Source organism: Reichenbachiella agariperforans (genome assembly GCF_900142205.1).
Classification (GTDB): Bacteria; Bacteroidota; Bacteroidia; order Cytophagales; family Cyclobacteriaceae; genus Reichenbachiella; species Reichenbachiella agariperforans.
On record NZ_FRAA01000002.1, the window covers coordinates 1 to 57,671 of the forward strand.

Consider the following 57,671-nt stretch of genomic DNA (forward strand, 5'->3'; position numbering starts at 1 on the left):
ACCCCTACTAGTACAAATCTCGGTGGACTAGGGCTACTTACCCTCAATCTCGGGCTAGAACTATACCAAAACGAAAACACTATCAAAGGATTCTCTGTTGGATACTCATCCAAAAACCTTTACAAACTATCTTTCCAAAAGGATTGTCGGCTATTCTCTCACGATCAAACACCTACGGACATCTCTTACGAGACGGAGGGCACATACAACATCACCCTATATGCCCAAAATGAAGAGGGTACCGTCAATAGCTCCACTCAATCTATAACTGTATCTTCTTCTACAGCTCCCAACATAGACTTTACTGTAGACGACTCAAGATGTATCGATAATACAAATACATTCACGGCCATAGATGATGGAGACATTGCCTCCTACTCCTGGGACTTCAACGAGGACGGTGTAGAAGATAGTAATATTGCTAATCCGAGCTACCAGTACCCTGCAGCAGGGAATTATCAAACAAAACTAACGGTTACGAATGGTAGCTGTAGCAATCAAGTCACGGAGACTATCTCAATGTATCCAGTCCCTCCCTCTCCATCTTTTGAAGTTGTAGAAGATTTGCCTTACTGTAGTTTTTCGGAGTTGAATCTTGACAACACAACGGACGAAAGCAATCATGTGGGAGCAGCCATCAGTTATAGCTGGGACTATGGTGATGGCAGTGCCATGGAGAACTCGGTGGATGGACGGCATAATTATGCCGTTGCAGATGACTACTCCATCAGCCTAACCATGAGTATCCCTGGATGTGCGACTACAGCCAATCAAACCGTATCAGTAATCGCAGGACCTCAGCCTGATTTTGTCATCGATAATGATTGCTTTGGTGATCAGACGGCTTTCACCAACTTGAGTATAGGTGATGATTTGGTCAATCCCCTATGGAATTTTGGAGATGGCTTGGGCTCTTCCAACCTATCTGACCCGAGCTATGAGTACGGTGCTACGGGTGACTATGATGTAACACTCTCCATGGATAACTCAGCAGGTTGCTCCAACGACATCACACGCACCATCCGTATCAACGGCCTACCAGAGGTGGCTTTCATGAACACACCCGGGTGTGCAGAAACAGCTATCCAGTTCACCGATGACTCAGGATCAGGAGATGCGCTTAATAACCTACAGGCCTGGCACTGGGACTTCAATGGTCTGGGCGAATCAGGAGATCAAAACCCTAACTTTACGTTTGACGAAACAGGTAATTATCAAGTATCTCTAACCGTGACCAATACGGGAAATTGCAGCAATGAAGCCACGCAGACCGTCATCGTCAAGCCTGTCCCCACGGTTGATTTTGCAATCGATTTGGGCTGTATCGAGACTGCCTCTATGTTTACAGATCAAAGTATATCGATAGACGAAAATGAAATTGCATCATGGTATTGGGTTATAGATGAGAATGAATACTTTACGAAAAACGTCACTGAGACCTTTGATAATGCAGGAACCTATACCGCTACGCTAGCGATTACTCCTACGAACCTCTGTGTTACCAGTATCTCGAAAGAATTTACCGTTTTTAATCTCCCTACTGTTCAATTCCAAGAATCCAACAACTGTGACAATGCTGCTACAGTGTTTACAGATATCAGTACGACCGAAGGGCCTGCTATCGTTTCTCGCACGTGGGATTTTGATGGGGAAGCAACAGCCAATGGCTCTCAGGCGTCCTACTTTTTTGGAGAGGCAGATAACTATGACGTCAACCTGAGTGTAACCGATGATCTGGGGTGTATCAATACTGCTGGTCGAACGGTAACAGTTCATGAGTCACCTATTTCTGCTTTCGAAGTGTCTGACGAATTTGGTGGTTCGCCACTTACGGTTGATTTCACCAATGACTCACAAGACGGTAATAGCTTTTTCTGGGATTTTGGGGTTGAAGGTGCTAGTAGCACAACAGAAAACCCTTCCTATACCTATGAGGAAAACGGAGATTATGTGGCGGAACTTATTACCTACAATGATTTTTGCAGTGACTCCTCTTTTATAGAAATCCTAGTGGCCACTCCTGAACTAGATCTACAGCTCAATCGTATCGAAGCTCGTGAGCGCAACGGGCTCATCACGCTTTGGCTCACCGTCTATAACAACAGCTCGTTCAACCTTGACGGTTTTGACATCAAGGTAGATCTAGAAAGCCAGAATTCGATTTATGAAGCCTACAATGACCGCCTAAGAAAAGGCGAACAAACTGAGTTTCCTCTTAATTTTACGCTTAGTGCCACTGACAACAATATCAATTTTGTCTGCGTGACCCTACAGGATAGGGAAACAGAACTCACAGATGAAAACCTACCCAACAATCAAGGCTGTATCAATTTCGAACAAGAGATAGTCATTCCACAGCCATTCCCTAACCCTGTACCATCCGGCAACAACGCACTGTACGTACAAACCATAGTCCCTAGCAAATCACCAGTAGAAATATCACTTCTGGATGCCACTGGGCATACGCTCTACCATGAAACTTTTGTAGAGATCAACAGTGGGCTCAATACGTTTGAACTAAACACCGAAAACTACAGACCAGGCATGTACTTTGTTCGAATCATCTATGCTGGTCAAGACTATACCCAGAAAGTCATCAAGCAATAGGCTATTTGTGCTAGCCTTCCTCCTAGATCTTAGACCACAGACCTATCCTGCCTAAGTAGATGTCATTATTAAACCTTATAGATTTATCTGAAGAAACTTAGATAGCCCCATAAGGTTTGAAACGGACTCCTAAACAACAATAATATTTCGAACTACCTTATAGTTTACAGAATTTTATGTAACTTATTTTGTTGATTAGCTTTGCATGAAATTTTATTCCGACAAGACCTAAATCATTATAGACTTAAATCCACAAAATGAAAGCGAATTTCAAAATAGACAAGACAGACAGAAAAATACTCAAGATTCTACAGACCAACGGGAAGATCACGAATGCTAAATTGTCCGAAGAGGTAGGCTTATCTCCCGCACCTACACTGGAGCGGGTCAAAAAACTAGAGCAAGCAGGTATCATCAAGAGCTACCATGCCGAGCTCAATGCCGAAATGCTCGGTCTAGGTGTCAATACTTTCGTACAGGTCTCTCTCAAAGGACATAACAAACAAAACATCGATTCATTTCTCTCCCGGATCGAAAAAATAGATGAAGTGGTAGAATGTCACCATATCACGGGATCAGGAGATTTCATCCTTAAAGTCATGGCACGAGACATTGCCTCCTATCAACTGCTGATGCTAGAGCAAGTAAGTGACATAGACGTAGTGGATAGTTTGCAGTCCATGGTAATTTTGTCTACTTTCAAAAACAACAAAGAAATACCACTACCACAAGTCAACTAATACAGACATGTCTCAGGATTTAATACTCGATGCAGCGCAGATCGACCAGCGTATCATCAGAATGGCCTATCAAATATACGAGAACCACATGGACGAAAAACACCTCATACTAGCAGGTGTATCGGAAAACGGAAGAGAATTCGCCCTGTTGCTAGAGAAGGAACTCAAAAAAATATCTGACCTGACCTACACCGTCGGCAAAGTAGACATCAACAAAAAGTCTCCGCTCTCGGACGAAATCGCCTTGGATTTGGACGACAAAGAACTGGTCAAAAAATCGGTCATTCTCATCGATGATGTGCTCAACTCTGGCAAGACAGCCGCTTTTGCGCTCAAAGCGCTGCTAAAAGTCAACGTCAAACAAATCGACGTAGCAGTCATGGTCAACAGAAGTCACAAGGCCTTTCCTATCTACCCAAAATATACAGGGTATGAACTCGCCACGACTATACACGAGCATGTCACAGTCACCTTCAAAGGCAAAGAAAAAGGAGTCTACTTATCATAGACTCCTTTTTCTTTGTACTAAAGACCTAACACATTTAAACTAGACGCCTCATTATCAACCCTCATTCGCTGAAACGACGAAGAAGCTATCACGATTAGACACTAGACTAATAGATGCTAGAGCCTAGACAGACACCTGTTTCATGGTCTGTGGCACACAGACCATATTTCGATCTGCACTTTACTCACCCGTCATTCGATGAAGCGCGGAGTGAGTTATTTTACATCGAGTACCCTATACTTACTCCAGTGTATCAGGATACAACACTACCTTGATATACGCATCTGTATCCACATACTTCTTCGCTACCTTTTGGATATCCTTTGCGGACAAATCCTCTATGCGGTCTTCCAACTCCGTAATTTTCGTCAGGTCAAAACCATTTTTGTCATAACTCAATATCACGCCCAACCAAAAACTATTTTCTTTCCAATTAAGCTCTAAGTCACGTCGCTGTGCTTCTTTTATCTTATTGAGATTCTCATCACTGACACCATTTTCTTGAATATTCTTAACCACACCTATGGCAGCATGAACTAGTGTATCTACGTTCTGTGGTCCGCAGGGAAACTGAATCTGCATCGAATAGTGATCGTAAGGCGAACGACTACCGCTACCACTGGCGCCTACTCCATATACTCCACTCTTTTCTTCTCTCAGGATTTCAATGAGCTGAATATCCAGTACCTCTCCGAGTGATCGCATATAGTAACTATCCGCTCGTTTGTACTTTTTCTCACTCTGAAAACTCATCACAACGGTACTCTGCTCCTCCGTCCCTTTGTACACTTTCTCATCTACTAGGCCTGATGGTGGACGAATACCTCTATCTACCCAGTGCTGCGAATCTGTAGATTGCTCACCACCACCGAGATATTGCTCGATCAGTGGAATCAGCGTCTCTTCATCGAGATTTCCCACAAAGCAATACGTAAAATCCCCCGGCTGGCTCAACTGTGACTGAAAGAAAGCAATGGCCTCATTCATATCTACCTGATCGAGATCCTCCATGCTAGGAATCCCTCCCCCACGAAAATGATTCTGACTCATTATCCTCGCTTGTTTGTCTTGAAAATAGTAACTCGGGTTGGACAAAACATTCTCCAAAATAGCCTTATTGCGCTGAATTAAGGACTGAAAAGCCTCTTCATCCTTCCGTACTTGGTTAAAGTACATATAAGTCAGCTGTAGCATGGTCTCTACATCTTTGGGCGAAGCATTGCCTTGAATACCCGATGACAGTTCGCTGATGTAGGGCGATACGCCAATAGACACCCCCGCCAGTGCCTTCTGCAACTGTGTATAGGAATAATCCCCTATACCGCTCAATGAGACCACATTACTAGCAAAACTCGCAGACCAAAACAAGCTGTCTGGGGCAACGGATATTCCTCCACTACGGTACCCAGAAAACAAAATTTGATCATTCTGAAATTCTGTAGACTTGAGATAGACTTTAGCACCATTGGACAGAACGATCACTTTGGTATCAATCTCATCGATCGTCGATGTACTGACTACTTTACCCCCTTTTGGCAATTCTTTGAGCAGATCTGTATCTATGATCTCCTCTTCGTTAGCTTCAACGTCCTTCTGTTCATAACTAGCAATCCATGACAGCACCTCCGATGCGGTTGGTAGTGTGAGTCCATCTAATTCTGGGGCAGTCATATAGACTACTCTATTTTCGGGCTTGATCCACTGCCCGATGATGGCATTCACCTCGTCGATCGTTATCCCGTCTAGATTCTCTTGGATATAATTATACTCGAACGTAATCCCTGGCACAGGCTCCTTTTCCAAAAAGTGACGAATCAGTTCATCCGCCAATGCACTCGACTGGGACTTATCTCTTTCTAAATAGGCCTGTTCGTAGGCTTGCAGTAGATTCAATTTAGCTGTTTTCAACTCCGACGGATTAAATCCATGCAACTCCACTCTTCTAATCTCCTCTAGCAGTTGTGACACCCCTTCTTCAATCGCGCCTGGTTTCGCTACCGCATAGCCAGAAAATGCCGTAGTTTCTCTCGACACTGGAGATCCAATATAAGTCCCCGCATAGAGATAGGGAGGGTTGGCCTGCTGTAGTAGATCACTGAGTCGCTGGTTCATCATCCCTAAAAACAAGCTTTGAATTTGACTCATCCGGTACTGTGCTTCAGTCGTGACATCCTCTGATTTGGACTTGTACATGATGTTAAACACGATATTGGTAGCTTCGGGATCAGAAGTAATCGCCACCAGAGGCTCATCATTTTCTGGGAGGTCATAGTTGGTTCTTACTCTTTCTGATTTCGGATTGGCCAATCCTCCAAAATGTGTTTTGATTCTCTCCTCCATCTGGTCTACATCAATATCGCCCACCGCTACCACTGCCATCAGATCAGGTCGATACCAATCCTCGTAGAACCGCACGATAGCGTCTCGCTCAAAGCTCTCCAAAATCTCTTTCTTCCCTATGGGTAAACGCTCCGCATACTTTGAATCCTTAAAAATCACAGGCAAATACTCCTGTAACATGCGTGTCTGAGCGCCCTGTCCAAGGCGCCACTCTTCGATCACCACGCCACGTTCCTTATCGATTTCATCCTTATCAAAACTCAACCCGCCAGCCCAGTCTTCGAGTATCGTCAGTCCCTGCTCCAAAACCTCCTCGTCATCCGACGGAATAGGCAGAATATACACGGTCTCATCAAATGAAGTGTAGGCATTGAGGTGTGCACCGAACTTCACACCTACAGACTGTAGGTAGCTCACCAGCTCATTCTTGTCGAAATGTGCGGAACCATTGAAAGCCATATGCTCAGTAAAATGTGCCAGCCCCTGCTGATCATCATCCTCTAGCACTGATCCTGCATTGACTACCAACCTTAGTTCTACTCGGTCTTCAGGTTTACTATTTTTCTTGATGAAATACTTTAGACCATTGTCCAGCTCTCCTGTACGGATATCCGCCTCAAAGGGCAGCAGCTTTTCGCCTTCCTCCTGCGCCCATATAGGGACATTGAACAACAGAGACAACAACAATAAACTCACGTACTTAGGCCATGTAGTTCTTTTCATAATAGATATAAGGATAAGGGTTCTAAACTTTAAAATATCAGTCCGACTTCAAGCGGATATAAAAGGTCGCATAGGATCGACTCACCTTGACCTCTGAACATACGCCACGCGTGTAGGTATAGGTGTTTCGCCCGTCCTCAGAGTCCAACTGATACTGATGGTTTCCTAAGCGCTCGATGATCAGGTCATCCCCGAACACCTGAGAAAAGACCTTTGTCTGGGCTACTGGTTCCGTAAAATATATCTCCGGAATAGAAAAACGGATTTCTGCGGCAGGATAAGTTACGTAATCACTCCCTCGCTCTATGTGGTAGTTATTCGCTCTTCGTTCTACTTTGGATTCCTTTTGTACAGCACCATTCAGAGTGCTGATGGCGTGTCCACTTTTTAACACTCCTCCTTCATAGGTCTCTGTGAGGTTATAATCTACTCTCAGCTTGACCAACATTCGAAAATTCGTCACGCTAGAGATCGAATAAACCATTTGTTTACCAGATATTTCTTTCTTGGCCACCATTTCACCTATCACATCGCCACCTTTGACAATTTCATAGTGGAGCACCTGCCCTCTGACAGTCAGACTCGTGGCTACTAATACAACAAATAACAAAAAAAGGGATACTGTGGGATTAAATTTCAATAGCTATTCTTTTGATCCATAAGCCGTCGGCTCGTGATAATTTTACCTTGAAGATAAAACAATTTGTAAGAGTATCGAAGTGCAAAAATGAATACATTTTATTTCTACCACTAGATTTATCCATGATCTGTCTCATGATCAATATCTCTCCCTAGGATGAGAAGACCAAATAGCTCTATCTTTGCCCTATGAATAACAGTGCGGGATTAAAAGACCTACGTAAAGTACCTCAGGAAAACATCAGCGTGTTCCTAAAAGAGATTGGCGAAAAACCATTCAGAGCCAAGCAGATCAAAGAATGGATATGGAAAAAATCCGTCAAATCCATTGACGATATGACCAACATCTCCTTAGCTACCCGCACTAAGCTCAAGGAGCATTTTGTAATCAACCCAGTCACAGTAGATAAAGAACAAAAAAGCAATGACGGTACGATCAAGTCTGCCATGAAACTCTTTGATGATCATGTAGTAGAGAGTGTATTGATCCCAGCGGATAACCGCATGACCGCATGTGTCTCATCACAAGTAGGTTGCTCACTGAGTTGCAAATTCTGTGCGACAGGATACATGGACAGAGCCCGAAACCTCGACGCATCAGAGATCTACGACCAAGTAGTGGCGGTCAACAACCAGTCCATGGAGAACTACAACATTCCGCTATCTAACATTGTCTACATGGGCATGGGCGAACCGCTCCTCAACTACGCCAATGTACTAGAGTCGATCAAACACATCACTTCTCCCGAAGGGTTAAACATGAGCCCCAAAAGAATCACGGTATCTACTGCCGGCATCTCTAAGATGATCAAAAAACTAGCCGACGACCAAGTCAAATTCAATCTAGCACTCTCTCTACATGCCGCCAATGATGAGAAACGCAACAAGATCATGCCGATCAACGAGTCCAACAATCTGGATGTGCTCCGAGAGTCTCTCAACTACTTCTACCAAAAGACTGGTAATAAAATCACCTTTGAGTACATCCTATTCTACGATTTCAATGATTCAGAGCAGGATGCTCAGGAGCTATATGAGTTCTGGAAGCGTGTCCCCGCCCGCATCAACATCATCGAATACAATCCTATCTCAGAAGCCAGTTATAAAAACGCTGACGAGAACACCCTAGACACCTTCATCAAATATCTAGAGACTCGTGGCGTCAATGTGCATGTGAGAAGAAGCCGTGGCAAAGACATAGATGCCGCCTGTGGTCAGCTAGCGAATAAAAATTGAGTTAGAAAGCGTAAAGTTGAAAGTATAAAGCTGCAACTTCATACGCCTACATATGGTTTTAAATCAAGCAGAGCCATTTTATCCTTGTAGGCTGAGAAGAGCTCCGGTTCTATCCTGCCTTTGAGCAAACAACTCTCTGTAAAATCTTGACCTTTGATTTCTACGCCAAACTCATTGGTGATACGCATCACATCTTGTGTCTTGTCATAAGGGTACACCATTCTAAAATCTGTTTTGATCTCTACGGTCAAAATCTTCGCTTTGGACAGAGCATCCTCAGCAGCTGTTTTATAGGCATGAATCAACCCACTCACGCCGAGTTTCGTCCCGCCAAAATAACGCACCACAACCACCAGCGTATTGACGAGATCAAAGGAACGAATTTGTCCTAAAATGGGATCGCCTGCAGAATGGTTCGGTTCTCCGTCATCATTGGCTCTCACATGTTGCTGATTGCCCTCATTGATGATATGTGCAAAGCAGTGGTGACGTGCATCATAGTATTGCTTCTTCAGCGCTTCGACGAGAGGCTTTACCTCTTCTACCTGCTCTACCGCATAGGCATACGCCAAAAATTTGCTTCCCTTCTCTTTATAAAACCCTTCGGTAGGAGACTGTATGATACGGTAGGTTTCGGCCATTAATCTAATCTCGCCAGTCTCTTTCTAGCCTCTTTTGTCACTACATCGTTTTCATCTACGTCGGCAGCCTTTCGGTAATACTGTACTGCTAAACTCAACTGCTCTCGTCTCTCCATAATCCGCCCCATACCCAGATAAGCGAGGCTTTTATAATACTCACCACGTGTAGGGTCCTTTTTGCCTGTTTCCAGTCCCTTCATATAATAGGATTCCGCTTGTATATCTGACCCTTTGACGTCTTCGAAATACACCCCCATATATACCTCACCACACATCTCATAATAAGGTCTGCTCTCTGACAAAAATGCTTTGATATAAGGCATGGCTGTGGAAAAATCATCCCTAAGCACCAAGCTCTCGATGTACTTTGCCTTCACATAACTATTGCGTGGGTATTCATTGAGCAGCTTTTTGATATAAAATTCTGCCTTAGCTGGGTCGTTTTCGTACCGCAGATAGATATACGCTGTATAAAGATGTGCCTCTGCTTTGACAATCTTGCTTTGATAGACCGCAGAGTCCAGTTGTGCTAGCCCTAGCGCTTTATCTCCTGGCTCAAAAAACCACAAGAACGGAGAGTATACGGGGTGCCGCTCTGGATATTTCTCTCGAAAGTAATTGTACAACCCTGCCAAAAAATAAAACTCAGGACTCTCAGAAGTTTTTGTCATGGTGACCGTAATGAAATCATAGGTCTTCTTCGCTTCGGACATAGCCTTCATGTAGCTCCCCTCACGTGCCATATACTCAGCCAACAACCCATGCGCTGACATCTCAAAAAACAAGCCTTCCAAATCATCTGGGTTCTTTTCTTGCAGTTTATTAGACAGAGCGATCACTTGCTCGAGTTGTCGACGATGCGCCGGAAAACTAGGGCTAGTGGTTCGAATAGGCTGATCCTGCCATGCTATGTTCATCGCACGCATCATAGGAATAATCGGATGCTGCGGGAGACTAACGACCATTTTATCAATCAGCATGGTAGCAGAATCTGGGTACTCGTTGTACACATAATATGCCACACGCTCTACCTGAGAAAGCACCTTGTCATTGTTAAGTACGGGAAGGGACTGTGCTGAACCTATATAAGGTACAGTTACGCCTAGTACCAGCAGAATATAAATGTATCTTCTCAAATGGAGTCTATTATGGTAATGTACAAAATGATGTTTTATTAGATTAAGCGCTTCCATTGTTATTTCACTCCCTCTACATTGAGAACCCCTTACCCTTTCCCATCTTTTTAAACAATTTCTTTAAAAACGAAGGCTTTTTCTCAATGGTGACCGTTTTACTTCGATGCAATATTTTTCTTAATTCTTGAGCATCTACCAAATCCTTCATACTCCCATCATGTCTTTTAACATTGCTTTTAATCTCAATTAGATCCTTTAAGCCAATCACTGGAAGCATGATCCCTCCTAAGTCATTTTTAACTGCTCTTTCATTGCAAGCAGAAAAAGTCAAAGGCTCGTAAAATATTGAAGTCATCAAATCCACCATGAATTTTTGATCTTCGGAAAAAATTCTAATCGGTGTTGGGTGGTTAATAGGCCGTGAGGACATAATATCTTCCACTACATCCTTAGAATATTTCAAATCTTCTAGCGCGCAACCTAATTTATCTAGATTCTCTTTTGTTGGATTTATCCATAAATCCATATCTCCCGTAAATCTCGCATAACCATGAAATCCAACGGCTAGTCCTCCTACAAGTAGAAACTCTACCTGATTCCTATTAAGCATTTCTATTACTTCCTTATAGAACCTACTTATTTCCATTCTATTTTTCTACCTCCTTTTTTCTTACCTGATCCGATTCCTTGAGAAACAAGTTCCATAAGGTATTCCCATTTTTTTCTTGGAGACCAGCTTAAATAACTATCAACAAAATCGACTTGTTGATCCTCGGCTGTTTTGTGTTTTGAATTCCAATCTATTTTTCTTGTCATCTTAATTGTATTTGATGATCAATTTCCCTCAGAACCAAACTACTTCTTTTACCCCTTGCCCAACCTGTATTTGTACCTTTGGGTGATTTCATAATGGATGGTTATTTAAATGCACAAGGCTGTCACACAATTTACGGACTTGCCTATATCTTTGAATAACTTCCCTTAGGCGGGAAAATTATAAATGCACGTTTCCAAATTTATGATATTTAGTCAAGAAAAATATTTTGAAGCTAACGAAATAGGTCGGTACAGCCTTTTTTCTTGGACCTGCCCAAATACCCAAAACCTACTAAAGATCCCTTTTCATATCCACGAAGGACATGCCACCTCCATACCCATGGCACCCTACGCTGGATTAAACACTGTCAATGATTTCTCTACAGATCTCCAGCTCTGGTACAATTCACTAATAAATTATTTGAATTCACATCAAGTCCGATCAGTCACTATCCGTCAAGCACCTAGTTTTTTTCACCCCACACTAAATCAGCAGCTACAAGAGACGCTGATCCAAAACGGATTTGACCAACAGATCGACATCAATCACCATATACCCTTCAACAGTTTTGATCCCAATCAAATGCATTCAATGCAGGGTAGAAAACTAAAAAAATGTATAAAAGATGGATTAATATTCCAACAAGAAACTCTTTCGAAGATTGGAGAAATTTATGACTTTATCCACTATTGTAGAGCCCAACAACAGCTATCAGTCAACATCACGAAGGAAAAACTGATCGCGATCACCCGAGCCCTAGACGAAAACTATGCTTGCTACAGTGTGCGCCATCCATCTGGGGAGCTCATGGCCTGCACCATCACGTTAATCGTTACACCCGAAGTGACCTACAACTATCTACCAGCCTTTGATAGAAAATACGCTACACATAGCCCACTGGTCTACTTGACGACCGAACTAATCGCTCAGTTACAAAAGACTGAAGCACAAGTCCTCGATCTTGGTATATCATCCCTTGGAGGTATTCCACAAGAATCGCTCATCACTTTCAAAGAAAGAATGGGAGGTCTTCGCTCTGACAGATACACCTTTTTCAGACAGCTCTAAACATGCCTTTTCGCACATCAGCCTATTAACCATGGAGTTGTAATGTTTTTTGGCTAATTTGCAAAACTAACAACCATTAGTCTCAAGATTGAAAAAGTTAATCACCATATTCACTGCGGTGCTAATAACTAGCTTCGCTCATGCGTCTTCCACGGACAAAAATGAAAAAGAGAAGTCTGAAAAGACTACTGCAGAATATAACCCTGACGATTTAAAAGGCTCTGTTGTAAAACCACGGAAGAATACAGAAATCTCTACCTCAGCGACTAACGTTCCTCAAAAGGAAACTGTAGCAGACCCAGACTCTAGCTACTACTCTGTCAACAAGTTCAATTACTTGTTTTACTACGTCTATAAATTGAAGTATCTCACTGATGAAGAATCAGGGGCTACTTTAGGCATAGAACCCTAAATAAGGGAATACGGATTGATCGGGTCACTCCGTGTTTCTGGGGGAGAGGTAATAAATCACTTCGTTATTCAAAAGTCATTGTTCGAAATTCGTTATCATTATTTCGTGAATAACCATCTCTTATAAGTCCTTGAGTTTAATTTGAATGATTGGAATAAAAATATCGAACCTGTCTACCGAGTTTATCCCCTCAACTTTACAGACTGATCCGATTGATCTGTAAAAACTACTACCTACGGCGTCTTGAATTCCTTCTGAGTGTAGATGGGCCTCCTTCGAAGGTGATATAAAAGGCGATCGTATGTATCGATAGACTCCTTAGCGGCGCACTAAAGTCATTGGGTTGATCTTCTAGTACATCTATCAGTCCAAAAGAATAGCGTATCTCAGGCGAGAACTTATATAACGGCTGATACAAGTCCATCCCTACACCCACATCAAGTGAGAGGTTATACCCCTTGGTCAGCAGCCTATCTTTACTCTCTTTTTCTTTGGAACTTGCTGCTTTGATCGCAGGATTGATCCCTCCCAAAACATACATTCTACGATTTCTCCTTCTGACGGACTTATACTTCAAAAGAATCGGCAACTCTACATAGGTCGGGTCACGAAGTTCTTCTATCACCTCTCCATTGGTAAATCGATAATCGAGTTGAAGTTGATTAAAACTAACTGTCGGGGTAATTCTCACATCCAAAGTCTCGAAAATATGGTAATCGACAATGAATCCGATTTTAAACCCCATTTTACTAGGAGGAACTACCGAGTGTAGTGTGTCAAACGAGGGCGTGACGAAATCATCCTTATACTCTGATCGATAGTTAGAGGTGTGTAGTCCTAGTAAAAAACCAAAATGCCACTTTTCCTCATCAAAACGAGGCAAATTCAAGGTTCCATCCACCTGTGCAACAGCAGGACTACTCGCCATACTAACTACAAACAAGAGTACGAGAACTACTTGATAGCGGTATATATGGAGCTGATGCCGAATGTAAGAGGTATGCATGTAGTTTCTTTAAATCCCAATTTATCTAAAACTCCCAAGAACTCCTCACCATAAGGGAACTCCTGAACAGACTCAGGCAAATATGTGTAGGCAGAGTTATCTTTTGACACTACTTTTCCAATCATGGGTAAAATAGCATTGGAATAGAAGCTATAGAGCTGCTTCATCGGAAAGGCCGTTGGGGTGGAAAATTCTAGAATGACAATTTTCCCTCCGTCTTTGAGTACACGCCTCATATCAGCAAGCCCTTTTTCTAAATCTTGAAAATTCCTCACGCCAAAGGCTGCGACTACCGCATCGAACTTATTGTCCTCGAACAGGAGCTGCTCAGAATCTCCCATCGACATCTCGATTTTATCATCCACACCGAGACGCTTCATTTTTTCACGTCCCATCTCCAGCATTCCTTCTGATATATCCACGCCAATCACTTTATCTGGCGCGAGCTGATTCAGTGCCTCGATAGCGAGATCTCCCGTACCCGTAGCTACATCTAGAATCAATTTGGGTTGTGCTGCTTTGAGCTGACGAATCGCCTTTTTCCTCCAGAGGATATCTATGCCCATACTCAGGAAGTGATTGAGGAAATCATAGCGTTTGCTGATGCTGTTAAACATCTCGGCTACTTGTTCTTTTTTGCTCCCGTCTTTGTCTTTATAAGGTAATACTGTCAACGCCTTTTGATTTTTATGGAGTGCAATATTAAGTAGTTCGGTTTTGAATATATCTTAAAAAAATAGAAATATAAGGACATAAAAGAGCCCTCGTAGTTAATTGTCCATTTTAGCGCATAATTTTGCCACATGAAAATCAAATCTGCAGAGTTTGTCATTAGCAACACGGACTATACCAAATGCCCCGTCACCAAAGAACCAGAGTACGCCTTCATCGGTCGCTCCAATGTCGGCAAGTCCTCGCTGATCAACATGCTAACCGACAGAACCAAACTAGCCAAAACCTCAGGAAAACCTGGCAAGACACAGCTCATCAACCACTTTCATATCAACAAGGAATGGTATCTGGTCGATCTACCAGGCTATGGCTGGGCACAGGTCAGCAAAAAACTCAAAGAAGAATGGTCCGTCATGATCAAGCAGTATCTACTCCAGCGAGAAAATCTGGTCAACATCTTTGTCCTGATAGATTCACGCATCCCGCCACAAAAAATAGACTTAGAGTTCATTCAATGGGTAGGAGAAAATGGGCTGCCGATTTCAATCATTTTCACCAAAGCAGACAAAACAGGCAACCGAAAAATCATCACCAACATTGCCAATTTCAAGAACACGCTTAAAAAGACTTGGGATCAATTACCACCGAGCTTTGTGAGTTCGTCCGCACAAAAAATCGGTCAAGATGAAATATTAGGATACATAGACCAAATCAATAGCAAGCTTTAAAACATTGTATTAGTTTTGCCATCCACAAACATCGAACACATGGATTTTAACGAAATAGCAACCGTATCAGGAAAAGGAGGATTGTTCACCGTAGTAGCACCAACTAGAGGAGGTGTCATATTAGAAACTATGGACGATCAAAAGAAGAAATTGGTGGTCAACATGAACTCTAAGGTTTCCATCCTTGGTGAGATCTCTATCTATACGACAGATGCAGAGGGCTCTTGCCCACTAGACACTGTTATGAAAAAAATCCATGCCGAATTCGACGGAGATACAGGTTTGACTAGTAACTCCGACTCAGAAGAACTCAAATCTTTTCTCAAACACATCCTACCAGAGTATGATGAAGAGCGTGTATATGTCTCGGATATCAAAAAACTGGTGACTTGGTACAACCTGCTGAGCAAAACACAAACTCATCTTTTCGAAGAGAAGTCTGAAGAAGTCAAAGAAGAATCGAAAGGATAAATAAGTTGGAAAACGGAGTTCGAAAATGTCTACCTCTGCTACTGGCTCATTTTCAACTCCCCAAAGACGAACTTCAGCTCAACGAATATACGCTAGAAGAGTTGGAGATCAAACTCTCTGCCATCATAGGATATCTGCTCAATCATGATCTAGACAGACTCATGTCTGCATGTTACAAAATCGATCTGAGTGAGCAGATATTCAAAGATATCATCACCAAAGCCCCTCCCGAAGAGATCAATAGATCGCTAGCCAGAGAAATAATCCAACGAGAGTTACAAAAGGTCGTGACGCGTGAAAAATACCGCGGATTATCATAAAAAGCTTACCGCTTTTTTCACCATCGCCGTAGATCCAATCAGCAGTTGCGTCCGCTGGTGGAGCTCCAGCGGATCCAAACTCATGATACGATTTTCACCATCGGTCGCCATACCTCCAGACTGCTCAGCGATAAACGCCAGCGCATTGCACTCATACACCAGTCTCAGCTTTCCGTTAGGCGACTTATCCGTCCTAGGATACAAATAGATTCCTCCTTTGAACATATTGCGATGAAAGTCCGACACCAACGAGCCAATGTACCTCGCAGAATAACGCTCTTCTTTACAGTACCTGATATAATCTTGAACCCCCTGCTCAAAACTATAGTACGCCCCCTCATTGACCGAGTAGATCTGACCATCTTCTGGAGACTGAATATCTGCATGTGACAGCACAAACTCACCAAGCGAAGGTTCCAGCGTAAAGCCATTCACACCGTGCCCCGTCGTATAAACCATCATCGTGGACGAACCGTACAAAATGTAACCCGCAGCTACTTGCTTATCCCCTTTTTGCAGCACATCTTCTTTGGTAACATGTTCTCCTGGAGCGGTCACCCTTCTATAAATCGAGAAAATCGTCCCAATGGAGACATTCACATCAATATTAGACGAACCATCCAATGGATCCATTGCTACTACATAGTTGCTATCGGCATTGATCTCTACGATCTCATCATCCTCTTCCGAAACAATTGCACACACTTGACCTCCATTCCGGAGGGCTCTGATAAAGCGTACATTGGCGATTACGTCCAACTTTTGCTGCTCTTCACCCTGAACATTCACGGCTCCATATGCGCCTGCTATGTCTAATAGGCCAGATTTGTTAATTTCCAGGTTGATAATCTTACCTGCCAGTGCTATATCTCTGAGTAGCTGACTCAGCTCTCCTGTTGCAAATGGAAAATCAGCCTGTTTGTGATTGATGAACCTATCTAAAGTAGTACCAATAGTAGATCCGACTAGGGTTTTATTATTCATAAAATTCTTTTTGGGTTAGAGCAAATATATGGCTTTCAGCGTTTTAAAAAAGTGCTTTCAAGCGTGAGAGAGCGTAAATAACGAGCAAATATTTCTTATTTCCCGATCAGCCCTCTAGCTTTGCACCCCAGTTTGGATGATTGAATAATTCTTGTATAACCAAGGCTCCTATCATCCCAAACCATTAAACACCATTTTTCCAAGATCAGATAGATCAAGGAGTTAATTATATACACAGATCCAACGTGTGGACTTAGTGTTTTCGTCTAGAAGACACTTTCAATAAAAGCCAGACGTTCGAACTGACTTAAAAATCAATAAACAGATGAAAGTATTCAAGTTTGGAGGTGCTTCCGTAAAAGACGCACAAGCAGTAAAAAATGTAGCAGATGTCATCAAGATGTTTTGTGACGATGAGCTCGTCATAGTCGTCTCAGCTATGGGCAAGACGACCAACCACCTAGAAGAGCTCGTACAGCGATACACAGACAAACAAGACTGGAAAGAAAAACTAAACTGGATCAAAAACTTTCACCTCGACATCTCCAAGGACCTATTCAATGGAGAGCACGAAATCTGTGAACGCATAGAGTCGATATTCGAAGGAATAGAAGCCTATCTCGAAGGAGCTGAAGGCAAACGCTATGCGGAAGTCTATAGTGAAATGGTAAGCCAAGGCGAGCTATTGTCGACACGCATCATCCGTGCCTATCTCAACGAGAATGTCAAAAAAACCACTTGGCTAGATGCTAGAAAATATATCAAAACAGACCTCAACCTCACCGATTCTAGAGTGGACTGGGAGCTGACCAAAAGAAATATCTCTAAAAAAGTCCCTAACTACACCAAAGACGGCCTGGTGATTTCTCAAGGGTTTATCGGATCCAATGGAGAGGGAAAGACGACTACACTAGGACGTGAGGGGTCAGATTTTAGTGCTGCGATCTTCGCAACCTGCCTGCAAGCTGAATCCGTGACCGTATGGAAAGATGTACCTGGCGTCATGACAGCTGATCCACGCAAAATGCCTGAAGCAACTGTGATCCCTGAGCTCCGCTACAACGACGCAGCAGAGATGACCTACTACGGTGCATCTATCATTCACCCTCGCACCATCAAACCGCTCGCACAGAACAAAATCAAACTCTACGTGCGCCCATTTACTGCTCCAGAAAATATCGGAACAGTTATCGGTAAAGGTCACGCAAAGAAGCATCCCGCTTCTTTCATTGTCAAAACCAAGCAGGTGTTCATCGAGTTTGGTGTAACTGACTTCACATTTATCGATGAGAAAAAATTGAGCATTATCTTCAATGCGCTCGATCAATTAAACATCAAAATCAATCTAATGCAGAACTCTGCAGTGAGCTTTGCAATCTGTATTGACAAGAAGTTCGATAAGGTAGAAAAACTCATCGATCAATTACAAGATGAATTTGATATCGAGTTGCGAGAAGATTTAGAGCTGTTGACAATCATAGGTTACGACCAAAAAGCACTAGACTCTGTCTACCACAGAGAAGAAATCATACTTCAGCAGAAAACCAAAAAGGTGTTCCACTTACTCTATGTGCCCGAGAAGAAGCATCTGGTACTGACTGCACAAAAAGCTAAGTAAGTTGATTAAAAATTTATTCGCCCTCCTAAAGAGGTGAAACCAAATCAGCAACACGAACTAAAAAAGGGTGCAGACTAAAAAGTCTGTACCCTTTTTTAGTTCCAATCACCATCTCAGACCTGGGCTTCTCAGAGAAACGAATAGAACTTTTGAAAAGGCAATCAAGCAGTTAACTTTACATAAACACGCTAAGGATACTCACTAGGCCTGTTCTTCTATTTGAATATGTGAAATGAGCTGATCGATCGCCCTAGACATCATCACAAAGATCTGTTCAAACCCATCATCACCACCATAATAGGGGTCTGGCACATCCATGTCACCATCCGCCTCTGAGTCAAATTCTCGCATTAAAAACAAATTAGATGGCTTCTCACTCACTAATGCGGCCATATTGTAATAGTTACTACGATCCATTGCAATCACATAATCAAACTGCTCAAAATCTTCCGCTTCAAACTGACGTGCCTTGTGCGAGATCGGTACATCATACTTTAGAGCGACAGCCACAGATCTGTAATCAGGGTCTTTCCCCACATGATACGCCGCTGTACCTGCAGAGTCTACCTCATACCCTAGTGACTGAGCCTTGTTACGAAAGATCGCCTCTGCCAGTGGAGACCGACATATATTCCCTAAACACACAAACAACACTTTCTTCATCTGCTTCATAAATACTATTTATCTAACCAATCAAGTTGTTCATCGAATACAAGTGTATAATTCCATGATTATACATACTTTTACTCAGAAATAATTAATCATTCAATGTCTCGGAAAACAAAATCTGAACTTTCGTTCATTATCAAGATTTCCATCCTGTTCATCCTTCTATTCGCAAGTAAACTTACAAAACCTGATCGTGATTTAGCGATGGGCAAAACTAGCTTGACAAAAAAAGATTCAGTTTTTGTGATCAATGCCCACAATTTAAAATAGGCCTCAGTCGCCTCAAAGGCATTTTTTACCCCTCTTTGAAAAATAATTCACTTTTTTTTGGCCCTTCGGGTTACTTTCCCCTGCCTCGCTGTATATAACAGTACATAACACAAATTTTATTCATACACCTGTTTAACATTTTATCAAAATGAAAAAGCCCCGAGTCACTTCGGGGCTTTTTGGTTACCAAGAATTTGGATCGAAAAATTTAGAAGGTCAAAATTCAACATCTGCCTGATTTAGCCAGCAGATAGATAACGAAACAATCTTGGATCTCTCATCTGAAACACCAATTGAACCTCACCTTAAACGGGTATGCATATACCCAATCAAACACAAAAAAAGCGTCTTGATAACTCAAGACGCTTCCAATATAATATCATTTTACTTACAACTTATCTCACAGAGAATCCAATACCAGCGGTGATCGTATTATACTCCTGGAAAGTGTAGTCTGCGTGTATCGTAATAATTGCCAATTTCAACCTCATACCTAATGTCCCCCTCATTCCACTACTCAAATAATCTTCATCTATGGGATCCGTTAACGTAACTGTCGCCCCTGTATTGTCATCTTCTATAACATATGTTCCCAATACTTTTAAATTAGTAGTCGTATTATTATAGCCAACCCCCCCATAAAGAGTCAAAACGGAAAGTTTTTTAGACACTAACAGCTGGTAAGTCCATGAGTTGATACCTACTTCTCCTTGCTGATTTTCACCATCAATAACCTCTCCATTTGAATTTAGACCAGATTTAGCATATATCCTATTATACCCTACCAACACAGCCATATCTATAGGAATATGCTTGATCGCAGGAATCCATTGCTTAAAATCATGCATAAGTCCTAATCCAAACATTCCAACACTAGATTCATTATCATAGTCATCATTAAACCTCTGCGTAGGCATCCATCTTACTTTAAGATCTGTATTTTTAATCAATCCTATTCCTGCTTGAACCATAGGCATGGGAACATAACCGTTGTAACTATCATCCAAGGCTAAACCTGGCGCTGTCTCAAATTCAGAAACAATCGTTCGATCATATGTTTCATCATAATATTCTGCAGTAATTCCAGTAGTCGTTTCATCTCCAAATAATGTAGAAGTGGATGGCTGATTCGGGTCTTTTAATTGAATATTTTGATAATCCGTCTCGATTATATCAAAGAAAAAATCATCCTCAGGAGCTCGTGAAGCATTCAAAGTAACTGTAATATCAAACCCCAATGGTTTGTGAGTTTTGGCTGTATTGTACCAGCCACCAGCGACTCCATACCCTAAACCTTTAACCATCGGGTTTAGGTATTTACCCATATAAACCCCTGCATCTTCAGACCCTGCTTTCAAAAATGCAGTAGCTTCGGTCATATCCTGAGCCTGAGTAGCAGAAGTACCGAACAGCAGGCTCATCAGTACTACAGCTGCTCCTTTCGTAAAATTCAATTTCATATTATTCTTATTTTGGTTTTGCAAAGCTAAAACTAAAGTGAAATCCATTAATCTCATAACAAATCATTTTTTAGTCGATAGACACCTATATATTTTAGATCAATAGAAAATCTATATGGATATAAAGAAAATTTATTTGCATTCACAAGGATTGCCTATCAAGCAAAGTAGATTTGCGATATCAAATTATTGAAAAACACAAAAACGAAATAATTATGTCATTAGTAGGAAAAAAAGCCCCTCTATTCAGTGCCCCAGCTGTTATTGATGGAGAAGAAATAGTTGAATCATTTTCATTGGATCAATACATCGGTAAGAAAGAAGTTATCTTCTTTTTCTACCCAAAGGATTTCACTTTTGTATGCCCAACTGAGATTTTAGCATTCCAAGAAAAACTTGCTGAATTCGAGAAAAGAGGTGTAGCTGTTGTAGGTGCTTCGACTGATACTGAAGAGTCACACCTTGCATGGTTGTCTACTCCTAAAAACAAAGGAGGGATCGAAGGAGTCACTTACCCTATCGTAGCAGACACTAGCAAAACTATTGCTAGCAACTACGGTGTATTGGCTGGAGATTGGGACTATGACGAAGAAGGAAATCTTTCTTTCAACGGTCTACCAATAGCGTACAGAGGCACGTTCTTGATCGACAAAACTGGTACAGTAAGACAAGAGACAATCAATGACCTCCCACTAGGAAGAAACATCGATGAGATGATCAGACTAGTAGATGCTCTACAGTATGTAGAAAAGCACGGCGAAGTATGTCCAGCGAACTGGGAAGAAGGTAAAGAAGCAATGCAAGCAACCAAAGCAGGTGTAGCTGACTACCTATCTAAGCACTAAGCGAGAATAAAAATTAACATTAGAGACCGTCCTGATACATATTGGGACGGTTTCTTTATTTTTGGGCTGTGCTAGGAATCGTGAGTAAATCTATGGGGCTTTGGTATCAGGTGGAATCAGCTGATGGACAAATGCATAACTGTCGTCTAAAAGGTAAATTCAAACTGGAGAACAAGAAAATCTCAAACCCAGTTGCAGTAGGAGATCGAGTCAAACTCATCGAAGATCAAGGAGACGACAGTACCATGATCATCTCTGAAATTCTCCCCAGAAATAATTATATCATCAGAGTCTCTCCTAAAAAAAAGGGCCACAGCCACATTATCGCTTCCAATCTGGATCAAGCCATCATCGTCGCTACAGTAGGCACCCCAAAAACATCATTGGGCTTCATTGATAGATTTTTGGTCACCGCCGAAGCTTTTAGGATTCCTGCCACCATCCTCATGAATAAAATAGACCTACTAAGCGAAGAGGATATCGAAAAACTCAAAGAGAAAATGAGTGAATATGAAGCACTCGGCTATCAAGTGCTATATATCTCAGCATTATCATCTAACGACATAGAGGGGTTGAAACAATTCCTATCTGAAAAAACATCGCTGCTCACTGGACACTCTGGCGTGGGAAAATCCACGGTAGTGAATGAACTCATCCCTGAGGCTGAACAAAAAACCTCGGAGATATCCGATTTTGCAAACAAAGGAGTACACACCACAACTTTTGCCGAACGCTTCAAATTAGCAGAAGGAAGCTACATCATAGACACCCCTGGCATCAAAGAGCTGGGACTGGCCGAGATAGAAAAAGATGAGCTGAGCCACTACTTCCCAGAGCTACGTGCACTACTGGGACAGTGCAAGTTCAGCAACTGTACACACACTCATGAGCCCGGCTGTGCGATAGAATCTGCCTATGAAGACGGTCGAATATCTCAATCTCGCTATGATAGCTATCTAAGTATGCTAATGGGAAATGACAACAGGCGCTAACGGGCGTATTTGACCCAGTGGATCATCTGTCTCATCACGCTAAGGTTGATACCAAAATTCAATCTGCGCAAACATTTATAGAATAAGTCACTCTTATCTATTTCTATCAATAATTTCATAAAGCCCTCAACCTCCTGGTGACACCCCGTCAAAAACGCATGACGAATCTCATATCTCAACCGACGGGCAAGTGCTTCATCTTCCAATTCGCTCCTGTTGAGCTTACGTATTTTCTGACATACAAGGACAGTAGAAGCGACCTTCTTGTCTTCGTACTTATATAAGGTATCTGAATGCGAGTTTTTTACGCGGCGGATGCGGGTTAGCACTTGATCTTGATAAGCATAGCCCCAATCTCTTGACGATCTAATCCAAAAATCAAAATCTTCATAAGCCAGTTCTTTATCATAACCTCCCAGATGATCCAACACATACTTTCGGATCATCATCGTCGGAGGTGGAACGAAGTAGGTGTCTATCAATTTTAAATATACGTCTCCTTCGTATGCTTCATATTGTCCAGACTGAAAATGGCGCTTGGTCTCCTTTCCTTTTTCTGATATATATACTGCGTCTGAGTAGATTACTCCTACGTTTTCGGACTGCTCTTCAAAGAATTCAACTTGCTCCGAAATACGATTTGGTACGAGCAGATCATCACAGGCCAGATCGATTACATATTTGCCAGTAGCCAGTTTGAGTCCCTGATTGAATGCTGTGGTATTCCCTACATTGAATTTTATATCTACATAGGGAACATCTGGATATCTTTCCAAAAAACCATCAATAAGCTCCTTGCTCCCGTCTTCACTCGCATCATCGACGATAATCATCTCAACCAAAGCATAATCCTGCGCCACCACTGACTCCAGCGTTTCTAGAACGAACCGAGCTTGGTTATAACATAGACAGATGACCGACACCAGTGGCTTTTGCATCTCTCAAAACTACAATAGATATCCCTAATCTGCTCTGTCCGTTGGTTTTATCCAACGTTTTCATCGGTATGCTTTCAAACTTTTCGACTTTTGTCTACTTTCGTGACCCGTTATGAAACGAATCGAAGACATATCAAAGCGAAATGCTCTCATCCTAATCCTTGGGATCATGGTCGGCTTAGCCGTTATTGGCCAGCCCATCGCGGTGAATTATGTCAAGAGTCATACCTGCTGTGAGCTAAAAAAGAAACAGCAATCAGATGAGACTACCGATGACGTTCCTCAAAACCAAGAAGAAATCTCAAGCCTAGAAGCAGTTGCTCCTACCGCGCAGATTCAGGTACTTTCTGTAGACTATGATATCTTGGAAGGCAAAATCTCTTTCATAGAAACGATCCGAGATTACCAACACGCCTTCAATGAAAAGCTCAGCGAGAAACTACTCAAAGTGCTCTTCAACTACATCATAGCCCCTAACGCTCCCTAATTTCCCGATTAGAAATATTGCCCGCCACCCTCACTGCGGCTCACACTCATTACGATTTTATCAAACAATAATTACTTATATAACATCATATACAAATGAAAAATAAAGGAGGAGTAATATTACTCACGGTAGTGGTCTCTTTGCTTTGCGTCTATTATCTATCGTTTACATTCGTAGCACAGCGAATCAACGAAGAAGCGACCGCAGCAGCCACTGTTGACAACACGACAGATTATGCTAAGAAGCAGCAATACCTCGATTCGATCTGGAAAGAGCCCGTCTACAACCTATTCGGTATCGAGTTTACCTACCAAGAGATCAAAGAAACTGAGTTAAATCTCGGTCTTGACCTAAGAGGTGGTATGCACGTGACCTTGGAAGTGTCTCCTGTGGAGATCGTCAAAGGAATCAGTGGAGACAGTAAAGACGCTGACTTCTTGAAAGCTCTTGACATGGCCAAAGAAAACATCAAAGGCACGCAGCTTGACTTTGTATCAGAATTTTACGCCTCATTCAAAGAACTCGCTCCAGATAAAACCCTGGCTAGCGTATTTGCGACGGCTGCCAACAGAGGTAGAATCAACCTCAGCACACCAGATGAGGAAGTAGTATCATTGATCAACGAGGAAGTAAATGGAGCAATCGAAAGATCATTCAATATCCTCAGAACCAGGATCGATAGATTCGGCACCTCACAGCCTAACATCCAGCGCCTACAAGGTACAGGTAGAATTCAAATAGAGCTACCAGGTGTCGACAACCCTACAAGAGTTAGAAAGCTTCTACAAGGTGTAGCTAAACTAGAGTTCTGGGAAGTACACGAGATTAATGAGATCTTCCCTACACTACAGGCCATGAATGACGTAGCTGTGAAAGATCAGCAAGCACAACTTTCAGAACTAGTCGTAGAAGGTGAAGAAGCGGCACCTGCTCAGACAGAAAACATTGACGACCTACTAGGATCAGATGATACTGAAGCAGACACTGCCTCAGGAGATGATCTAGCGTCTCAGCTCGAAAGTGACAGCACGGCGATAGACTCTGCAGCGATGGCATCAGAAGTATCTCCATTGTTCAGTCTACTACAGGCGCAGTACGGGTTGATCTACAACCTTAGAGATACGGCAAAAATAAACCGTGTGCTAAAAGACGAAGCTGTACAAAGAAGCATCCCGTCTACAATCAAATTTTTGTGGGCAGTGAAGCCTATCAGGTCTCAAGATGCCTTAAGCCAAGACGAGTTCATCGAACTATACGCAGTGAAAACCAACCGTGGTGGCAAAGCGCCATTGACTGGAGAAGTAATCATCGACGCGAGACAGGAGCTAGATCAACGATCAGCACCATCTATCGGCATGAACATGAACGCAACTGGTGCTAAAAAATGGAAGCGATTAACTGCTGACAACATCAACAGAAGAATCGCTATCGTACTCGACGGCTATGTCTACTCTGCACCTAACGTACAAGGAGAAATCCCGAACGGTAGCTCACAGATCACAGGTAACTTTACACTCGAAGAAGCAAAAGATCTTGCTAATATTCTCAAAGCAGGTAGCTTACCCGCTCCTACGACTATCGTAGAAGATGTAGTGATCGGACCTACACTTGGTAAAGTAGCACAGGGACAAGGTGTCATGTCTATCGTAGCAGGTCTAGGTATAGTAATCTTATTCATGATCGCTTACTACTCTAAAGGTGGTTTGGTAGCGAACTTGGCGTTGTTTTTCAACGTATTCTTCATCCTCGGAATTTTGGCTCAGCTCAGCGCGGCTTTAACCCTCCCAGGTATCGCAGGTATCGTACTGACGATCGGTATGTCTATCGATGCGAACGTGTTGATCTTTGAAAGAATCAAAGAAGAACTAAGAAATGGAGCCGGCGTTAAACAAGCTGTTTCTTCTGGATATCAAAAAGCATACTCATCTATCGTAGACGCAAACGTCACGACACTATTGGTTGGTTTGATCCTTTATTTCCTAGGTCAGGGACCTGTCAAAGGATTTGCAATCACGCTGATCATCGGTATCATCTGTTCATTCTTCTCTGCCGTATTCATCACTAGAGTAGTCGTAGAGTGGATGACCAAAAAAGGTGACCAGAGCAAAATCTCTTTCTCTACTCCATTGTCTAAAAACTTCTTGACGAACATGAACTTCGATTTCATTTCGAAAAGAAAGATGGCCTACATCTTCTCTGCGGTATTCATCGGGATTGGGATGATTGCCATGGTGACCAAAGGACTGACTTACGGGGTAGATTTCACTGGAGGTAGATCTTATGTAGTTTCTTTTGAGAAACCTGTCGTTTCGTCTGATCTGAAAGTGGCACTTTCTAGTACGTTTGACAACCAAGGGGTCGAAGTAAAAACTTTCGGAGCGGACAACATCCTAAAAATAACGACTAGTTATTTGATCAACGATGAGTCTGACGAAGCAGATGCTAACGTCAAAAAAGCGTTAATTTCAGGTGTTGCAGACTTCACGAAGCTCACTTATGTACAAGATGACACCAAAGCTGGAGAAGGAGACTTCACCATCGCTAGTTCATCCAAAGTAGGAGCAACCATCGCCGATGACATCAAAAACGCATCGTTCGAATCAGTCGTTTTTGCGCTGATAGTGATCTTCCTATATATCCTCGTTCGATTTAGAAAATGGCAATTTGGTTTAGGAGCGATCATCGCCCTATTCCATGATACACTGTTCGTGTTATCAGCTTTCGCGATTGCTAACCTGATCGGCATTTCATTCGAAGTAGACCAAGTATTCATCGCTGCGATGCTGACCATCATTGGTTACTCGATCAATGATACCGTGGTAGTATTTGACCGTGTCAGAGAAAACTTAGGATTGAAACAAGGTTCAGATTTGAAACCAGTATTCAACGAAGCGCTCAACAGTACTATCAGTCGAACGATGATTACTTCAATCACGACATTGATCGTGGTATTGATCCTCTTCATCTTCGGTGGAGCAGTGCTAAAAGGGTTCTCGTTTGCTTTGATCGTAGGTATCTTAATTGGTACATACTCATCAATTTTCATTGCTACACCTGTAGTAATTGATTTCAACAAGAAGAAAAACTAAGTTAAACAACTAAGACATAGAGAGCCTCTGGTCATTTGATCAGAGGCTTTTTTTATACCTTTGGATATGAAAATAGTCCTCATCGGTACAGGCCGAGTCGCCCAGCACCTCTCCAGTCGCCTACATCAGTTAGGGTTGCTACACTGCATCTACGGCAGGGCACTAGCCAAAGCCCAGGCAATAGCTACTAGCCACCGAGGTGTGACTGCCACCGATAACTTAGATTTTTCCCAAAGTTCGGCAACCATCTATCTCATAGCTGTCTCCGACTCGGCGATTGCCCCCGTAGCACAGCAGCTGAAACTCCCACCAAATGCTATAGTCGCACACTGTTCGGGCACTACAGATCTCGATGCATTGGCTAACCATAATTTCACAGGCATATTCTACCCACTGCAGACCTTCACCGAGTCTTCCACCATCGACTGGCCTTCCCTACCAATTCTCATAGAAGGGAGTACTGCAGAGACAACACGGGCACTATTGTCGCTCGGGACCAAAATCAGTAGTCAGGCAAAAGCGGTGGATGCCAATGGACGCAAACGGCTACATGTCGCAGCAGTTTTTGCCAGTAATTTCACCAATCGTATGCTTTACGCAGCACAGACCATACTGCACGCCTCTGACCTAGATTTAAAAATCCTAGAACCGCTCGTGCAATCATCCATCCAAAACGCTTTTGAGCAAGGGACTCAAAACAGCCTGACAGGTCCTGCACAACGAGAAGATCACACAACACTAGCCCATCATCGTGCCCTACTATCACAAAACCCTAAGCTCCTGCAAATCTATGAGTTAGTCACAGCTTACATTTTAGATACAAAAAACAGCTAGAACCTTGTATTTAGGACGACTTTTCCAAGTCTTCACACCTCAAAAGCACGCCTCTTTATAGGTATTTTCCCTATACACTTGTTGGTAAATACTTCAACAAAAAACCCATTTGAGACGAACTGAGACACTTTACACTTTCACTCACGATAATTATTAGCCTATAAAAACAAATCACCTAAAGATACAAATACGAAAATCCCGTATTTTATTAATGATACTTCTTCATCATCTTTGAAGAACTAATAATCAGCGACATAGACCATTTAAACACACAGCGACATGAAAGGATATTTCATCAGACCATCGAGGATCACCCCATCGGTTTACTTCAATCCAAAAAACCAACTTTTGGATGTCAGAGGAAAGTCTAGTCCTGAAAATGCGTTGGCATTTTACAACGTTCTCCTACAGAATATTGATAGCTATGTACAGCTAGATGTAGCGAAATTGACCGTCAACATGGCATTCGAATACTTTAATACGAGCTCGAGCAAATGTCTGTTTATGATCTTAAGAAAATTAGAAAGTGTAGAGCAGTTAGGCAAGAAAGTAATTGTCAACTGGTACTATGAGCAGGATGATGAGGATATGAAAGAAGCAGGTGAGGACTTCAGTTCGTTCTTCGAATATGAGTTCAACTTCAAAGAGGTTCCAGTCATCAACACCCTCGGAGGGATAGTCGAGAAAGACGAGAAAGCCGCATAAATTAGAAAGATTTTTACGTTAAAAATTATAGTCATGAGACCAAAATTGAAAACAGCAAAAAGAACAGTAGTACAGGTGTTTATCGGTACATTAGTGACTTACGGATTTGTGTTCGTATGCGCTATGCTGAGTGTTATGGTATAATTACGACCAAGTAGATCCTAGTGAAGAGGAAACAGTGAAGAGTAGTGTTATGCTACTAAAGAATACAGGCGAGCTATGGGAATAAGAAACGCAATGTAATTAACAGGATTCTACAAAGTAATTGAATTATTAAGGTGGTAAAAGGCTCTGATCTCTTCAGAGCCTTTTTTATTACTCTGCATGGTTCCAAATCTCATCCGCTAATAAAAAGAATAACTTCCAAGCTGTGGCACACCTTCTACACCCTGTAGAAACGAGTACACCTAAGAGACACCCAAACCCACGCTTAATCACTCAAAACCGACTTGGTACACTTTTTTCAGTGTCTACATCAAACACAATTAAACCCCTATAACTATGGATTTACAATTGAAAGGAAATAAGAATATCATTAAAGGTAAGCTTAAAGAGAAATATGGAGAATTGACCGATGACGATCTAATGATTTTAGATGGAGAAGAAGATCAAATCATGGGTAAGCTTCAGCAAAAACTCGGAAAGTCCAAAGATGAACTTGAAAAAGAGCTCAATGACTGGATCAGCAGCAAAACCCTCTAAATCCCCCGTACCCAAACGAAAATGGGAAGTCAGTTAACTACTTGGCTTCCTGTTTTTATTTTAGACCTTTTTAGGACTACATGGGATAACAATCTCAAATGCTGTACCTACGCCTAACTTACTCTTCACGGCTATTTTACCACCCAACTGTTCCGTCAAACTCTTAATAATAGAAAGGCCTAGACCGTTAGAATGCTCTCCAGCAGTCGGTCGCGCACTGAGTCTAGTAAAGGGTTTAAACATCTTCGCCTGATCCTTTTCACTAATCCCAGGCCCTTCATCCCGCAAGACAATCTTGACTTTACCCTCTTCCACTAGATTAATATCTAAAAACATGCTTTTTTCAGGTTCTGAAAATTTCATTGCATTAGACATGAGATTGTCCATTATACGAGAAAGAAGGCCCATATCCGTATTCAATTGAATCTCTTTATAAGCACCTGATATTCGGAGTGACTGATTTTTGGCGACCAAGGCTTTTTCGAAATTCATCTTCCAGCTAGAGAGAAACTCTGGGATAGAAAACGCTATCAATTTGAGTTCTGGCTTCATCTTCTTCGCCATGTTGATATCCAACAAATCACGAATCATTTCATTGCCTCGCTGCACAACCGTTCGAATCTTTGAAATATACTCTACCTGATCCGCATTCAAGTTCCCATCCATGGAGATGAGCTGGATCAGACCTTCTATATTGTTGAGAGGTGTGCGAAGATCGTGTGCTACGACGTTCATCATCCCGTCCTTTTCTCGGTTGAGGTCCGACATTTTTTCGTAAGAATTACTCAAATGCTCGAAAGCCTCTTCAATCGCAAGATTCTTAAATTTAATCTCCTCATAAGCCATTTGGAGCTCCTCGGATTTTTTCTGGAGTTCTTCTTTTTGTTTAGAGATTTCAAAAGTCCTTTCCTCTACTTTCTTTTGGAGAACTCTTCTTTGGATTTTGATCCTTCTAAAGAACTGCTTAACAATCAAGTAAGCTCCTGCCAAAGAAAAAATCGCCAACAATGTAAATAGGAGGTCAAAATTTCCGCTCGCAGTACGTGCATATTCGTCCCCAACTTCTGGCGCCTCTGGCAAGTTCCCTACGGCCTGTAGCAGTTCTCTCCCACTAAAACTAATGCGATCCCACAGACCTAGTGTCCCTACGGTCACCATTCCTATCCAATACCTCAAGATGATAACTAAATACATAACTTCCTCAAAATGCTGTGCCACGGGGTGTATACAGATGTTATGTGGATTAACTACCCGAAGATAAAATAATTTAGATGGATGTAAGGCTAGTTTTCGATTAACTAATCGTGAATCTACGTGTTAATAAACTACTGCCGACGGACAGACAAAATCAGGAATAATCCCCATCGCTTTAATACGTTCTTCGTAGTGTTCTTTGAGTGTATTACCCGTCAAGACTAGTGCTGTATCAATCCCAAATTTATTACCTCCAATAATATCTGTAAACAAAGTGTCTCCTACCATCAAGACACGTTCTTTGTCAATCTCACGTGTACTCAGCGTGTGCTCATAGGCGAAGATAAACATACTAGAATCTGGCTTACCAAATTTGATAAACTTACGCCCCGTGATATTTTCTACCATGTCCGCAATACTCCCTACAGCTATCGCGACCATTCTATCCGATACGGGGTAGGATTTGTCAGTATTAGCTACCATCACAGGAATATTCCTCAGGCGAAGCAAGTTGACTAGTTTATTGAGGTCCTCTCGCCAGTCAAACCCTTCGTCATCTAAGAATACCAGTGCATTGACATCATCTATTTTATTCAGATCCAAGTCTGCAATAGACAGTGCCTTGAGTCCTGTTTCCTCTAGGTAGTGAGCAGACTGCTTAGTCCCTAGATAGGCCACTTTACCGTCCTTCACTTTCATACGCAAGTACTCACGCGCGAGCATCCCCGACGAGATGATCTTCTCCTCATTGATCATCGTAAAGCCCGCATCTATATAGCTTTGAGCAAGTGACTTAGGCCCTTTGGAGGCGTCATTTGTCAGGATATAAAAGTCAATTTTCTTTCGAATGAGGTACTCAAAGGTCTTCTCAATATGTGGGATCATCCCACTAGAATTTTTGAGAACCCCAAAGGCATCAAAAAATACTACGTCGTAGTTATCCACTACTTTTTTAAACTCTGTAATCTCCATCTATTATAATTCTAGGGCACTCAATATTTTTTCTGCATCAAACTGATCGATTTGCGGTAGATAAATCTCGTACGCTTCTCGCTGCAGTTTGGTCGCATATACCTCGTGAAAGAAATATCGACCATCCTTGATTACATAATTCAAGATAAAAAAACGATAAGCCTCCTTCATGAATAACACCTCATTTCGCGTGAGCGGATACACTTTATGGTATTCTTTAAGGAACAATATAAAACGATTTTCATTAAGAGGGTCTATCAAATAGCTGAATTCCTCACGGTCTCCAATCGTGGAGCATACACGGCTAAAGAAATAAAAATCCATGATCCGAGAACTCATTCTAAACCAATCATAGTCCCACCGAGAATAAAATCTGTTGTTCCTATCCAAAGAAAAATTTCCGATATTCCAATCGACGAATACGGGGATAGATGGCCATTCGTCCGCTCCCAGATCATCTAGATTCTTGTGAAACAAAGCGATCTGCGACTTGATCGTATCGATATTGCCACGATGTTCGTACTGCCCGTCTTCCGTCTCTGTAATACTCAATAGATGATCCAAGTCCGACCTCAGGGTCTTCGACCAGCTCGGCAATATATTCCTAATCTGATAGGACGCCTTGTGAAATTTGGCCAACTCCGTTCCTAAGTTTTTGATCTGTGACTTGCTCAAAACCTTAGGAAGCATTTTGCGAATTTTGATCGGATTGTAAAACACAACCCACGCATCTAAAATAGCATCTTTGTGCTGATAGGTAAACAACTCATGCCCTTTGGTCAGCGACCTAGAGATGAACTCATTGTATGGGTCAGTCAGGTTGATAGACATAGAATTAACCAAGGAGTGATCCTCCAAAAAATTCTTGTACGTGCCGAAATAGGACAACTTTGCGATGATCACACCGCCTGTCTCTAGCTTCAGCTTAAAAACGTGATTGGTTGACACGCGAGCACTGATATCGTTGATCGATATGACTTCTCGTGAACTATCGTACTGCTTCCAAGCCTCTAAGACTATTTCATTAAAGTTGAGTTGTTTGTTCATTTATATTATTTCAAAATATCGTTTTAATTCCCAGTCAGAGACCGTTTTGATATATTCATTCCATTCGTGCTCTCGGGTCATTGCAAAATGCTTCACAAATTCCGCACCCATCAGCTCTTTAGCGAGCTTCGATCGCTTCATGTTTTGTGTTGCATCATAGAGGTTAGACGGGAGCTTTTTGACCCGTTTATTCTCATAGGCATTGCCCTTTGTGACCGCTGGTAGTTTCAACTTGTTTTCTATTCCATAGAGCCCAGACGCTAATCCTGCCACCATGCATAGGTATGGGTTGACATCCGCTCCTGGTACACGATGCTCGATCCGCATAGCTGACTCCTTGCCATTGATCACGCGCAAAGCAGTCGTGCGATTATCAATACCCCAAGTTACAGTGGTAGGTGCCCAAGCTCCCTCTACCAGCCTTTTGTAGCTGTTCACGGTCGGAGCAAAGAAAGGCATCAACTGCGGCATACAGTGTAACTGCCCTGCCAGATAATGTTCCATCAACTCACTCATGTGATGCTCGCCTTTGGGATTGTAAAACAAGTTCTTCCCCTTGTCATCTAGTAGGCTCTGATGCATGTGCCCCGAACAACCCGGTAAGTCCGGGTTCCACTTGGCCATAAAACTCGGCACAATATCGTAGGGATGAGCGATCTCCTTAATAGCTGTTTTGAATAGCACTCCTTTATCGGCAGCTCTTAAGATGCTATCCTTTTGGATCGCTGCTTCGAATACTCCTGGACCAGTCTCTGTGTGGAGACCTTCGAGGGTCACATCATACGCTTCGCACTGATCAAAAATATCATTGAAATAATTACTCCCCTGAGCCAGACGTATCAGCGAATACCCGAACATCTCATCAAATATCGGTATAGGGTTTTGATAGTTTCTATCATCCGATGATTCGGTGGTTTTCTTAAAATTGAACCACTCGTACTCCATCGCAAACTGTGCATGATACCCCATCGATTCAGCCTTTTGACTAATCTCTTGCAGCAGGGAGCGTGGACATACTCCACGCGATGGTTCGCCTGCGGCATAATCAGCCAAAAAGAACGGCACATCTCTATCCCAAGGCACTTTCCTGAAAGTTGACAAATCCACGCGTGCCTGACCATCTGGAAACCCCGTCTCCCAACCTGTCACACTAGACTGATCATAGAGCTTATCTGCACTATCCCAACCATAGACCACATCACAAAAGCCAAAATGACTATCTAACCCGTCAAAAAACTTATCCTTATGAATATACTTCCCCCTCAAAACTCCATCTATATCCACGATTGCAAACTTGATTTTGTTGCTAGGATGATTCTTTACAGCTGCGATAATTTCCTCTTTGACCATATTAATTAGTGTGGTAAACTAAAGGATCGAAGTTAATGAAAAATGACACTTCAGCCATAGCACAACGATCGAATAAAAGACGTGTCAAATTGTTTACCAAATTCAAACAAAAATTAAACACTCTCGTTAAAAACCACTCTAAACTCCTATTAATCATACAACTATGATCAGTATTAAAAGTCACTCCGGGATCTATACTTTAGAAGTACGACAACAAATTCACACCACACTTGATGTGGCTTGGAATTTTTTCTCTACCCCCAGCAATCTCACCAAGATTACACCCAAGCACATGGGCTTTGAAATCACATCAGACAACCTAACCCAAACCTATGAAGGACAAATCATCACCTACATGGTGGGGATAATGCCAGGGATTAAATCACCATGGGTCACAGAAATCACTCATGTCACTGATCAAAAATATTTTGTAGACGAACAGCGATTTGGTCCCTATGCCATGTGGCATCATGAGCATATCTTCGAGGAAAAAAATGGAGCAGTAATCATGACAGACCGTGTGTCCTACAAACCTCCATTGGGCATCATAGGCAGGCTCATGCACAGCCTGTTCATCAAGCGGCAGTTGCTTAAAATATTTCGTCACAGATATGATTCCTTAGAAAATTTCTTTGGCACCCCTCCCAAGCTCTAAATACCATGATTGGGGTATTATAAGACTTTCTACCTCAGTGTACAGATTCTATTCGGCTTTTTTTAATTAATTTGTGCTTGCAATAACTCAATCACACTAAAATGACGCAGACCTACATCAAGGACATGATCGATGAGATCGCCGCTTCGAAGAAAAAAAGAAAGCAAGATGCACTAGCGGCCTACGAGACGGGGATGGAGCTCATCTTTAAATCAAAACCAAAGTATGACTCCTTGAAAGAAACTTTTGGTGAGCAGGAACCTGAGTTTCGCGTGCTTGCCAATGACCTAGCCAAAGAGGTACTGCAGTGTGGGATTGATTATTTCAAAGCAGTGCAAAACAACAGTGGTTTTACAGGCGAAAATGCATTAGAGATTCTAAGAAGCGCGGACGAGTTTGCGCTAGATACACAAATCAAATCTAGAATAGCGGACAATATAGAAGGCGTCAAAGACTGGGTAAGCAACCAAGCCATGCGTACCAGCCAAAGCAGGATTTATAATTTCCCATCCATTGCTTTCAAAACAGCATTTTCTTTCATGACTTGTGACGGACACATTGACGCCAATGAGATCGCACTAATTCGAAAAATAGCTAGAGAGAGCGAATTGTTTGGGAACATCAATGTAGACGAAGAACTAGAGTTCCTCATCGAAGTGATCAATAGCATGGGAATGGGTTTCCTCAAAGATTATTTCAAAGTCCTAAAGAATGCTACCCTAACACAAGACCAAGAGTTGGTGCTCATCAAAGTGGCCATGGACACGTTGAATGCTGATGCAAAAGTGGACTACAACGAAGTGAAGTTCTTCCGCATCTTCCGCACTATGCTAACCGTGAGTGACGAACAAATCAAAGAAAAAGTCCAAAGCATCAGTGACGAATTTCTAGAGACTGATATCTTTTCAAAGGCCTATTTGGATCAATTGTTCGACGACTACTTCGAGCATGCCAGCATACCCGTATTCTCTAAGATGTCTCTGGACTCGAAGAGAAAATATATACGTCCTGACGTAGATTGATTTTCAGTCAGGATCAACTGTCGCCCCTTTCAATAAAAATATACCTGTATTGGGTGCACTTCATATATACAGAAATATAGCCATCCTATATATTTGTATTTCTAATCAATATAACAACAATGGGAAGAGCATTTGAATTTAGAAAAGCTAGAAAACTAAAGAGATGGGGTCAGATGGCAAAGACCTTTACACGTATCGGTAAGGACATCGTCATTGCTGTAAAAGAAAATGGTCCAGACCCAGATACCAATTCAAGACTGCGTGCCATCATGCAAAATGCCAAGGCGGTCAACATGCCCAAAGAAAATATCGAACGTGCTATCAAACGTGCGACCGACAAGGATCAAGGGGACTACAAAGAAACACTATTCGAAGGCTACGGCCCTCATGGTATCGCTATACTGGTAGAAACCGCTACTGACAACAACAACCGAACGGTCGCCAACATCCGTAGCTACTTTAGCAAAAACAACGGCAACCTAGGTACACAAGGATCTGTAGAGTTCATGTTTGACCACACGTGCAACTTCCGACTAAAAAGTGACGGACTAGATGCAGAAGAGCTAGAGCTAGAACTGATCGACTTTGGTGCAGAAGAAGTGTTCGAAGACGAAGACGGTATGATGGTCTATGGTGGATTCTCTGACTTTGGTGCTTTGCAGAAGTACTTTGAGGAGCATAACCTCGAAATCCTATCGTCAGGGTTCGAACGTATACCACAAACGACTAAGGAGCTCAGCGAAGAGCAACAAGAGGAAGTCAACAAACTCCTAGAAAAAATCGAAGAAGACGATGACGTCCAAAACGTCTACCACACCATGGCTTAAGTGATGAAATCAATAGAAAACAAAAGGCTGCTGGATAATTATCCAGCAGCCTTTTGTTTTTCAAGCAGTGCTTACACAAATAAAACCTGATTGACCACTCGTTTACCAAACTCGGCATTGACCATATCCATAACTTTTTGTTTGGAATTGTTGAGTTCGTGCTTGAGAGGGGCAGAGGATAGGGTGATGATCAAAACATCTTTTCGTATCTCGAGGTTCGTGGTACGATTGGCGATTGCTGTCCCCATGATTTTGTTCCATTTAGTAACCAAACTGGCCTGATCAAACCGCCTATCGATATTATAGGATTTCAGCATGGCATCCATGAGGTCCTTCATCGTGACGGTCTCTCTTCTTCTTTCTCCTGCTGGGTGCGGTTTTTTCTTCATGGGCGTGATGGATCTTGCCTCAAAAGTAGAGCTAAGTTTTGATACAGCGTTGGCTTCTCTTTTTTAAATATCTCAGGTCGCTCAAAAAAGTTCTCTACCGCCACTGCAAAGAACTCCTCCCGGTTGGTTGCTGCATATTCTCTAAAGATACTGGGCTCGTTGGACTGTATTCTGTCGATTTCAAAATCTGCTAAAACCTCCCACTCTGATAGCACCTTTTCATCTAAAAAACCATATTCTTGGTTGGTAATGCGGTTTTCGATACGCAGGGCGTGCGCCATTTCATGCAATCCCAAATTACGTCCATCTGCTTCATCGATAAAACCCTCCACAAAATGCTCCCAAGAAAGCACAATCGCCTTGACTCTAGGGTTCACCTCTCCACGGTGATACTTCTGATTGATGGTCGAATAGTAATTCGTCGGGTAGACGAGTATCCGTTTGAAAAAGGAGAGCGACACCCTTCGAAATCCAAACGTCAGCTGCACTGCGCATGCGGCTATCAATACTTTCATCTCCTCGGTCACTTCTTTGAGCTCTCTGGGGATGAATTCCTTTTGATGGATAAAAGCCTGCACTTTTTGTTCGAACCTCTTCTTTTCTTTTTCAGGAAGGTTTACATAGTATCGGGAGTGATTTTTCAGGATGCGTTTGCGCTCTCTACGGAGCGGAACTGGCAAGAATGGTAAATAGATCCCTAAATTTATTTTGCCCGTCAGTACCAATAAGAAAATAAAAGCCATGGTGACCAAAAACATTCGAAAGGAATCTACTGACGAGGTAGACTCTACAGTTTGCTGGAGAAAAATCATAGCCTAAAGATACGTCTTTCTCTCACCCGCGCATACAAAAAAACGCGTCACTTCTCATCAAGGAGATGAAGAAGTGAAGCGCCAAAAATTTTGTTTTTGCTATTCCTAAATCAGTGCTGCTTATAGCGATTTGAGCAATGGTTTCAAGTCTACAGCTGTTTCTATCTCAGAGACCACCTCTGCTACTGACACGCGCTTTTGCTCCATGCTATCACGCTCTCTAATCGTCACTGTGCCATCTTCTATCGTCTGGTGATCCACAGTGATACAGTATGGTGTACCGATAGCGTCTTGTCTACGGTATCGTCTACCGATGGCGTCTTTACCATCATACTGCGCATTGACTGAGAATTTCAATTCATCGAGAATTTCTCTTGCTTTCTCTGGCAGGCCGTCCTTGTTGACGAGTGGTAAAACTGCCGCTTTGACAGGAGCGAGAGCCTTCGGCAATCTGAGTACCGTTCTGCTACTGCCATCTTCGAGGGTTTCTTCTGTATAGGCAGTCGCTAGTATCGCCAAGAACATTCTGTCCAAACCGATAGACGTCTCTACGACATAAGGCACGTAAGACTTCTCCGTTTCGCTATCGAAGAACTGTAGCTTTTTGCCACTAAACTCTTCGTGAGCTTTGAGATCGAAATCTGTTCTAGAGTGAATCCCTTCTAGTTCTTTGAACCCCATCGGAAAATTAAACTCAATATCACATGCCGCATTGGCGTAGTGTGCAAGATTAAGGTGGTCATGAAACTTGTAGTTTTGATCGCCCAACCCGAGTGACTTGTGCCAGTTCATGCGCTTTTCTTTCCAGTTTTGGTACCATTCCATCTCTGTGCCAGGCTTCACGAAAAACTGCATCTCCATCTGCTCAAACTCACGCATACGAAAGATGAACTGACGTGCGATGATCTCGTTTCTAAACGCCTTCCCTGTCTGAGCTATACCAAATGGCAGCTTCATGCGACCAGTCTTCTGTACGTTGAGATAGTTGACGAATATACCCTGAGCTGTCTCAGGTCTGAGGTAGATCTTGCTCGCTCCATCAGCTAGAGAACCCAGCTCGGTCGAGAACATGAGGTTGAACTGACGTACTTCGGTCCAGTTCTTTGATCCACTCACAGGGTCAGCGATTCCCAGCTCCTCGATCAATAATTTGAGATCAACGAAATCCTCTTCTTCTATATCTTTCTTGAACCGAGCATTGATCGTATCAATCTTCTCTTGGTTCTGCAGTACACGTGGGTTGGTTTCTTTGAACTGTGCCTCGTCAAACGAGTCGCCAAATTTCTTGGCAGCCTTGTCTACTTCTTTCTGGATTTTGGCTTCTATCTTGGCGATAAAATCTTCGATCAACACATCCGCACGGTATCGCTTGTTGGAGTCTTTGTTATCGATCATCGGATCGTTGAATGCATCGACGTGACCCGAAGCTTTCCAGGTGGTCGGGTGCATGAAAATCGACGCGTCGATTCCGACGATATTCTCATTCATCTGAACCATGGCTTTCCACCAGTACTGTCGGATGTTTTGCTTGAGCTCTACGCCATACTGCCCATAATCATAGGTCGCGCTGAGACCATCGTATATTTCACTCGAAGGGAAAACATATCCATACTCTTTGGCATGGGATACTATTTTCTTTAGATCGTTATCGTCATTCTTTGCCATAGCCGCAAAGATATATGAATAGACAAATGAGCGATATGATTTGTTTGATTTTTCGAGCTGTAGCTAGAATTAGAATAGGCTCATCAATTAAATAAAATGCCCTTGCCAGTATTTGGGGTACTGGCAAGGCTTGTAATGAAAAAGTCAATTCAGGTCTAAACCTGTCATCATTTTTGGGTTGTTGTTAGTTGCTTTTTTCAGCCGGGCATTTATTGATGCATTACCTCACATCAGTACTTTCAAATATTTTGTCTGCAGATTTAGCAATGAAGCCCTGAAAGAGCTTGCCGTCAGCATCTGCATATCGTCTAGCAAACTCATAGTAGCAAGATGGAATTTCACGTTTCCCTTCGACAAAATCTACCTCCATCTTGTCTGCTAAGATGCTAGACTGCTCTAGGAGTTCTGCGGGAGTTCCTTTGATCTCTCCTCCCGATATATTGAATTCAAACCCCTGAGACTTTAGAAACTCATCCATCTCCTCTAGGCTTTTAATACCCTTCAATTCATTGACCAGAATGGTAAAATGATTGGCACAGAAGCCAAACACATACATCCAAGCAGCGTACTCTGACTCTGCGAGCAGTGACCGATACGTCTCAAATGAAACATTTTGCCACGGCCGTGACGGGAAAGCTACCACTTCTTCTTCCTCCAGTGGTTCCACGATCTCACTGATCACATGGTTCAGTTCAGGAGAAAATTCTTCTAGTAACAACTCGCTGATAAATATCTTAGGCGCATCTGCATCAGGGTGCTCATAGTGCTGAGCAACCAACTTTTTGGCCTCAAAATGATAAGTACCACGAGCTTTGTACCCTGCTTCTAAAAAAGGTTTTTCCAGTACAGAAATCCTAGTTTTAGGATGGTTGAAAGTTCTAAAAGCGATGTGGTCGTTGACTATGTGCTCACCACGGTCTGCAAGCAGATCGTGGATAGCCTCAGCGGATGGCGTTTTCGACACATAGTCAGACCAGCATCTTGCTATAACTTCTTGGTAGGTGTTTTGGCTCTTACTTTTCATTGACTCAAAAAGAATCATATTCATTTATATTAAAAACAAAACAGGTCGTATCATTTTAAATAAGCCTAAAAATAAAAATATTGACTTTTTAAATAATATTTTTGAGTCAAAACATAAATTAAAGCATTGATACATATGGAAAAAAGTCAAATTAACGATATGGACAGAGCCATCATGAAACGGCTAGGAATCAATGCCCGCGTACCCTTTTCGACATTGGCCAAGGAGCTCGGTATATCCAACACCATGGTACACCAGCGCGTCAACAAACTGAGACAACTCGGCGTGCTCGAAAATGCCACCTTCCGGTTCAATGCCAAGGCTCTCGGCTACTCGACAGAAGCTATCACCCGTATCGATGTGGCTAATGCCAAATACATTCCAAAAATCGTAGCTGAGTTAGAAAAAATCCCAGAGATCATCGAGTGCTCAAACATCTCAGGTAAGTATGCGCTGATGATCAAAGTCATCGCCGTGGACAACAATCATCTACGAGACGTACTCTATGGGAAGATTCATGACCTAGAAGGGGTAATTGGAACTGACACTAATATATCGTTCGAGACCGCTTTTCAAAAAAACATCGAACTCATGCCGAGCACAGCACAATAAACGTCTCGAATCAGAACCGGTAAGCCGCTTTTACTCCGCTGTAGTAATTGATCGGCAATCCAGGATAGTAATAACGCTGGGAGCTAGCATTAATCAAGAGCATGGAGGCATAGCGTGTATCGCTCAAATTGTTACCTCCTAGGTACACACTGAGATCCAACTGCCCAAAGGCACGTTGATAACCAACCTTAGCATTCAGTAGACAATAAGCCTCCGTCTGCAAGGAAGCATTATCAAGAATCGTCCTGCTGCCTACTGCTTGTAGGTTAACATGACCAAAAAAGCCCTTCGTCATTTGCGCACGAAGCGTATAGTCGAGTGTATAGTTAGGCACACCAGTCATTCGGTTACCCGAGTAATCCTCCTCTCCGTCCACGAAATCCGCAAAATGATAATCCATCAGTGCATAAGACAGACGTTGATCGACCCGAACCATAGGAGACTGCCATATCTCATGGTCTATAAGAATCTCTAAACCATAGTGTCGTGCGCTCCCTGCATTGACTCCTATCGTCACCTGATTCTTCTCACGGTTCACTATCAAATCTTCCGTGTACATGGCATACCCTACGATTTCAGCATAGAGTTTCCCCTTGATCACATCTCCTTTGAGTCCAAATTCATAGTTCCATCCAGACTCTGGTTTCAAGTCTTTATTAACCTGTCCTCCTGGGTAAAGAGTCTGTTCGAATGAGGGCAAAGAAAAGCCATGAGACATCAAGGCATACGCCGAAAAATCATCAGAAAGCTTGTTCACGATACTCACCTTAGGAGAGAATACAGGTTCAAAACCATAGCCTCCGCTTTGATCTGCTGTACCAGTGTTGAACTGGTCATGGAGATCATACTGCGACCAATTCATATTAGCCCCCAGTGTCAATATCCACTGATCAGAGGGGTAATATTCCGTCGCGACGAACACATTACCATAATTTCTTTGTTGGTCTAGGTCTAAGGTTTTATCTCCATTTTGTCCTGCATCGTTAACAAATTCCCGATAACGATAGGATTCTAAGAACCCTTCAACACCCAATACCACATGTAATTGTTCATCTGCTAGAAAGCTTCTTCTGACCTTGGCACGTATGCCGGTGTTGAGCTGATCCGAAGTGAGATTACCCAAGAAGGAAGGACGTACCTCACTAGCTTTGCTCCCGTTGACGAATAAGGTCACATGACTTTCCGTCCGCGACGAGTAATTCGTTTTGAGAGTTAGTCCCACACGAAAACGTTCACTATCCTCTTTGCCTTCAGCATCTCCCCAACTACTGGCGGCTTGCTCAGGATTATCTTCATAATCATCCACGCCTAGCGAACTAGGAATAAAAGACTCCAAAAAAGTATAGTTAGCGTAGAGCGTAAACTCCGAATGCTCTTGCCATACAGACTGCCCCAACAAAGTAATCGACTGACGATCATAAGTATTGTTGTCTCTATAGCCATCACTATGAACATCTTGATAGAGCAAATTCAAACTCCTTTTGTCATCTGCTACTTGACCGCTCACACGGTACTGCCTGAGTCCAAAAGAGCCAAACATCGCCTCCACAGAAGCCTTAGGGAATCCCTCAGGTTTCAGCGTTTGAAAACGTATCGCTCCTCCCAGCCCCGCACCATAGATTGTCGAAATAGGCCCTCGAAAGACCTCTATCTGCTCCAACGTAGCAAAATCGATATCCTCGATAGTCGTTTCTCCTTCGCCCGTCGAGAGAGGTATTTCATCGAGGTAAGCCTTTATTTTATCTGTCCCAAAAGGCGAGCGAGCTCCGATCCCGCGAATGGTAATCCGGTTGGTACTCAACGTTCCAGACTGCATGTACACCCCAGGGATGGCATTTAGCACAGGCTGTAGTGTCAGCTCATCTCCAGCGTTGATTTGCTGAAAGTCGAGTGCTGAAACTGCCCCGCCAAAATCAACTATCTTCTCCTCAAACAACCCCGACACAATCGTCACTTCCTCCAACACGAACTCTGTAGAATCGCCCCCCTGCGCCCAGCTAGACATAGCAAAGAAACCGAGGGACATGAACGTTAATAATGCACTCCTATAGAACATAATATCATTTTATCTCGACTTCTTTGAAGTTTACACCATGATTTTCCAGCTCGTCCAAGATCGGTTCGTAGATATATTTTTCAGTAGGAATTTGTACTCCTCTGACAGCTAAATCACCCGTCAATATCAACTTGGCAGCTACTGCCAGAGGCAATCCAACTGTTTTAGACATGGCCGTGTGTACCGCATCCTCTCCCTCTACAGCCATATAAGACTGGAGCTGCTTGTGAACACCATCTTCTTCATATTCAAACCTATGCCACATCACAATCATATCCTTTTCGTCTGGCGCTATGGTCCATTTTTTCTTGAGGATGTGTTCCAGTACTTGAGCTGGAGTTCCCTGATCTAGGCCTACCAACTCATCATCGAACATCCCAAGCCAGTTGAGTTTAAACATCTCCTCAGAATCTCGGTCTATGTTGAGATAATGCGCCAATTTCAGCTCTACAGAGTCTGTCGGATTATAGGATAGAAAAGAATTGATAAACTGCCTATGCGTCATTTCAGACACATTTTGCATCTGGAAAGTATCATCCGTAGCACCCAGCTGAACAAAAACATCCCATGCCTTGCAAAACCCCACTCGACGTAGCGTGCCACGGTATAGCGTTTTGATTCCATGCAGCTTATACGCATCGAGATATTTCAGCGAATCTCGGTTGGCATAGCCCTCAAAGTAGCCGTGTTCGGGAATGTAAATCACCTCCGTCCGACGAAACAACCTTTGGTAGGGGATGTACTTGTAGCGACCTTCTTGTAAGAACTTTACATACCCCTGACCTGCGAGTACGACGTTTCGAGGATTCCAAGTGAACTTATATTGCCATGGATTGCCATCCTGACTAGGTGCCAATAATCCCCCCGTAAAGGTTTCAAAAGCCTTGAGTGTCGATCCAGCTGTGCGAATTCTATCGAGGACTTTCATAGCGGACATGTGATCTATTCCGGGATCCAACCCCAGCTCCATGATTAACCCTACACCATTATTCTCAAAAGTTTCTGCTAGTGCTTTGATCTCATCGCTAACATAGGATGCCGTGAGCATATTGATACCTGCCTCAGCACATACCTCCGCCACAGAAAAATGAAAAGCAGCAGGCAGCATTGAGATCACCAAATCAAAATCACGAATAATCTGCCTGTGCGCAGCATCATGGATATCAAAAGCCAAAGCACGCCCACATGGGTGAGCAGAAACTCTCTCCTCCGCCATGGCCTGATCTAAATCTCCGACAGTGACATGCCAACTGTTGGGCTCAGCGTGATCTAGCAAAAAATCAATAAGCACAGAGGACGAACGTCCTGCGCCAAGTACGAGTATTTTCTTATTCATCATAGGTAGTAAAGGGTAATCGTTGTTTAATAAGGGGTTAATGTCTGGCAATTTATACATTTACCAATCAGACGATCAAGTCAGATTTACATTTTGTTTGCGAGCCTATTGACTAATGATAATTTTATATATCTTAATTTTCCAACCCCAAAACCACGATATATGGAGCTAACCAAATTGAGTAAAAAGAAATATAATGCCCTACTAGAACACTATCAGGTCGAATTGCTCAAGCTGCAAAAGTATATCGTCAAAGAAGGTCTCAAAGTCGTCGTGATCTTCGAAGGTCGTGATGCCGCAGGTAAAGGGGGTGCGATCAAACGATTCATAGAGCACATGAACCCACGGGAATTTAAAGTAATCGCACTACCCAAGCCTACAGCTAAAGAAAAAGGACAGTGGTACTTTCAACGCTACATCAAAAACCTACCTTCAACTGGAGAAATCATATTTTTTGACCGCAGCTGGTATAACCGAGCCGTGGTAGAACCTGTCATGGATTTCTGTACACCTGAGCAGTACCATCTGTTTATGGATCAGGTCAATGGGTTCGAAAAGATGATTTCCGATTCTGGGGTTAAACTAATCAAATTCTGGTTAGACATCACTCGAGAAGAACAGCAGAGCCGTTTCGAGGGTAGAATCAATGATCCACTGAAGACGTGGAAACTAAGTCCCGTAGACAAAAAAGCGCAGAGCATGTGGGATGTCTTCTCCGAGTATATCGATCTCATGCTACAACAAACTAGCACCAAACAAAGCCCTTGGCTAAAAATAGATGCCAACCATAAAAAAATGGCTCGTCTACAGATGATAGAAGAGGTTCTAGAGATGTTTGACTATGAAGGCAAAACGCTAGAAATAGACTAAACGACCTATTGAATGAAAGTCCATAGCCCCATGAAAACAAAAATAATTCCTGGTAGACGATAGAGTACGAATACATTGTCCTGAATCGAACTGAATCGAGAGCCCAAATAAATCACAGAGACCAGGAGCAAAAAAGTCCCAGTAGAGACTCCTCCTACATAGAGCAAATAATTGTCCGCGGACAAGCGCACCCAGTTCATCGACTGTAAGTAGGCTGTCACTGCTAACCAAAACGGTATTGCTAAAGGATTCGCCAATGCTACCAACATTCCTTTCAAAAAACCAGCACGTTTCTCCCCTATCTCCTTACGCTCTACCTGCTTCACTTTCTTTACTAAATTCAGGACTCCCAAAAGGATGAGGACTCCTCCAGAGATCCATTTAAACCAAGAAGCCACTTCGACATGTTCCGTCAAATAAATCTGAAAACGCACTGCCACACCTGCATAGACAAACTCAACCATCGCAGCAGCTATAGCAAAAGTCAATGCTCCTGCCTTCTTGTTCTGCATGGCCAATTGCATCACCGAGAGATTGATAGACCCAGGAGGTATAGACCCTCCAAAACTGCATACCATCGCAATCAAAAAAACACCGATCCCAGTCATGTCTTCTTTTCTTTCTCTCTGTTGTATTTTCTTATCTTAGCGATTTCTGCCAACCCTTTTCTAAATGACATATGGGGGTAACCTTGTCTACGGTTGATACGAGATATATCCGCCAATGCCCCTAGATGATGAATAATATCCTTGTAGGCTTGGATCAGTGAAAAACCCGGATGATAGATGTGTGCTGGCTCAGCTCCTGCTCCATTCAGTTCCAAAATCTTGAAGTGCTCCCCTTGGTACAAATCCTCGATAGAGCGACACCTCAGGTCGTAGCGCCCAAAATAAAACCCATCGATCTGCTGACTTACCTGATCAAACACTCGAATCAACTTATCATTGATTAGATGATTGGCATTAATAAAGGTCGTTCCTAAGCAGTGGTTGCCTATCGAGACTAGCTCTACCCGCACACCTCTCTCAGGAATTTCTTTCATGCGACGCGGCTCTTTGATTTGCAAACGAGAGATATGCATCTGTGCCCGCGGATCCTCTTCCATCAGTTGCGCCACTGTACGTGTACCATCCCCGATTACTGAAAGCATTTCTTTCATGACGACAGAACTAACTGTACCATTCGATCGGTCTGGATACCTATAGTAGAACACCCCTAGCTCAACGGAATAAGAAACATACTCCTGCACTAAAAAATCCACACGTATCTCCTGCAGATACTCTACCAACTGCGCTTCACTTTTGACTAGTTCGACCATCCATCCACGCTCCCCTATATCGGGTTTGAGAATCACAGGATAGTCCAATCCAGCATCCTTCAGCAGCTCTTTCACCTCCTCTAGTCGGGACTCAGCATTCAGGCGATAGGTTTTGGGAATATAAACATCTGGTATAAGGTCAAATATTTTCATTTTGGATTCCCCCAACATCCCTCCAAACTCTATCGTCGGGTTGGAAGAGGTGAAAAAGAAAAATGACCGAGATCGAATGGACAGGTACATCCAATAAAAAAATACGGGAAAGTAAAACACCGAAAATGGCCAAAACTCCCACCTAAACACCTTTACCCAGACTACAGACGAACTTAGTCTACCGTACCATGATCCTTTTTTAGGAGCAAAATGAGATTTCTCCACATCCTCCCCTGTCTCCAATATAGCGTCCATATCTAGACTTTTCGCAGTTGAGTCTGTCTATACCTGATGGTAGAACTCGCTATCCCAAATGCCTCAGATAACTCTAGGTTTGGCTTGACATCCTTTAGTCCCACCCTGATCAGTGCCATGTGATGCACCGCATGTTCGATATTATAAATCAGCTCTCGGTCAAGATTGGTCTGAATTTCTACTAACTCACCTTCCTGACCCAATGACTGCTTCAGCCTCAAGGGTATATTCTCTTGTCCCTCTGTCATACGATCTCTCAATGCATGGACGCATGAAATCGCTTCTACTGGACTATTCTCTAAAACTAAATCCCTCTGTCTCTGATCGTAATTGACACATCCCTGCTCCACCCCGTCCATCAAGCAAACGAAAAACTCCAAAGTATGTCGTATATGCTGGCCAATCGTAGCGCCATTCAGTAATGGTACAGGCTGACTATACTCCTGCCGATCCAAAACACTAAGAAGCTCTGTCAATTGTTCGAAAATATTATCGATAGACGGTCTTATACTCATAGATTTTGTTTTAGTCTTTTCTTCAAGGTTGCTTAAGAAAGGGGTCAATTCGATTGTTCTACTGCGAACAGCCGTTCCCTACGAATAGTTCAATCCACCTAAACTACTACGTCTTTGACAAACTCCCAAACCAACTCTGGTTCATAGCCCTTGTAGATCATTTGCCTAGAAATCTTCTCTCTCTTTTTGAACAAGTTAGTTTCAGATTCGGTAGTAGATTTTTTCTCGATCAGTGCTACCAAAGTCGCCGTATAGTCTGCGGGCGGTATTTCTGCCATCGCCCGTTTCAGGCAGTATGACGATATATCATGCTGCTGCAGTCCCAATTTTATCCGGTTTCGTCCCCATTTTTTGACTCTAAACTTCCCTCCAGCAAAGGCCTTAGCAAATCGCTCTTCGTTGATAAAACCGTCCATGATCAAATCTGCCAATACATCCTCTACCTCGTTCTTGTACAGTCCATACTCAAAGAGCTTATTGCGTACTTCCTTCTGCGACCGTTCTTGGTAGGCACAGTAATTAGCAGCCTTTAATTTGGCCTCTTTTTTCGTGAGTGATAATTTTTTCTTTTCCAATTAATCGAAGAACATATGATCGTGAAAACAAAGCTAATACGCTTTATACTTCCCAAGAAATAACAACAGGTGTCATCTGACCAAAATATCTGCTGTTGATTTCACAATGTACGATTTCAGTCCAAACATCTCCAACATGACACGCGCCGCTCCTCGGATCAATATACTACTGGATATCACTGTGACATCAGAAATCCTACCTTTATACAACTTCATACTTTTGTACCACTCGGTACGGGCCGACGGTTCAAATCCTGTCATCTCACTACAGTCCCAAATAAATCGATAGCTATTGTTAGAACTTTCCAGCTCTTCACTCCAAGCTCTAGATCCCGCAGTACTCTCTTGTTTGGTAAATTTACCTTTGAACCGAAAATACAACACATGTATCCCATGTTCGGGACTTGAAAAAATATCGAGGGAGTTGGATTGAAATTGCATGATTCAGGTTGGGTTTAGATACGCGCTCGTTAGGGGAACTATGAAATTTACAAAAAAACGTATTGAAATCAAACCAACTAAATCCCGAAACCTACATCACGGACTATCAATCACCTGCCAACGCGCTATCAAACAATTCCAGCTGTTTCACAAACTCTTTTCTCAACTCCTCATCCAAAATCCCATTCTCATCGCTAAAGTTCTCGCTAAAGGATGGAAGTGAAAAATGAGCGACTACTTCGCCTCCTCTAAATGGAAACCCTTTCACTGCTATCTCTAGAACACTACTCCCTCCACGCTTACCGTTGGAAGTCGCCATCAAGAACATAGGTTTGTCCAGCCACATTTTAGCTTCTATTCTAGATGCCCAGTCAAATATATTCTTGAATGCCGCACTAAAATTTCCATTATGCTCCGCAAATGATATCATCACTGCGTCTGATTCTCTAAGAGTATTTTTAAATGCTTTGGCTTCCGAGGGGATTCCCTTTTCACGTTCGCGATCCTCGCTAAATATCGGCATTTCAAAATCATTCAAATCCAAAAGAGTCACCTCTGATTCAGCTACTTGATCGGATGCCCACCGAACCAATCGACGGTTGATAGACTGGCTGCTATTGCTTCCTGCGAAGGCTAATATTTTCTTCATAAATCAATCATTGATACAATCACAATATACAAAGACACTCTCGGTTTTCCTTCTTTACCAAGTTAATCTACTCCCTCATTCACTGCTTTGATTTTCAAGAAATTATAACTAACATTAGGTAGACCATCCAGCCTATAATTTCAATCGATTTTTGAAATACAACTATGGACTACAGTGATCGCATCAAAATCATTCTACATAAAGGCAAAGAAATTTACTACTTTGACTTCTCAGAATTGCGCGCTGACGAACATCCTTGGCTGATGGAAATTGGCTTTAACCAAGCCTTGAAAACTAATCCGAAAAAAATTCGATACATCTCTAACGTAGCAAAAACCCGATTGAACCTGGAGAGTAAAGAAAAAGCAAGTGAGATTTTCGACATACTCAAAGAAAAAGGAATAGAATACAAAGGAGCCGTGATTGGTATCACTGGCATCCAACGTCTGATTGTATCAGCCATCGACAGAGACACTTATTTCACCAACAGCCTCGAAAAAGCCAAAGACTGGCTTGTGGAACACTAAAGTTATTTCCAAAGACTCATTAGTCGTTGCGTTTTCTTAGCAACATTGCCCAATTCGAACATACGCATCACTGCAAATACCACCGTCATAATGACCCCTGGATACTTGACCAATTTTGTTTTTTGGGCGACTACTTCGTTTCGTTGCTTGATCAAAGACTCCTTGTCTGCGGGGGTAGCTTGCGCCAACTCTTTGGCGAATGCCCAAGTCTCTTCTCGTGCCTTTTCAAAATTATAATGAACAAAATAACTATCAAGAACCCCAAATATTTTCAAAACGAACTTGGTAGTTGGCCACCTATCAGTCATGTCCTCCTCCACACGTTCAGCAGTGATTTTGAACATATCAAAGACCTTGTCAAAATCACCTTTGAGCCTATCGATCCGTTCACCTCCTACTTGAGCCACTGCTACAGCTAAATCCAAACTCACATGCACATGGATGCCCGTCATAACCTGCTGGAGCACCATAGAAAACATACTATCCAAATAACCAAATGAACTCTGCCATGCGCCAGTAGTTTTGGTGTCCTTCATGAATGTGCTGCGCTCATCAAAAAAGCGATCCGACATAGTTAGATAAATATCTTCTACGACGTGAGATTGCTCAAAGACATTGTGCCTAACTCCTACCATAATCTTAGTTGAGGCGGCATAATAAGCGGCTGAAAAATAACCCATTGGATCAAAATCCAACATGGAATCTTCTGTGATCCGATCTAATCTTTCGACCACATTTTCAATTGTTTGCATCTAAATCCTTTTGTGTGAGTATAATGAATTGATTACGAACCGATTGCTAGCCTAATGTTAGGTAATATGTAGTATAGGCGCAACACCGTGAAACCCTTTTTATCCACAAATCAAATATGACAACAAATACACAGTCTACAAATCCCTAAAAATGGGGATATGTAAAACCGCTAATTCCAACGCTCACAACACAGGGTCGTTGATGACAGTTCACGGTTCCAGCATGGGAATGATGGCATTGCGCATCAGTACAAATGGGAGCTTATCCTTCTCTGAGTTATAAGCTCCTCCTGTAAAAACCGCTACCATATCCAGCGACGGCAACACCATGATGTACTGTCCGCCATTGCCAGTAGCAGTCGTCATCGGGTACAGGATTCCATCTTTCTCCAAAGGAATCTGCCACCATAGATAGCCATAATCTATACCGCTCAGTGTCGTTTGTTTGCTAGTAGATGCCGTGATCCAATCTGCCGACACCAGACTATCTCCCTGCCAAACCCCATGATCCAAAACCAGCTGACCCAGCTTTGCCATATCTCGAGGCAGCATATATAGGCGCTTAGCTGCACTGGGTATGTCTTCTCTATCAGTCGTATGCTTCCATGACACATCCGTGATCCCCAACGGTTCGAACAAGAAATGGGAAGCAAAATCTGCTATAGACAATCCCGACGACTCTTCTATAACTCGCGCGACGAGCACCGTCCCCATGGTGCAATACATCGCCGTATCTCCTGAAGCATAAATCTGAGGCAAATCAAGCGTCTGCTGCATCCAATTTTTTCGTTTATAGACTTTATCTTCCTGACCTTTGGATTTACTATCCCAGTCGTTACAGTCTAGCCCGCTACTCATCGTTAGTAGGTCTTTTATGGTTATTTTCCGTTTCTGGGGACTGTCATTTTTATTGATCTGATGGCCGGGCAGGTAGTTCATAAAAGGTTCATCGATGCTACGAACATATCCCTTGTCCACCGCGATCCCCATCAGTAATGACAGGACACTCTTGGTCGTCGAGCGTAAATCATGAATAGTCTCCGCGTCATATCCACCGAAGTAATCTTCAAGCACCAGTTTGCCATGCTGTACCACGACCAAACTGTGAATATCATGATCGATACGATGCATCTGCTCCATGAGCTGATTCAACACCACAGTATCTGCACCATTTGTGCGTAAATCCTCGGTTTCCCAAAAGGCAACAGCAATTGGTCTCTGGTAGCCATATTGAGCGCATACAGTTGAGCTGCTCGAAATGGCAAAGGCAAGTATTAAGAGGCATGGTTTCATAAAGCCATAATGTCATCGATGCTAAACAAGTTGCATGAGGTGCTATTTTGCTTGCTCCACTTCCTCTGTCAAATGATCTAGGTATAAGATTCCCTGTAGATGGTCGATTTCATGCTGAAATATCACTGCAGTAAATCCCTCGACTTTTTCTCGATAGTGCTTTTGATCCAACTTGTCATAAGTCACCTCTATCGCATAGGAGCGCGTTTTGGTCGTATCCATTCTATCTGGAATGGACAAACAGCCTTCTCTACATTCCTGCTTGAGATCAGAATAATAGATGATTTCAGGGTTCAAGTATGCCTCAAAGGGAAAATCCTCCTTGTCCAACCGCTGTACCCAGATAATGTTTTTGAGAATCCCAACCTGCGGCGCAGCAATCCCTACCCCCATAGACAGGCTATCACGCATGGTCGCAAACATCCGGTCTACCAACCGCACCAGTACCGTATCTGATGCATCAACGGTGACAGGCTCACTCTGACTTCTGAGCAGCAAAGAGTCACTTCTATCTGTAATCTTAAATATTCGCATCGGTTGCCGCCCATCACCAGACAGTATCAACGCCTCTTGTTGATCGCTAAACTGAGAACTATGATAAGTCGTCGCTTGTTTCACGCCAGCACAACTACCAAGCAGCAAAAGAATTACAAAAGAGAGGTAAATGGATTTTTTCATGACCAAGAGATTTCTTGGGCAATCTTAGGAAGATTCAGCCGCAAAACCATGCATCCATAGATTTGCTAACGATCATTTTTCCGGATAGGAATACTAAAATCTCTATAAGTCAGTGCACGCCAAAACCACTCCATAGGGCCATAGCGGTAATACCTGAGCCACTGCTGGCTAAACCAGAGTTGAACCAGAAACAATCCTGCCCCAACACCTAAACTCCACGTCGCTCCCAAATCGTCCCACCAGCCTAGTCCAAAACCATAAAATATCAGTACGCCAACGATAGCCTGCAACATATAGTTAGTCAAACTCATCCGCCCATAAGATGCCATATAGGTAAACACTTTTATGTACTTGCTCAAGTAGACGTAGCTCAAAATAAACCCGCAACAAATCGCTACAGTATAGAGCAGATTGAGATACGACTGTACCACAGTCGTTACCAAAATAGCCTGTGCCTCCGTCCATTGAAAAGTCGTGATGGCCTCCTGATATAGTTTGGACAGTAGCATCATTATCAGACAAAAATACCCTATGAAAGCAACCTGATGCCTCTTGGCTTTTAGATTCTCAAGATAACGCTCACGGGCGATCACCAAACCGACTAAGAACAATGCCATGAGTTGAAAAAAGCGTCCTGTATGATAAGTCCATGTCCAGACCACTACCCGTGCTTCGTAAAGATTGAAGCGTACTACATTCCAAAAGCTACCTGTAGTATAAAGAGACTCTCCTCGCTCGAAATACCCATCGCCATAATAAGGAGTGTACACGTAGCTCGGATCATAAAATGACTCAACCAGTAACACCAACAATGGCACTTGCAATACACATACACCTGCCAAAATCAATAAAGTACGAGACTTGACAGTGTACAAGGCTATTAGCGGGATTCCCATCAGGGCATAGATATGCAAAATATCTCCCCTATAGACCAATGAATGCAATAGACCTATCCCGAACAAAACGGCCAGTCGCCATAAAAACGTCCTTCGAAAATCTACCCCTTTGATCTCCTGACTATGAATCTGGATAAAAAAACTGTACCCAAATAACAGCGCGAAGATAGAGTAAGCCTTGCCTCCCACTAGGAAAATAACAGTATCGAAAACATCGTCATCTGCCCCTAGCACAAAAGGGCTACATGGGTCAGTAGGCTGAAATATCTCAAAATGCTCAACGCAGTGGATCAAAATGATTCCGAGCAAAGCAAAGCCTCTGAGAGCATCGATGATCAATATTCGGTTTTTTTTGGCCATTGGCTCACTAATTCTACTTTTACTAAAAATAAAACTAGCCAAAACCATCTGAGAAGAGATATCCCTACTATCAATAGGGATATATCCCGTGGCAGTTTGATACACCTATCAAACTGCCACTTCCTCTAAAAAGTAAAACGGCTGTTTCAAATACTATTGAAACAGCCGTTTTACTTGATGGTATACTTAGATACTACTCCTTAATCAAGCTCTTGCGCTTCATGATCGTCTCTATGAATTTGATTTCATTCTGAGAATTAAAAATGCGATAAGGCAAGTGTATCATCTGTGCTTTGCTCATCACAAGAAGGAAATGATCCTTCGTCACTACTGCTTTTTTGATGCTCTCCCATTTGAGAGGCATACCTTGTTTGCTATTGAGTTTAATCAAAATCTGCTGACTGGTAATTTCGTAACTGAGTTTTTCGAACATGAACTTACCCTGCTCTAACTGAGAAATCCCTGCGAACTGAATCAACCAAAACAGCCCATAAAGCACCAATGCTATCGATGCACCAATGATCCACCACATATTAGGGATCCATAGATACCCGCCACAGATGGCTAGATAAATGAGCGCAACCCACCACTGCTCTTTGATCAAATTACCAAAGGCCAACTTGATAAAAGTGCCATTAGCCAATTGGTATTTTTTTGTCTTTACTATCATTATTTCTTTTTTACTGCCTTCAAACTTATATCCAAACTGTCATACGAATGCGTCAATGCGCCTACAGAAATGTAGTCTACGCCCGTTTCAGCTATTTCTTTAATGTTTTTTTCGGTAATCCCACCAGACGCCTCGATCTGACACTGTCCCGCGATAATCTCCACTGCCTCAACCATCATAGACGGCAACATATTATCTAACATGATAACATCTACACCGCCTACTTCTAATGCCTCACGCACCTCATTAATGTTCCGCGTTTCTACTTCTATGCGCAAGTCCTTATTATTAGCTCTCAGATACGCTTTAGTAGCTGTCACTGCTTTGGTGATCCCACCGGCATAATCGTTGTGGTTGTCCTTGAGCATCACCATATCGTAGAGTCCAAACCTATGATTCTCCGCTCCACCGATCTTGACCGCCCATTTCTCGCAGAGGCGAAAATTAGGTGCCGTCTTGCGTGTATCGAGTAGTTTGGTATCCGTATGCTTGATCATATCCGTCAGCTTGCGTGTGTAAGTAGCGATACCACTCATGCGCTGCATACAGTTGAGTACAAGACGCTCCGTGGACAATATCGATCGTGCACTACCACGGACGATGAGTCCTACATCTCCCTCTACTACCTGATCGCCATCCTGCTTGAGCAGTTGAACATCTAGCTTATCATCGAACCGATGAAAAACCTGTTCGGCCAGTGCTAAACCTGCAATAACGCCATCCCCCTTGATCAGCAACTGCGCCTCTTGCTCTAGCTCGGCGGGAATCGCCGACAAGGTACTATGATCACCGTCGCCTATGTCCTCTTTGAGAGACGAATCAATAAATTGATCGATGGCAGATTTTGTCAGATAATTGATTTTCACGCCGCAAAAATATACAAGCCGTTTATTTTACCTACCAGCTGTATGAATATTTTGCCACTCTTAGTACTTTGCCTACTCTGACAACACGATCATCATGACTATCATATCAGGACAACTCATAGACATAGCCCGAAAAGAAATTTATCCCGCTCGCATAGAAATCAATAACGGCATCATCAAAAAAATAGAAAAAACAGATCTGGCTACCGACCAATACATCTTACCAGGATTCGTCGATGCGCATGTTCATGTGGAGAGCTCGATGCTCGTCCCCTCGGAGTTTGCGCGCATGGCGGTGGTACATGGCACAGTCGGCACGATCTCTGACCCCCATGAGATTGGCAATGTGCTGGGTGTGAAAGGTGTCGAGTACATGATCGCCAATGGCAATACGGTCAATTTCAAGTTTTATTTTGGTGCTCCCTCCTGCGTGCCTGCTACGCCATTCGAGACAGCAGGTGCAGAGATCAACACCGCGGATGTAGAATACCTCCTGCGCAAAAAAGAAATCGTCTACCTCGCTGAGATGATGAACTGGCCAGGCGTACTCTATCATGACAAAACCGTTTATGAAAAACTCGCCATTGCCAAAAAACTAGGTAAACCTGTAGATGGACATGCTCCCGGACTGAAAGGCGAACAAGCCCAGCAGTATGCTGGCGCAGGTATCTCCACCGATCACGAATGCTTCACTGCCGAAGAGGCGCTCGACAAACTAAACAGCGGCATGAAAATCATGATCCGAGAAGGTAGCGCAGCGAAAAACTTCGAAGCATTGATACCATTGCTAGACGAACACTACGCCAGCATGATGTTTTGTTCGGATGACAAACATCCAGACAACCTCGAGGAAGGTCACATCAACCTGCTCGTCAAACGTGCGCTAGCCAAAGGAATCGACCTATTCAAAATCCTACAAGCAGCATGCATCAATCCCGTCCAACACTATGGCATGAAAGTAGGCCTTCTACAAAAAGGAGACCCTGCAGATTTCATTATCATTGATAATCCCGAAGATTTCAACATCCAAGAGACCTGGATCGATGGACAATTAATGGCCAAACAAGGCAAAACCAAAATCAAATCTATCCCCATCGAAGTGATCAATAATTTTGATTGTGAACCGAAAACACCAGAAGATTTCAAAGTCACCATCACTGGTAGCAAGGTGCAAGTCATGGAAGCACTAGATGGACAGCTCATCACCAATCTCCTACAGTTCGACAGCCAGCTGATCGACAACCCTCGACAAACCAATACCGACGAAGACATACTTAAGGTTGCCGTCATCAACCGTTACCAAAACACAGCTCCATCCATTGGTTATATCAAAAATATCGGACTACAGTCAGGGGCCATTGCCTCCTCGGTAGGTCACGACTCTCACAACATCATCGCAGTAGGCGTAGATGACGAGTCCCTCTGTCGTGCCGTCAACCTGATCATCGCTGCACAAGGGGGCGTATCTGCAGTCAAAGGCAAAAAAGAAATGCTACTAGAACTACCAGTGGCTGGAATCATGTCGGATCGTGAGGGCTATCGTGTGTCCAAAATGTACTCTACGATAGATGCCTTTGCTAAGTCGCTCGGTTCACCGCTCAACTCACCCTTCATGACCCTGTCATTCATGGCGCTACTCGTGATCCCTAAAGCCAAGATGAGCGACATGGGATTCTTTGATGGAGAGAAATTTGAATTTTTGGAAGTGTTTACCAACTAGGAATGGAACGTGATATATACCCTCTCGACTATCTAGGATTATACATTCGTTGGAAGTCAGTACTGGTCTTTCCCAAAGATGTCAATGCTCAAATAGACATGTTCTCTACCTATCGCGCAAAACACAAAGATGAAGGGCTCAATTTTATTGTGGGACTTATTGCTATTCATATCCTCGCTGGTTTTGCAATAGTGATCGTTGGGCTGATTACGCTTTAACATATTGAAAAACTTGTTTAAAACCACTTGAAATAATCCAAAACACTAGTCGTAGATTAAAACAAAAACACCATATTCGCGCCCAATTTTAAACACCCATGGAATTCATCTACATACTCAACCTAGCCGGAATCGTTGTATTCGCCATATCAGGAGCACTCACTGCCTCAGATTACAAAATGGATGCATTTGGCTCAGTAGTCATCGCTTTCATCACAGCACTGGGAGGAGGTACGATACGTGACCTTCTGCTTGATTACCACCCTATCGGCTGGGTAGCAGATCCTAACTACCTCT

Annotated in this window: 60 protein-coding genes (1 of these 60 running past the window's edge); 26 read left to right on the top strand and 34 right to left on the bottom strand. The window is 42.8% G+C overall.

Annotated elements, in window-relative coordinates; translation table 11 throughout:
• The 3 genes from BUB99_RS06280 to BUB99_RS06290 form a co-directional block, all read left to right on the top strand.
• Nucleotides 1-2,607: PKD domain-containing protein (locus BUB99_RS06280; RefSeq protein ID WP_139280923.1), on the top strand; the 2,607-nt coding region annotated here is incomplete at its 5' end.
• A 257-nt stretch (nt 2,608-2,864) separates the two neighbouring features.
• Complete coding sequence (locus BUB99_RS06285) at nt 2,865-3,347, top strand: Lrp/AsnC family transcriptional regulator (protein ID WP_073120662.1); 483 nt, start codon at nt 2,865-2,867, stop codon at nt 3,345-3,347.
• 7 nt (nt 3,348-3,354) lie between these two features.
• Complete coding sequence (locus BUB99_RS06290) at nt 3,355-3,855, top strand: phosphoribosyltransferase family protein (protein ID WP_073120664.1); 501 nt, start codon at nt 3,355-3,357, stop codon at nt 3,853-3,855.
• 240 nt (nt 3,856-4,095) lie between these two features.
• On the opposite strand, the gene BUB99_RS06295 is transcribed toward BUB99_RS06290, so the two are convergent.
• Together BUB99_RS06295 and BUB99_RS06300 are read right to left on the bottom strand one after the other, a co-directional pair.
• Nucleotides 4,096-6,918, bottom strand: coding sequence for a M16 family metallopeptidase (locus BUB99_RS06295; protein WP_073120666.1), 2,823 nt, complete (start codon nt 6,916-6,918; stop codon nt 4,096-4,098).
• Between the two features lie 37 nt (nt 6,919-6,955).
• Complete coding sequence (locus BUB99_RS06300) at nt 6,956-7,558, bottom strand: DUF6134 family protein (RefSeq protein WP_139280924.1); 603 nt, start codon at nt 7,556-7,558, stop codon at nt 6,956-6,958.
• Between the two features lie 188 nt (nt 7,559-7,746).
• Between BUB99_RS06300 and rlmN the strand changes: the two genes are divergently transcribed.
• Nucleotides 7,747-8,793, top strand: a complete 1,047-nt coding sequence (gene rlmN / locus BUB99_RS06305) for a 23S rRNA (adenine(2503)-C(2))-methyltransferase RlmN (RefSeq protein WP_073120669.1) — start codon at nt 7,747-7,749, stop codon at nt 8,791-8,793.
• Between the two features lie 38 nt (nt 8,794-8,831).
• Here the strand turns inward: rlmN and BUB99_RS06310 are convergent, their stop codons facing one another.
• The 4 genes from BUB99_RS06310 to BUB99_RS06325 form a co-directional block, all read right to left on the bottom strand.
• Nucleotides 8,832-9,434, bottom strand: a complete 603-nt coding sequence (locus tag BUB99_RS06310; protein ID WP_073120671.1) for an IMPACT family protein — start codon at nt 9,432-9,434, stop codon at nt 8,832-8,834.
• Nucleotides 9,434-10,570: a tetratricopeptide repeat protein gene (locus BUB99_RS06315; RefSeq protein WP_073120672.1), complete on the bottom strand. Its 1,137-nt coding sequence runs from the start codon at nt 10,568-10,570 to the stop codon at nt 9,434-9,436. Before BUB99_RS06315 ends, BUB99_RS06310 begins: the two co-directional genes overlap by 1 nt.
• Before the next feature lie 73 nt (nt 10,571-10,643).
• Entirely contained in the window at nt 10,644-11,216 is a 573-nt protein-coding gene (locus tag BUB99_RS06320; protein ID WP_073120674.1) for a nucleotidyltransferase, read from the bottom strand.
• Entirely contained in the window at nt 11,207-11,386 is a 180-nt protein-coding gene (locus tag BUB99_RS06325) for a hypothetical protein (protein WP_073120676.1), read from the bottom strand. Before BUB99_RS06325 ends, BUB99_RS06320 begins: the two co-directional genes overlap by 10 nt.
• A gap of 202 nt (nt 11,387-11,588) precedes the next feature.
• Between BUB99_RS06325 and BUB99_RS06330 the strand changes: the two genes are divergently transcribed.
• Nucleotides 11,589-12,455, top strand: coding sequence for a GNAT family N-acetyltransferase (locus BUB99_RS06330; RefSeq protein WP_170863744.1), 867 nt, complete (start codon nt 11,589-11,591; stop codon nt 12,453-12,455).
• An 88-nt stretch (nt 12,456-12,543) separates the two neighbouring features.
• Nucleotides 12,544-12,867, top strand: coding sequence for a hypothetical protein (locus BUB99_RS06335; protein ID WP_073120680.1), 324 nt, complete (start codon nt 12,544-12,546; stop codon nt 12,865-12,867).
• 229 nt (nt 12,868-13,096) lie between these two features.
• On the opposite strand, the gene porT is transcribed toward BUB99_RS06335, so the two are convergent.
• Together porT and ubiE are read right to left on the bottom strand one after the other, a co-directional pair.
• Nucleotides 13,097-13,873, bottom strand: a complete 777-nt coding sequence (porT, locus tag BUB99_RS06340) for a type IX secretion/gliding motility protein PorT/SprT (RefSeq protein ID WP_073120682.1) — start codon at nt 13,871-13,873, stop codon at nt 13,097-13,099.
• Nucleotides 13,822-14,547, bottom strand: coding sequence for a bifunctional demethylmenaquinone methyltransferase/2-methoxy-6-polyprenyl-1,4-benzoquinol methylase UbiE (gene ubiE / locus BUB99_RS06345; RefSeq protein ID WP_073120684.1), 726 nt, complete (start codon nt 14,545-14,547; stop codon nt 13,822-13,824). The genes porT and ubiE overlap by 52 nt, the downstream gene beginning before the upstream one ends.
• 129 nt (nt 14,548-14,676) lie before the next feature.
• Here ubiE and yihA point away from each other — a divergent pair, with 129 nt between their 5' ends.
• The 3 genes from yihA to BUB99_RS06360 are packed head-to-tail and all read left to right on the top strand — an operon-like array spanning nt 14,677 to nt 16,064.
• Nucleotides 14,677-15,273, top strand: coding sequence for a ribosome biogenesis GTP-binding protein YihA/YsxC (gene yihA, locus BUB99_RS06350; protein WP_073120685.1), 597 nt, complete (start codon nt 14,677-14,679; stop codon nt 15,271-15,273).
• Between the two features lie 39 nt (nt 15,274-15,312).
• Nucleotides 15,313-15,744, top strand: coding sequence for a DUF5606 family protein (locus BUB99_RS06355; RefSeq protein ID WP_073120687.1), 432 nt, complete (start codon nt 15,313-15,315; stop codon nt 15,742-15,744).
• A 5-nt stretch (nt 15,745-15,749) separates the two neighbouring features.
• Nucleotides 15,750-16,064 (top strand): hypothetical protein, encoded by a 315-nt coding sequence (locus tag BUB99_RS06360; RefSeq protein ID WP_073120689.1) that lies wholly within the window; start codon nt 15,750-15,752, stop codon nt 16,062-16,064.
• On the opposite strand, the gene fbp is transcribed toward BUB99_RS06360, so the two are convergent.
• Nucleotides 16,059-17,048: a class 1 fructose-bisphosphatase gene (gene fbp, locus BUB99_RS06365; RefSeq protein ID WP_073120690.1), complete on the bottom strand. Its 990-nt coding sequence runs from the start codon at nt 17,046-17,048 to the stop codon at nt 16,059-16,061. The genes BUB99_RS06360 and fbp overlap by 6 nt on opposite strands.
• 325 nt (nt 17,049-17,373) lie before the next feature.
• On the opposite strand from fbp, the gene BUB99_RS06370 reads away from it, so the two are divergent.
• On the top strand, nt 17,374-18,666 hold the full coding sequence (locus BUB99_RS06370; protein ID WP_073120692.1) for an aspartate kinase: 1,293 nt from the start codon (nt 17,374-17,376) through the stop codon (nt 18,664-18,666).
• A 201-nt stretch (nt 18,667-18,867) separates the two neighbouring features.
• On the opposite strand, the gene BUB99_RS06375 is transcribed toward BUB99_RS06370, so the two are convergent.
• Nucleotides 18,868-19,338 carry a low molecular weight protein-tyrosine-phosphatase gene (locus tag BUB99_RS06375; RefSeq protein WP_245816811.1) on the bottom strand — a complete coding sequence of 157 codons (471 nt, stop codon included), beginning with the start codon at nt 19,336-19,338 and terminating at the stop codon, nt 18,868-18,870.
• Between the two features lie 662 nt (nt 19,339-20,000).
• Nucleotides 20,001-21,122 carry a DUF6588 family protein gene (locus BUB99_RS06380; RefSeq protein WP_139280925.1) on the bottom strand — a complete coding sequence of 374 codons (1,122 nt, stop codon included), beginning with the start codon at nt 21,120-21,122 and terminating at the stop codon, nt 20,001-20,003.
• 158 nt (nt 21,123-21,280) lie between these two features.
• On the opposite strand from BUB99_RS06380, the gene BUB99_RS06385 reads away from it, so the two are divergent.
• Complete coding sequence (locus tag BUB99_RS06385) at nt 21,281-21,910, top strand: peroxiredoxin (protein WP_073120695.1); 630 nt, start codon at nt 21,281-21,283, stop codon at nt 21,908-21,910.
• A gap of 80 nt (nt 21,911-21,990) precedes the next feature.
• Nucleotides 21,991-22,902 (top strand): ribosome small subunit-dependent GTPase A, encoded by a 912-nt coding sequence (gene rsgA / locus BUB99_RS06390; RefSeq protein ID WP_317041708.1) that lies wholly within the window; start codon nt 21,991-21,993, stop codon nt 22,900-22,902.
• On the opposite strand, the gene BUB99_RS06395 is transcribed toward rsgA, so the two are convergent.
• Nucleotides 22,899-23,840: a glycosyltransferase gene (locus BUB99_RS06395; protein WP_073120698.1), complete on the bottom strand. Its 942-nt coding sequence runs from the start codon at nt 23,838-23,840 to the stop codon at nt 22,899-22,901. The genes rsgA and BUB99_RS06395 overlap by 4 nt on opposite strands.
• Before the next feature lie 112 nt (nt 23,841-23,952).
• Between BUB99_RS06395 and BUB99_RS06400 the strand changes: the two genes are divergently transcribed.
• The 5 genes from BUB99_RS06400 (at nt 23,953) to BUB99_RS06420 (ending at nt 29,657) form a co-directional block, all read left to right on the top strand.
• A complete protein-coding gene (locus BUB99_RS06400) occupies nt 23,953-24,327 on the top strand; it encodes a hypothetical protein (protein WP_073120700.1) in 375 nt (124 codons plus the stop codon).
• Between the two features lie 95 nt (nt 24,328-24,422).
• Nucleotides 24,423-27,416, top strand: a complete 2,994-nt coding sequence (gene secDF / locus BUB99_RS06405; RefSeq protein ID WP_073120705.1) for a protein translocase subunit SecDF — start codon at nt 24,423-24,425, stop codon at nt 27,414-27,416.
• A gap of 66 nt (nt 27,417-27,482) precedes the next feature.
• Entirely contained in the window at nt 27,483-28,250 is a 768-nt protein-coding gene (locus tag BUB99_RS06410; RefSeq protein ID WP_073120707.1) for a Rossmann-like and DUF2520 domain-containing protein, read from the top strand.
• A gap of 279 nt (nt 28,251-28,529) precedes the next feature.
• Nucleotides 28,530-28,955, top strand: a complete 426-nt coding sequence (locus BUB99_RS06415; RefSeq protein WP_073120709.1) for a DUF1987 domain-containing protein — start codon at nt 28,530-28,532, stop codon at nt 28,953-28,955.
• 501 nt (nt 28,956-29,456) lie between these two features.
• A complete protein-coding gene (locus BUB99_RS06420) occupies nt 29,457-29,657 on the top strand; it encodes a CsbD family protein (protein WP_073120712.1) in 201 nt (66 codons plus the stop codon).
• Between the two features lie 60 nt (nt 29,658-29,717).
• Here BUB99_RS06420 and BUB99_RS06425 read toward each other — a convergent pair whose 3' ends face one another.
• The 4 genes from BUB99_RS06425 to BUB99_RS06440 form a co-directional block, all read right to left on the bottom strand.
• Nucleotides 29,718-30,851, bottom strand: coding sequence for a sensor histidine kinase (locus BUB99_RS06425; protein ID WP_073120716.1), 1,134 nt, complete (start codon nt 30,849-30,851; stop codon nt 29,718-29,720).
• Between the two features lie 123 nt (nt 30,852-30,974).
• A complete protein-coding gene (locus tag BUB99_RS06430) occupies nt 30,975-31,823 on the bottom strand; it encodes an HAD-IIA family hydrolase (RefSeq protein WP_073120720.1) in 849 nt (282 codons plus the stop codon).
• Between the two features lie 3 nt (nt 31,824-31,826).
• Nucleotides 31,827-32,870, bottom strand: coding sequence for a hypothetical protein (locus BUB99_RS06435; protein ID WP_073120722.1), 1,044 nt, complete (start codon nt 32,868-32,870; stop codon nt 31,827-31,829).
• Nucleotides 32,871-34,220 carry a glutamine synthetase family protein gene (locus tag BUB99_RS06440; RefSeq protein WP_073120725.1) on the bottom strand — a complete coding sequence of 450 codons (1,350 nt, stop codon included), beginning with the start codon at nt 34,218-34,220 and terminating at the stop codon, nt 32,871-32,873.
• A 163-nt stretch (nt 34,221-34,383) separates the two neighbouring features.
• Here BUB99_RS06440 and BUB99_RS06445 point away from each other — a divergent pair, with 163 nt between their 5' ends.
• The 3 genes from BUB99_RS06445 (at nt 34,384) to BUB99_RS06455 (ending at nt 36,724) form a co-directional block, all read left to right on the top strand.
• The gene (locus tag BUB99_RS06445; RefSeq protein WP_073120728.1) at nt 34,384-34,875 is read left to right on the top strand and encodes an SRPBCC family protein; all 492 of its coding nucleotides are present in this window, start codon (nt 34,384-34,386) and stop codon (nt 34,873-34,875) included.
• A gap of 101 nt (nt 34,876-34,976) precedes the next feature.
• Complete coding sequence (locus BUB99_RS20110; RefSeq protein ID WP_084190406.1) at nt 34,977-35,897, top strand: tellurite resistance TerB family protein; 921 nt, start codon at nt 34,977-34,979, stop codon at nt 35,895-35,897.
• A 119-nt stretch (nt 35,898-36,016) separates the two neighbouring features.
• Nucleotides 36,017-36,724, top strand: a complete 708-nt coding sequence (locus BUB99_RS06455; RefSeq protein WP_073120731.1) for a YebC/PmpR family DNA-binding transcriptional regulator — start codon at nt 36,017-36,019, stop codon at nt 36,722-36,724.
• Between the two features lie 71 nt (nt 36,725-36,795).
• On the opposite strand, the gene BUB99_RS06460 is transcribed toward BUB99_RS06455, so the two are convergent.
• The 4 genes from BUB99_RS06460 to BUB99_RS06475 all read right to left on the bottom strand — a co-directional run bounded on the left by BUB99_RS06460 (nt 36,796) and on the right by BUB99_RS06475 (nt 40,614).
• Complete coding sequence (locus tag BUB99_RS06460) at nt 36,796-37,113, bottom strand: DUF721 domain-containing protein (protein ID WP_073120733.1); 318 nt, start codon at nt 37,111-37,113, stop codon at nt 36,796-36,798.
• Nucleotides 37,110-37,925, bottom strand: a complete 816-nt coding sequence (locus BUB99_RS06465) for a zinc-dependent peptidase (protein ID WP_245816813.1) — start codon at nt 37,923-37,925, stop codon at nt 37,110-37,112. Before BUB99_RS06465 ends, BUB99_RS06460 begins: the two co-directional genes overlap by 4 nt.
• Nucleotides 37,926-38,045: 120 nt before the next feature.
• Nucleotides 38,046-39,590: a glycine--tRNA ligase gene (locus tag BUB99_RS06470; RefSeq protein ID WP_073120737.1), complete on the bottom strand. Its 1,545-nt coding sequence runs from the start codon at nt 39,588-39,590 to the stop codon at nt 38,046-38,048.
• Nucleotides 39,591-39,810: 220 nt separating this feature from the next.
• Nucleotides 39,811-40,614, bottom strand: coding sequence for a DUF1338 domain-containing protein (locus tag BUB99_RS06475; protein ID WP_073120739.1), 804 nt, complete (start codon nt 40,612-40,614; stop codon nt 39,811-39,813).
• A 135-nt stretch (nt 40,615-40,749) separates the two neighbouring features.
• Between BUB99_RS06475 and BUB99_RS06480 the strand changes: the two genes are divergently transcribed.
• Nucleotides 40,750-41,226, top strand: coding sequence for an Lrp/AsnC family transcriptional regulator (locus tag BUB99_RS06480; protein ID WP_073120741.1), 477 nt, complete (start codon nt 40,750-40,752; stop codon nt 41,224-41,226).
• Between the two features lie 10 nt (nt 41,227-41,236).
• Here BUB99_RS06480 and BUB99_RS06485 read toward each other — a convergent pair whose 3' ends face one another.
• Both BUB99_RS06485 and BUB99_RS06490 read right to left on the bottom strand, forming a co-directional pair.
• Complete coding sequence (locus tag BUB99_RS06485) at nt 41,237-43,282, bottom strand: TonB-dependent receptor (protein ID WP_084190407.1); 2,046 nt, start codon at nt 43,280-43,282, stop codon at nt 41,237-41,239.
• Nucleotides 43,283-43,286: 4 nt separating this feature from the next.
• Nucleotides 43,287-44,621, bottom strand: coding sequence for a saccharopine dehydrogenase family protein (locus tag BUB99_RS06490; protein ID WP_317041709.1), 1,335 nt, complete (start codon nt 44,619-44,621; stop codon nt 43,287-43,289).
• 159 nt (nt 44,622-44,780) lie between these two features.
• Between BUB99_RS06490 and ppk2 the strand changes: the two genes are divergently transcribed.
• Nucleotides 44,781-45,488 carry a polyphosphate kinase 2 gene (ppk2, locus tag BUB99_RS06495; protein ID WP_073120745.1) on the top strand — a complete coding sequence of 236 codons (708 nt, stop codon included), beginning with the start codon at nt 44,781-44,783 and terminating at the stop codon, nt 45,486-45,488.
• A gap of 5 nt (nt 45,489-45,493) precedes the next feature.
• Here ppk2 and BUB99_RS06500 read toward each other — a convergent pair whose 3' ends face one another.
• The 6 genes from BUB99_RS06500 to BUB99_RS06525 all read right to left on the bottom strand — a co-directional run bounded on the left by BUB99_RS06500 (nt 45,494) and on the right by BUB99_RS06525 (nt 49,394).
• The gene (locus tag BUB99_RS06500) at nt 45,494-46,096 is read right to left on the bottom strand and encodes a LysE family translocator (RefSeq protein WP_084190408.1); all 603 of its coding nucleotides are present in this window, start codon (nt 46,094-46,096) and stop codon (nt 45,494-45,496) included.
• Nucleotides 46,093-47,214 carry an ATP-grasp domain-containing protein gene (locus BUB99_RS06505; RefSeq protein ID WP_084190409.1) on the bottom strand — a complete coding sequence of 374 codons (1,122 nt, stop codon included), beginning with the start codon at nt 47,212-47,214 and terminating at the stop codon, nt 46,093-46,095. The genes BUB99_RS06500 and BUB99_RS06505 overlap by 4 nt, the downstream gene beginning before the upstream one ends.
• Nucleotides 47,215-47,216: 2 nt before the next feature.
• The gene (locus tag BUB99_RS06510; protein WP_073120749.1) at nt 47,217-47,729 is read right to left on the bottom strand and encodes a hypothetical protein; all 513 of its coding nucleotides are present in this window, start codon (nt 47,727-47,729) and stop codon (nt 47,217-47,219) included.
• A gap of 98 nt (nt 47,730-47,827) precedes the next feature.
• Nucleotides 47,828-48,304, bottom strand: coding sequence for a regulatory protein RecX (locus BUB99_RS06515; protein ID WP_073120750.1), 477 nt, complete (start codon nt 48,302-48,304; stop codon nt 47,828-47,830).
• Nucleotides 48,305-48,376: 72 nt separating this feature from the next.
• On the bottom strand, nt 48,377-48,745 hold the full coding sequence (locus BUB99_RS06520) for a hypothetical protein (protein ID WP_139280926.1): 369 nt from the start codon (nt 48,743-48,745) through the stop codon (nt 48,377-48,379).
• Between the two features lie 106 nt (nt 48,746-48,851).
• Nucleotides 48,852-49,394 (bottom strand): NADPH-dependent FMN reductase, encoded by a 543-nt coding sequence (locus BUB99_RS06525; protein ID WP_073120754.1) that lies wholly within the window; start codon nt 49,392-49,394, stop codon nt 48,852-48,854.
• A gap of 164 nt (nt 49,395-49,558) precedes the next feature.
• Between BUB99_RS06525 and BUB99_RS06530 the strand changes: the two genes are divergently transcribed.
• Nucleotides 49,559-49,921 (top strand): hypothetical protein, encoded by a 363-nt coding sequence (locus BUB99_RS06530; RefSeq protein WP_073120756.1) that lies wholly within the window; start codon nt 49,559-49,561, stop codon nt 49,919-49,921.
• A 2-nt stretch (nt 49,922-49,923) separates the two neighbouring features.
• On the opposite strand, the gene BUB99_RS06535 is transcribed toward BUB99_RS06530, so the two are convergent.
• The 6 genes from BUB99_RS06535 to nadC form a co-directional block, all read right to left on the bottom strand.
• The gene (locus tag BUB99_RS06535; RefSeq protein ID WP_073120758.1) at nt 49,924-50,673 is read right to left on the bottom strand and encodes a DUF5995 family protein; all 750 of its coding nucleotides are present in this window, start codon (nt 50,671-50,673) and stop codon (nt 49,924-49,926) included.
• 210 nt (nt 50,674-50,883) lie between these two features.
• Complete coding sequence (locus tag BUB99_RS06540) at nt 50,884-51,966, bottom strand: serine hydrolase domain-containing protein (RefSeq protein ID WP_073120760.1); 1,083 nt, start codon at nt 51,964-51,966, stop codon at nt 50,884-50,886.
• A gap of 42 nt (nt 51,967-52,008) precedes the next feature.
• Nucleotides 52,009-52,644: a peptide deformylase gene (gene def / locus BUB99_RS06545; RefSeq protein ID WP_073121760.1), complete on the bottom strand. Its 636-nt coding sequence runs from the start codon at nt 52,642-52,644 to the stop codon at nt 52,009-52,011.
• A gap of 65 nt (nt 52,645-52,709) precedes the next feature.
• On the bottom strand, nt 52,710-53,900 hold the full coding sequence (locus BUB99_RS06550) for a DUF418 domain-containing protein (protein ID WP_170863745.1): 1,191 nt from the start codon (nt 53,898-53,900) through the stop codon (nt 52,710-52,712).
• A 193-nt stretch (nt 53,901-54,093) separates the two neighbouring features.
• On the bottom strand, nt 54,094-54,570 hold the full coding sequence (locus BUB99_RS06555) for a YcxB family protein (RefSeq protein WP_073120764.1): 477 nt from the start codon (nt 54,568-54,570) through the stop codon (nt 54,094-54,096).
• Complete coding sequence (gene nadC, locus BUB99_RS06560; protein WP_139280928.1) at nt 54,570-55,436, bottom strand: carboxylating nicotinate-nucleotide diphosphorylase; 867 nt, start codon at nt 55,434-55,436, stop codon at nt 54,570-54,572. Before nadC ends, BUB99_RS06555 begins: the two co-directional genes overlap by 1 nt.
• A gap of 94 nt (nt 55,437-55,530) precedes the next feature.
• Between nadC and ade the strand changes: the two genes are divergently transcribed.
• From ade to BUB99_RS06575, 3 genes are all read left to right on the top strand, one after another.
• Nucleotides 55,531-57,156, top strand: coding sequence for an adenine deaminase (ade, locus tag BUB99_RS06565; protein ID WP_073120766.1), 1,626 nt, complete (start codon nt 55,531-55,533; stop codon nt 57,154-57,156).
• 2 nt (nt 57,157-57,158) lie between these two features.
• Nucleotides 57,159-57,374 (top strand): hypothetical protein, encoded by a 216-nt coding sequence (locus tag BUB99_RS06570; protein ID WP_073120768.1) that lies wholly within the window; start codon nt 57,159-57,161, stop codon nt 57,372-57,374.
• 98 nt (nt 57,375-57,472) lie between these two features.
• A protein-coding gene (locus BUB99_RS06575; RefSeq protein ID WP_073120769.1) for a trimeric intracellular cation channel family protein crosses the window boundary here: on the top strand, nt 57,473-57,671 show its 5' portion. 404 nt of this gene lie beyond the right edge of the window; 199 of the gene's 603 nt are visible here — the first part of the coding sequence; its start codon is at nt 57,473-57,475; its stop codon lies off the right edge, out of view.

What these genes read in the sequence shown, in the direction of transcription:
- BUB99_RS06285 (WP_073120662.1), top strand. Translation starts at nt 2,865, where the DNA reads ATGAAAGCGAATTTCAAAATAGACAAGACAGACAGAAAAATACTCAAG.
- BUB99_RS06290 (WP_073120664.1), top strand. Translation starts at nt 3,355, where the DNA reads ATGTCTCAGGATTTAATACTCGATGCAGCGCAGATCGACCAGCGTATC.
- BUB99_RS06295 (WP_073120666.1), bottom strand. Translation starts at nt 6,918, where the DNA reads ATGAAAAGAACTACATGGCCTAAGTACGTGAGTTTATTGTTGTTGTCT.
- rlmN (WP_073120669.1), top strand. Translation starts at nt 7,747, where the DNA reads ATGAATAACAGTGCGGGATTAAAAGACCTACGTAAAGTACCTCAGGAA.
- BUB99_RS06310 (WP_073120671.1), bottom strand. Translation starts at nt 9,434, where the DNA reads ATGGCCGAAACCTACCGTATCATACAGTCTCCTACCGAAGGGTTTTAT.
- BUB99_RS06320 (WP_073120674.1), bottom strand. Translation starts at nt 11,216, where the DNA reads ATGGAAATAAGTAGGTTCTATAAGGAAGTAATAGAAATGCTTAATAGG.
- BUB99_RS06325 (WP_073120676.1), bottom strand. Translation starts at nt 11,386, where the DNA reads ATGACAAGAAAAATAGATTGGAATTCAAAACACAAAACAGCCGAGGAT.
- BUB99_RS06330 (WP_170863744.1), top strand. Translation starts at nt 11,589, where the DNA reads ATGATATTTAGTCAAGAAAAATATTTTGAAGCTAACGAAATAGGTCGG.
- porT (WP_073120682.1), bottom strand. Translation starts at nt 13,873, where the DNA reads ATGCATACCTCTTACATTCGGCATCAGCTCCATATATACCGCTATCAA.
- yihA (WP_073120685.1), top strand. Translation starts at nt 14,677, where the DNA reads ATGAAAATCAAATCTGCAGAGTTTGTCATTAGCAACACGGACTATACC.
- BUB99_RS06355 (WP_073120687.1), top strand. Translation starts at nt 15,313, where the DNA reads ATGGATTTTAACGAAATAGCAACCGTATCAGGAAAAGGAGGATTGTTC.
- fbp (WP_073120690.1), bottom strand. Translation starts at nt 17,048, where the DNA reads ATGAATAATAAAACCCTAGTCGGATCTACTATTGGTACTACTTTAGAT.
- BUB99_RS06370 (WP_073120692.1), top strand. Translation starts at nt 17,374, where the DNA reads ATGAAAGTATTCAAGTTTGGAGGTGCTTCCGTAAAAGACGCACAAGCA.
- BUB99_RS06375 (WP_245816811.1), bottom strand. Translation starts at nt 19,338, where the DNA reads ATGAAGCAGATGAAGAAAGTGTTGTTTGTGTGTTTAGGGAATATATGT.
- BUB99_RS06380 (WP_139280925.1), bottom strand. Translation starts at nt 21,122, where the DNA reads ATGAGATTAATGGATTTCACTTTAGTTTTAGCTTTGCAAAACCAAAAT.
- BUB99_RS06385 (WP_073120695.1), top strand. Translation starts at nt 21,281, where the DNA reads ATGTCATTAGTAGGAAAAAAAGCCCCTCTATTCAGTGCCCCAGCTGTT.
- BUB99_RS06395 (WP_073120698.1), bottom strand. Translation starts at nt 23,840, where the DNA reads ATGCAAAAGCCACTGGTGTCGGTCATCTGTCTATGTTATAACCAAGCT.
- BUB99_RS06400 (WP_073120700.1), top strand. Translation starts at nt 23,953, where the DNA reads ATGAAACGAATCGAAGACATATCAAAGCGAAATGCTCTCATCCTAATC.
- secDF (WP_073120705.1), top strand. Translation starts at nt 24,423, where the DNA reads ATGAAAAATAAAGGAGGAGTAATATTACTCACGGTAGTGGTCTCTTTG.
- BUB99_RS06410 (WP_073120707.1), top strand. Translation starts at nt 27,483, where the DNA reads ATGAAAATAGTCCTCATCGGTACAGGCCGAGTCGCCCAGCACCTCTCC.
- BUB99_RS06415 (WP_073120709.1), top strand. Translation starts at nt 28,530, where the DNA reads ATGAAAGGATATTTCATCAGACCATCGAGGATCACCCCATCGGTTTAC.
- BUB99_RS06420 (WP_073120712.1), top strand. Translation starts at nt 29,457, where the DNA reads ATGGATTTACAATTGAAAGGAAATAAGAATATCATTAAAGGTAAGCTT.
- BUB99_RS06425 (WP_073120716.1), bottom strand. Translation starts at nt 30,851, where the DNA reads ATGTATTTAGTTATCATCTTGAGGTATTGGATAGGAATGGTGACCGTA.
- BUB99_RS06430 (WP_073120720.1), bottom strand. Translation starts at nt 31,823, where the DNA reads ATGGAGATTACAGAGTTTAAAAAAGTAGTGGATAACTACGACGTAGTA.
- BUB99_RS06435 (WP_073120722.1), bottom strand. Translation starts at nt 32,870, where the DNA reads ATGAACAAACAACTCAACTTTAATGAAATAGTCTTAGAGGCTTGGAAG.
- BUB99_RS06440 (WP_073120725.1), bottom strand. Translation starts at nt 34,220, where the DNA reads ATGGTCAAAGAGGAAATTATCGCAGCTGTAAAGAATCATCCTAGCAAC.
- BUB99_RS06445 (WP_073120728.1), top strand. Translation starts at nt 34,384, where the DNA reads ATGATCAGTATTAAAAGTCACTCCGGGATCTATACTTTAGAAGTACGA.
- BUB99_RS20110 (WP_084190406.1), top strand. Translation starts at nt 34,977, where the DNA reads ATGACGCAGACCTACATCAAGGACATGATCGATGAGATCGCCGCTTCG.
- BUB99_RS06455 (WP_073120731.1), top strand. Translation starts at nt 36,017, where the DNA reads ATGGGAAGAGCATTTGAATTTAGAAAAGCTAGAAAACTAAAGAGATGG.
- BUB99_RS06460 (WP_073120733.1), bottom strand. Translation starts at nt 37,113, where the DNA reads ATGAAGAAAAAACCGCACCCAGCAGGAGAAAGAAGAAGAGAGACCGTC.
- BUB99_RS06465 (WP_245816813.1), bottom strand. Translation starts at nt 37,925, where the DNA reads ATGATTTTTCTCCAGCAAACTGTAGAGTCTACCTCGTCAGTAGATTCC.
- BUB99_RS06470 (WP_073120737.1), bottom strand. Translation starts at nt 39,590, where the DNA reads ATGGCAAAGAATGACGATAACGATCTAAAGAAAATAGTATCCCATGCC.
- BUB99_RS06475 (WP_073120739.1), bottom strand. Translation starts at nt 40,614, where the DNA reads ATGAAAAGTAAGAGCCAAAACACCTACCAAGAAGTTATAGCAAGATGC.
- BUB99_RS06480 (WP_073120741.1), top strand. Translation starts at nt 40,750, where the DNA reads ATGGAAAAAAGTCAAATTAACGATATGGACAGAGCCATCATGAAACGG.
- BUB99_RS06485 (WP_084190407.1), bottom strand. Translation starts at nt 43,282, where the DNA reads ATGTTCTATAGGAGTGCATTATTAACGTTCATGTCCCTCGGTTTCTTT.
- BUB99_RS06490 (WP_317041709.1), bottom strand. Translation starts at nt 44,621, where the DNA reads ATGATGAATAAGAAAATACTCGTACTTGGCGCAGGACGTTCGTCCTCT.
- ppk2 (WP_073120745.1), top strand. Translation starts at nt 44,781, where the DNA reads ATGGAGCTAACCAAATTGAGTAAAAAGAAATATAATGCCCTACTAGAA.
- BUB99_RS06500 (WP_084190408.1), bottom strand. Translation starts at nt 46,096, where the DNA reads ATGACTGGGATCGGTGTTTTTTTGATTGCGATGGTATGCAGTTTTGGA.
- BUB99_RS06505 (WP_084190409.1), bottom strand. Translation starts at nt 47,214, where the DNA reads ATGGACGCTATATTGGAGACAGGGGAGGATGTGGAGAAATCTCATTTT.
- BUB99_RS06510 (WP_073120749.1), bottom strand. Translation starts at nt 47,729, where the DNA reads ATGAGTATAAGACCGTCTATCGATAATATTTTCGAACAATTGACAGAG.
- BUB99_RS06520 (WP_139280926.1), bottom strand. Translation starts at nt 48,745, where the DNA reads ATGCAATTTCAATCCAACTCCCTCGATATTTTTTCAAGTCCCGAACAT.
- BUB99_RS06525 (WP_073120754.1), bottom strand. Translation starts at nt 49,394, where the DNA reads ATGAAGAAAATATTAGCCTTCGCAGGAAGCAATAGCAGCCAGTCTATC.
- BUB99_RS06530 (WP_073120756.1), top strand. Translation starts at nt 49,559, where the DNA reads ATGGACTACAGTGATCGCATCAAAATCATTCTACATAAAGGCAAAGAA.
- BUB99_RS06535 (WP_073120758.1), bottom strand. Translation starts at nt 50,673, where the DNA reads ATGCAAACAATTGAAAATGTGGTCGAAAGATTAGATCGGATCACAGAA.
- BUB99_RS06540 (WP_073120760.1), bottom strand. Translation starts at nt 51,966, where the DNA reads ATGAAACCATGCCTCTTAATACTTGCCTTTGCCATTTCGAGCAGCTCA.
- def (WP_073121760.1), bottom strand. Translation starts at nt 52,644, where the DNA reads ATGAAAAAATCCATTTACCTCTCTTTTGTAATTCTTTTGCTGCTTGGT.
- BUB99_RS06550 (WP_170863745.1), bottom strand. Translation starts at nt 53,900, where the DNA reads ATGGCCAAAAAAAACCGAATATTGATCATCGATGCTCTCAGAGGCTTT.
- BUB99_RS06555 (WP_073120764.1), bottom strand. Translation starts at nt 54,570, where the DNA reads ATGATAGTAAAGACAAAAAAATACCAATTGGCTAATGGCACTTTTATC.
- ade (WP_073120766.1), top strand. Translation starts at nt 55,531, where the DNA reads ATGACTATCATATCAGGACAACTCATAGACATAGCCCGAAAAGAAATT.
- BUB99_RS06570 (WP_073120768.1), top strand. Translation starts at nt 57,159, where the DNA reads ATGGAACGTGATATATACCCTCTCGACTATCTAGGATTATACATTCGT.